50 protein-coding genes (1 of these 50 cut by a window edge) are annotated in these 57,363 nt (G+C 70.6%); 31 read left to right on the top strand and 19 right to left on the bottom strand.

Annotation, left to right across the window (positions count from 1 at the left end; all coding sequences use genetic code 11):
* Positions 1-341 precede the first annotated feature (341 nt).
* Together glpK and ACWGI6_RS29225 are read right to left on the bottom strand one after the other, a co-directional pair.
* Positions 342-1,856 (bottom strand): glycerol kinase GlpK, encoded by a 1,515-nt coding sequence (glpK, locus tag ACWGI6_RS29220; RefSeq protein WP_453270289.1) that lies wholly within the window; start codon positions 1,854-1,856, stop codon positions 342-344.
* Between the two features lie 38 nt (positions 1,857-1,894).
* Positions 1,895-2,662, bottom strand: coding sequence for an IclR family transcriptional regulator (locus ACWGI6_RS29225; RefSeq protein ID WP_453270290.1), 768 nt, complete (start codon positions 2,660-2,662; stop codon positions 1,895-1,897).
* A 164-nt stretch (positions 2,663-2,826) separates the two neighbouring features.
* On the opposite strand from ACWGI6_RS29225, the gene ACWGI6_RS29230 reads away from it, so the two are divergent.
* A complete protein-coding gene (locus ACWGI6_RS29230; protein ID WP_453270291.1) occupies positions 2,827-3,237 on the top strand; it encodes an ATP-binding protein in 411 nt (136 codons plus the stop codon).
* 134 nt (positions 3,238-3,371) lie between these two features.
* On the opposite strand, the gene ACWGI6_RS29235 is transcribed toward ACWGI6_RS29230, so the two are convergent.
* Both ACWGI6_RS29235 and ACWGI6_RS29240 read right to left on the bottom strand, forming a co-directional pair.
* A complete protein-coding gene (locus ACWGI6_RS29235; RefSeq protein ID WP_453270292.1) occupies positions 3,372-4,010 on the bottom strand; it encodes a carbonic anhydrase in 639 nt (212 codons plus the stop codon).
* 579 nt (positions 4,011-4,589) lie between these two features.
* Positions 4,590-5,339, bottom strand: a complete 750-nt coding sequence (locus ACWGI6_RS29240; RefSeq protein WP_453270293.1) for a PIG-L deacetylase family protein — start codon at positions 5,337-5,339, stop codon at positions 4,590-4,592.
* 330 nt (positions 5,340-5,669) lie between these two features.
* On the opposite strand from ACWGI6_RS29240, the gene ACWGI6_RS29245 reads away from it, so the two are divergent.
* The 6 genes from ACWGI6_RS29245 (at position 5,670) to ACWGI6_RS29270 (ending at position 12,823) form a co-directional block, all read left to right on the top strand.
* Positions 5,670-6,422, top strand: coding sequence for a GntR family transcriptional regulator (locus ACWGI6_RS29245; RefSeq protein ID WP_393906841.1), 753 nt, complete (start codon positions 5,670-5,672; stop codon positions 6,420-6,422).
* Between the two features lie 245 nt (positions 6,423-6,667).
* Complete coding sequence (locus ACWGI6_RS29250) at positions 6,668-8,359, top strand: APC family permease (protein WP_453270294.1); 1,692 nt, start codon at positions 6,668-6,670, stop codon at positions 8,357-8,359.
* Positions 8,360-8,591: 232 nt separating this feature from the next.
* A complete protein-coding gene (locus ACWGI6_RS29255) occupies positions 8,592-8,771 on the top strand; it encodes an SPOR domain-containing protein (RefSeq protein ID WP_129248180.1) in 180 nt (59 codons plus the stop codon).
* 51 nt (positions 8,772-8,822) lie between these two features.
* Complete coding sequence (locus ACWGI6_RS29260; RefSeq protein WP_393906843.1) at positions 8,823-9,245, top strand: (deoxy)nucleoside triphosphate pyrophosphohydrolase; 423 nt, start codon at positions 8,823-8,825, stop codon at positions 9,243-9,245.
* 279 nt (positions 9,246-9,524) lie between these two features.
* Positions 9,525-9,986, top strand: coding sequence for an ATP-binding protein (locus tag ACWGI6_RS29265; protein WP_393906919.1), 462 nt, complete (start codon positions 9,525-9,527; stop codon positions 9,984-9,986).
* 278 nt (positions 9,987-10,264) lie between these two features.
* Positions 10,265-12,823 carry a SpoIIE family protein phosphatase gene (locus tag ACWGI6_RS29270; RefSeq protein ID WP_453270295.1) on the top strand — a complete coding sequence of 853 codons (2,559 nt, stop codon included), beginning with the start codon at positions 10,265-10,267 and terminating at the stop codon, positions 12,821-12,823.
* 48 nt (positions 12,824-12,871) lie between these two features.
* Here the strand turns inward: ACWGI6_RS29270 and ACWGI6_RS29275 are convergent, their stop codons facing one another.
* The 4 genes from ACWGI6_RS29275 to ACWGI6_RS29290 all read right to left on the bottom strand — a co-directional run bounded on the left by ACWGI6_RS29275 (position 12,872) and on the right by ACWGI6_RS29290 (position 16,877).
* The gene (locus ACWGI6_RS29275) at positions 12,872-13,669 is read right to left on the bottom strand and encodes a succinate dehydrogenase/fumarate reductase iron-sulfur subunit (RefSeq protein ID WP_453270296.1); all 798 of its coding nucleotides are present in this window, start codon (positions 13,667-13,669) and stop codon (positions 12,872-12,874) included.
* Entirely contained in the window at positions 13,666-15,609 is a 1,944-nt protein-coding gene (locus ACWGI6_RS29280; protein ID WP_453270297.1) for a fumarate reductase/succinate dehydrogenase flavoprotein subunit, read from the bottom strand. The genes ACWGI6_RS29275 and ACWGI6_RS29280 overlap by 4 nt, the downstream gene beginning before the upstream one ends.
* Positions 15,610-15,643: 34 nt before the next feature.
* The gene (locus ACWGI6_RS29285) at positions 15,644-16,471 is read right to left on the bottom strand and encodes a hypothetical protein (RefSeq protein WP_453270298.1); all 828 of its coding nucleotides are present in this window, start codon (positions 16,469-16,471) and stop codon (positions 15,644-15,646) included.
* A 106-nt stretch (positions 16,472-16,577) separates the two neighbouring features.
* Positions 16,578-16,877 (bottom strand): hypothetical protein, encoded by a 300-nt coding sequence (locus tag ACWGI6_RS29290; RefSeq protein ID WP_453270299.1) that lies wholly within the window; start codon positions 16,875-16,877, stop codon positions 16,578-16,580.
* A gap of 403 nt (positions 16,878-17,280) precedes the next feature.
* On the opposite strand from ACWGI6_RS29290, the gene ACWGI6_RS29295 reads away from it, so the two are divergent.
* From ACWGI6_RS29295 to ACWGI6_RS29330, 8 genes are all read left to right on the top strand, one after another.
* Positions 17,281-19,698: an ABC transporter family substrate-binding protein gene (locus tag ACWGI6_RS29295; protein WP_453270300.1), complete on the top strand. Its 2,418-nt coding sequence runs from the start codon at positions 17,281-17,283 to the stop codon at positions 19,696-19,698.
* Between the two features lie 187 nt (positions 19,699-19,885).
* Positions 19,886-21,757: a translational GTPase TypA gene (gene typA / locus ACWGI6_RS29300; RefSeq protein ID WP_453270301.1), complete on the top strand. Its 1,872-nt coding sequence runs from the start codon at positions 19,886-19,888 to the stop codon at positions 21,755-21,757.
* A gap of 141 nt (positions 21,758-21,898) precedes the next feature.
* A complete protein-coding gene (locus tag ACWGI6_RS29305; RefSeq protein WP_393906851.1) occupies positions 21,899-22,231 on the top strand; it encodes an antibiotic biosynthesis monooxygenase family protein in 333 nt (110 codons plus the stop codon).
* 308 nt (positions 22,232-22,539) lie between these two features.
* Positions 22,540-24,159, top strand: coding sequence for a peptide ABC transporter substrate-binding protein (locus ACWGI6_RS29310; protein ID WP_453270302.1), 1,620 nt, complete (start codon positions 22,540-22,542; stop codon positions 24,157-24,159).
* A 27-nt stretch (positions 24,160-24,186) separates the two neighbouring features.
* On the top strand, positions 24,187-25,110 hold the full coding sequence (locus ACWGI6_RS29315; RefSeq protein ID WP_453270303.1) for an ABC transporter permease: 924 nt from the start codon (positions 24,187-24,189) through the stop codon (positions 25,108-25,110).
* Positions 25,103-26,095: an ABC transporter permease gene (locus ACWGI6_RS29320; RefSeq protein WP_453270304.1), complete on the top strand. Its 993-nt coding sequence runs from the start codon at positions 25,103-25,105 to the stop codon at positions 26,093-26,095. The genes ACWGI6_RS29315 and ACWGI6_RS29320 overlap by 8 nt, the downstream gene beginning before the upstream one ends.
* Before the next feature lie 11 nt (positions 26,096-26,106).
* On the top strand, positions 26,107-27,147 hold the full coding sequence (locus ACWGI6_RS29325; protein ID WP_453270305.1) for an ABC transporter ATP-binding protein: 1,041 nt from the start codon (positions 26,107-26,109) through the stop codon (positions 27,145-27,147).
* A complete protein-coding gene (locus ACWGI6_RS29330; protein ID WP_453270306.1) occupies positions 27,134-28,198 on the top strand; it encodes an ABC transporter ATP-binding protein in 1,065 nt (354 codons plus the stop codon). Before ACWGI6_RS29325 ends, ACWGI6_RS29330 begins: the two co-directional genes overlap by 14 nt.
* 68 nt (positions 28,199-28,266) lie before the next feature.
* Here ACWGI6_RS29330 and ACWGI6_RS29335 read toward each other — a convergent pair whose 3' ends face one another.
* The 5 genes from ACWGI6_RS29335 to ACWGI6_RS29355 form a co-directional block, all read right to left on the bottom strand.
* The gene (locus ACWGI6_RS29335; RefSeq protein ID WP_453270307.1) at positions 28,267-29,406 is read right to left on the bottom strand and encodes an ABC transporter ATP-binding protein; all 1,140 of its coding nucleotides are present in this window, start codon (positions 29,404-29,406) and stop codon (positions 28,267-28,269) included.
* 12 nt (positions 29,407-29,418) lie between these two features.
* Positions 29,419-30,480, bottom strand: coding sequence for an ABC transporter ATP-binding protein (locus ACWGI6_RS29340; protein WP_453270308.1), 1,062 nt, complete (start codon positions 30,478-30,480; stop codon positions 29,419-29,421).
* Positions 30,481-30,491: 11 nt separating this feature from the next.
* Positions 30,492-31,463, bottom strand: a complete 972-nt coding sequence (locus ACWGI6_RS29345; RefSeq protein ID WP_453270309.1) for an ABC transporter permease — start codon at positions 31,461-31,463, stop codon at positions 30,492-30,494.
* 138 nt (positions 31,464-31,601) lie between these two features.
* Positions 31,602-33,401 carry an ABC transporter substrate-binding protein gene (locus ACWGI6_RS29350; RefSeq protein WP_453270310.1) on the bottom strand — a complete coding sequence of 600 codons (1,800 nt, stop codon included), beginning with the start codon at positions 33,399-33,401 and terminating at the stop codon, positions 31,602-31,604.
* A 103-nt stretch (positions 33,402-33,504) separates the two neighbouring features.
* Positions 33,505-34,539 (bottom strand): ABC transporter permease, encoded by a 1,035-nt coding sequence (locus ACWGI6_RS29355; protein WP_453270311.1) that lies wholly within the window; start codon positions 34,537-34,539, stop codon positions 33,505-33,507.
* 486 nt (positions 34,540-35,025) lie between these two features.
* Between ACWGI6_RS29355 and ACWGI6_RS29360 the strand changes: the two genes are divergently transcribed.
* Complete coding sequence (locus tag ACWGI6_RS29360; RefSeq protein ID WP_453270312.1) at positions 35,026-36,153, top strand: hypothetical protein; 1,128 nt, start codon at positions 35,026-35,028, stop codon at positions 36,151-36,153.
* Between the two features lie 32 nt (positions 36,154-36,185).
* On the opposite strand, the gene ACWGI6_RS29365 is transcribed toward ACWGI6_RS29360, so the two are convergent.
* Positions 36,186-38,375 (bottom strand): prolyl oligopeptidase family serine peptidase, encoded by a 2,190-nt coding sequence (locus ACWGI6_RS29365; RefSeq protein ID WP_453270313.1) that lies wholly within the window; start codon positions 38,373-38,375, stop codon positions 36,186-36,188.
* A gap of 231 nt (positions 38,376-38,606) precedes the next feature.
* On the opposite strand from ACWGI6_RS29365, the gene ACWGI6_RS29370 reads away from it, so the two are divergent.
* The 9 genes from ACWGI6_RS29370 to ACWGI6_RS29410 all read left to right on the top strand — a co-directional run bounded on the left by ACWGI6_RS29370 (position 38,607) and on the right by ACWGI6_RS29410 (position 47,946).
* Positions 38,607-38,801 (top strand): hypothetical protein, encoded by a 195-nt coding sequence (locus ACWGI6_RS29370; RefSeq protein WP_006603310.1) that lies wholly within the window; start codon positions 38,607-38,609, stop codon positions 38,799-38,801.
* Between the two features lie 110 nt (positions 38,802-38,911).
* Positions 38,912-39,898 (top strand): N-acetyl-1-D-myo-inositol-2-amino-2-deoxy-alpha-D-glucopyranoside deacetylase, encoded by a 987-nt coding sequence (gene mshB, locus ACWGI6_RS29375; RefSeq protein WP_453270314.1) that lies wholly within the window; start codon positions 38,912-38,914, stop codon positions 39,896-39,898.
* Entirely contained in the window at positions 39,895-40,410 is a 516-nt protein-coding gene (locus tag ACWGI6_RS29380; protein ID WP_453270315.1) for a DUF6113 family protein, read from the top strand. Before mshB ends, ACWGI6_RS29380 begins: the two co-directional genes overlap by 4 nt.
* A gap of 215 nt (positions 40,411-40,625) precedes the next feature.
* Entirely contained in the window at positions 40,626-42,749 is a 2,124-nt protein-coding gene (locus tag ACWGI6_RS29385; RefSeq protein ID WP_453270316.1) for a hypothetical protein, read from the top strand.
* A 160-nt stretch (positions 42,750-42,909) separates the two neighbouring features.
* Positions 42,910-43,881: an ABC transporter ATP-binding protein gene (locus ACWGI6_RS29390; protein WP_453270317.1), complete on the top strand. Its 972-nt coding sequence runs from the start codon at positions 42,910-42,912 to the stop codon at positions 43,879-43,881.
* Positions 43,878-44,615, top strand: coding sequence for an ABC transporter permease (locus ACWGI6_RS29395; RefSeq protein WP_453270318.1), 738 nt, complete (start codon positions 43,878-43,880; stop codon positions 44,613-44,615). Before ACWGI6_RS29390 ends, ACWGI6_RS29395 begins: the two co-directional genes overlap by 4 nt.
* A 10-nt stretch (positions 44,616-44,625) precedes the next feature.
* Positions 44,626-45,870 (top strand): sensor histidine kinase, encoded by a 1,245-nt coding sequence (locus ACWGI6_RS29400; RefSeq protein ID WP_453270319.1) that lies wholly within the window; start codon positions 44,626-44,628, stop codon positions 45,868-45,870.
* A gap of 252 nt (positions 45,871-46,122) precedes the next feature.
* Positions 46,123-46,728, top strand: a complete 606-nt coding sequence (locus ACWGI6_RS29405; protein WP_393906870.1) for a response regulator — start codon at positions 46,123-46,125, stop codon at positions 46,726-46,728.
* 90 nt (positions 46,729-46,818) lie between these two features.
* Positions 46,819-47,946, top strand: coding sequence for a PP2C family protein-serine/threonine phosphatase (locus tag ACWGI6_RS29410; RefSeq protein WP_453270320.1), 1,128 nt, complete (start codon positions 46,819-46,821; stop codon positions 47,944-47,946).
* On the opposite strand, the gene ACWGI6_RS29415 is transcribed toward ACWGI6_RS29410, so the two are convergent.
* Positions 47,913-48,824, bottom strand: a complete 912-nt coding sequence (locus ACWGI6_RS29415) for a transglutaminase family protein (RefSeq protein WP_453270321.1) — start codon at positions 48,822-48,824, stop codon at positions 47,913-47,915. The two genes, ACWGI6_RS29410 and ACWGI6_RS29415, sit on opposite strands and share 34 nt — an antisense overlap.
* A 17-nt stretch (positions 48,825-48,841) precedes the next feature.
* The gene (locus tag ACWGI6_RS29420; RefSeq protein WP_453270322.1) at positions 48,842-49,948 is read right to left on the bottom strand and encodes a GNAT family N-acetyltransferase; all 1,107 of its coding nucleotides are present in this window, start codon (positions 49,946-49,948) and stop codon (positions 48,842-48,844) included.
* A gap of 140 nt (positions 49,949-50,088) precedes the next feature.
* Here ACWGI6_RS29420 and fdxA point away from each other — a divergent pair, with 140 nt between their 5' ends.
* Both fdxA and dapC read left to right on the top strand, forming a co-directional pair.
* On the top strand, positions 50,089-50,409 hold the full coding sequence (gene fdxA, locus ACWGI6_RS29425) for a ferredoxin (RefSeq protein WP_018089397.1): 321 nt from the start codon (positions 50,089-50,091) through the stop codon (positions 50,407-50,409).
* Between the two features lie 178 nt (positions 50,410-50,587).
* Entirely contained in the window at positions 50,588-51,721 is a 1,134-nt protein-coding gene (gene dapC, locus ACWGI6_RS29430; protein ID WP_453270323.1) for a succinyldiaminopimelate transaminase, read from the top strand.
* Between the two features lie 78 nt (positions 51,722-51,799).
* On the opposite strand, the gene ACWGI6_RS29435 is transcribed toward dapC, so the two are convergent.
* Both ACWGI6_RS29435 and ACWGI6_RS29440 read right to left on the bottom strand, forming a co-directional pair.
* Complete coding sequence (locus tag ACWGI6_RS29435) at positions 51,800-52,258, bottom strand: ATP-binding protein (protein ID WP_393906875.1); 459 nt, start codon at positions 52,256-52,258, stop codon at positions 51,800-51,802.
* A 302-nt stretch (positions 52,259-52,560) separates the two neighbouring features.
* Entirely contained in the window at positions 52,561-53,490 is a 930-nt protein-coding gene (locus ACWGI6_RS29440; protein WP_453270324.1) for a heavy metal transporter, read from the bottom strand.
* A gap of 40 nt (positions 53,491-53,530) precedes the next feature.
* Here ACWGI6_RS29440 and dapE point away from each other — a divergent pair, with 40 nt between their 5' ends.
* Positions 53,531-54,622, top strand: coding sequence for a succinyl-diaminopimelate desuccinylase (gene dapE / locus ACWGI6_RS29445; protein WP_453270325.1), 1,092 nt, complete (start codon positions 53,531-53,533; stop codon positions 54,620-54,622).
* 133 nt (positions 54,623-54,755) lie between these two features.
* On the top strand, positions 54,756-55,505 hold the full coding sequence (locus tag ACWGI6_RS29450) for an LOG family protein (RefSeq protein WP_393906878.1): 750 nt from the start codon (positions 54,756-54,758) through the stop codon (positions 55,503-55,505).
* 12 nt (positions 55,506-55,517) lie between these two features.
* Here the strand turns inward: ACWGI6_RS29450 and folP are convergent, their stop codons facing one another.
* Positions 55,518-56,417 (bottom strand): dihydropteroate synthase, encoded by a 900-nt coding sequence (folP, locus tag ACWGI6_RS29455; RefSeq protein WP_453270326.1) that lies wholly within the window; start codon positions 56,415-56,417, stop codon positions 55,518-55,520.
* A 92-nt stretch (positions 56,418-56,509) separates the two neighbouring features.
* On the opposite strand from folP, the gene ACWGI6_RS29460 reads away from it, so the two are divergent.
* Together ACWGI6_RS29460 and ACWGI6_RS29465 are read left to right on the top strand one after the other, a co-directional pair.
* A complete protein-coding gene (locus tag ACWGI6_RS29460) occupies positions 56,510-56,959 on the top strand; it encodes a DivIVA domain-containing protein (protein WP_453270327.1) in 450 nt (149 codons plus the stop codon).
* A protein-coding gene (locus ACWGI6_RS29465) for a DNA-3-methyladenine glycosylase I (protein WP_453270328.1) crosses the window boundary here: on the top strand, positions 56,956-57,363 show its 5' portion. It continues 198 nt past the right edge of the window; only the first 408 of its 606 coding nucleotides appear in the window; it begins with the start codon at positions 56,956-56,958; its stop codon lies beyond the right edge, outside the window. Before ACWGI6_RS29460 ends, ACWGI6_RS29465 begins: the two co-directional genes overlap by 4 nt.

Consider the following 57,363-nt stretch of genomic DNA (forward strand, 5'->3'; position numbering starts at 1 on the left):
TATGGTCCCCGGAGTCTTTTTCATTTTATTTGGCCTGTTAAATGTGGTCCTGCTAGCGGGGGCGGGCCCCCGCGCCCGCCCCACCCCGCTGTTGTGCCGGTTGCTGGATCCGCGGTGGATTTCTGACGTATCGTCACCCCGTCGTCATCCCTGGTCGTCCGTACCGCTGCCGGATCGGGCCGACGGGGCGTCAGCGGAATCGGGTGCGTTCGTCCGGATCCCGTCGCCGGGGGGCGAAGGCTGACGGCGCGGCCGTGTGTCGTCTTCCCGGAACGCCGGTCGCGGCGGCTGCTGACATGGCCGGTCGGTGACCGGTTCGACCGCGCCTTGGGAGGCGGTCGTCAGGGCGGGTTCGGTGGCCTGATCCAGCTGAGCGAGCGCTCGACCGCCCGCTTCCAGTTCTCGTACTCCGACTGCCGCCGCTGGGGGTCCATGTCCGGCAGCCACTGGGCGGCCCGGTGCCAGTTGCGGCGCAGGACCTCCAGGTCGGGCCAGTAGCCGGCGGCGAGCCCGGCGGCGTAGGCGGCGCCCAGGGAGACCGTCTCGATGGCCATGGGGCGCACCACGGGCACGTCGAGCACGTCGGCCAGGAACTGCATGAGCAGGTTGTCGGACGTCATGCCGCCGTCCACCTTGAGCACCTTCAGGGCGAGCGAGGAGTCGGCGTTCATGGCGTCGACCACCTCCCGGGTCTGCCAGCCGGTGGCCTCCAGCACGGCTCGGGCCAGGTGCCCCTTGGTGATGTACGAGGTGAGGCCGACGATGACACCGCGGGCGTCGCTGCGCCAGTGCGGCGCGTACAGGCCGGAGAACGCCGGGACGATGTAGCAGCCGCCGTTGTCCTCGACGGTGCGCGCGAGGGTCTCGATCTCGGGGGCGGTGCTGATCAGCCCCAGCCGGTCGCGGAACCACTGGACCAGCGCGCCGGTGACGGCGATCGGGCCTTCGAGTGCGTAGACCGCGGGCCGGCCCTCGATCTTGTAGGCGACGGTGGTGAGCAGCCCGTGCCGGGACCGTACGAGCTCGGTGCCCGTGTTGAGCAGCAGGAAGCTGCCGGTTCCGTAGGTGCACTTCGCCTCGCCCGGGGCGAAGCAGGTCTGTCCGAACAGCGCCGCCTGCTGGTCACCGAGTGCCGCGGTGATACGGACGCCCGGGAGGACGGAACGGGCGGTTCCGTAGACCTCGGCGGAGGAGTGGATCTCCGGGAGCATCGGGCGGGGGACCCCGAAGAACTCCAGCAGCTCCTCGTCCCAGTCGAGGGTGCTGATGTTCATGAGCATGGTGCGGCTGGCGTTGGTGACGTCGGTGAGGTGCATGCCGCCGGCCGGCCCGCCCGTGAGGTTCCAGATCAGCCAGCTCTCCATCGTGCCGAACAGCACCTCGCCGTCCTCGGCGCGCTGCCGCAGCCCGTCGATGTGGTCGAACAGCCAGCGGATCCGGGGGGCGGAGAAGTACGTGGAAGGGGGCAGGCAACAGCGCCGGAGGAAGAAATCGTCCCCGGGCCGGTCTCTGAGTTCCTGGACCAGCGCAGCCGTACGGGTGTCCTGCCAGACGATCGCCCTGCCCAGCGGGACGCCCGTGCGCCGGTCCCACAGCACGGTCGTTTCGCGCTGGTTGGCGATCCCGACGGCGGCGACTTCAGCGGGGCTGACATCGGCGTGGGAGAGCGCCTGCGGGACCACGCGCTGCAGGGTGTGCCAGATCTCGACGGCGTCGTGCTCCACCCACCCGGGCCGGGGGAAGTGCTGCTGGTGCTCCCGCTGGGCTACCGACACCAGCCGCCCCTGGTGGTCGAACAGGATGCATCGGGTGGAGGTGGTGCCCTGGTCGATGGACAGCACATACCGCTCAACCATGATCAGCCTTCCGTTGCGGTGCACGAGGGCGGCGGGGCTCACCAGCGGGAGGCCCCCAGGTCTCTGGAGATCGCCCGGGCGGCGTGGCGGACCTGGGTGACCAGGTCCGGCTGCGGGACCCCCTTGGAGTCGCAGATCCGCTCGACCGTGCCGGAGACGCCGATGGCGCCCACGACCAGGCCGCCGTGGCCCCGGATCGGCGCGGCGACGCCGGCCTCATCCGTGATCATCTCTTGTACTTCGGCGGCCCACCCGAGCTCCCGGACCTCGGCGAGCGCCCGGGTCAGGCGCTCCGGGGCGACCAGGGTGTGCCGGGTGTACGCCTCCAGCCCGGCCTCCACGGCCGGCTCCAGGGGCACGCTGCCGAAGGCCAGCAGCACCTTGCCGAGCGAGGAGGCGTGCAGGGGCAGCAGCGCGCCCACGTCCAGGGTCTGGAGGGTGTCGTCGGGGCGGAAGACGTGGTGAACGATGAGCACCTTGCCCTCCAGGGGGGCGCCCAGGCGGACCGCCTCCCCGCTGCGGGCGGCCAGGGCGTCGGCCCAGTTGATGGAGCGGGACCGCAGCTCGTTCACGTCGAGGTAGCTGGTGCCCAAGTGCAGTAGCGCGGCCCCGAGTTGGTACTTTCCGGTCGCCGGGTCCTGCTCGACGAAGTCGATGTTCTGCAGGGTGCGCAGAATGCCGTGGGTGGTGCCCTTCGCCAGTCCGAGCGACGCGGCCACCTCGCCGAGTCCGAGACGACGGGGCCCGCTGGCGAGCAGACGCAGAATTGCCGCCGCCCGTTCGATCGACTGGACCGGGCCGGCCATGAGGCAATCGTAGTCCCGCGGTCGGCATCTGCCGAAGGGATGGCTCCTCCGCAGGCAGGCGTTCGGTAATGCCGACCGGTGTTCATTGACCCCCTCCAGCGTCCCCCCATAGCGTCCTTTTCAAGCCCGGCGTCCAGCCGGTAAGGGGCCTCGGAGGAGGCGGCATGACGGCACGGCTTGACGCGGTGGTTCGGGAGGCGGCCGAACATGTCTGCCCGCTTCCGCACATCCCCGAGGCCGTCTCGGTCGTACGCCGGCGGGTGCGTACGGTCCTGGCCGACTGGAACCTGGCCCCGGACCTCGCTGAGGACGCCCTCCTCGTGATCTCGGAGCTGATCACCAACGTGGTCGTCCACGCCCTGCCGCCGGCGGAGCTGCGGCTGTCACGGGTCGGGGCCGCCCTGCGAGTCGAGGTCACCGACGCGGGGCCCGCGGCGGCGGACGAGCGGTCGCCCGTCGAGCCCGCGGACGAGCACGGCCGCGGGATCGGCATTGTCACCGCCCTGTCGGCCCGGTGCGGCACGCTGTTCCACGCGGGCGGTGTCACACGGTGGGCGGAGCTCCTCGCGGCGTGAGCCGGTAGGCCCCACGGCCGGCCCGGGTCGGCGCACGCGCGACGAGGCGCTTGCGGGCGGCGATCCCCGTCCACGGCGAGCGGCCCCGCTCGTGCCCAGCGGCCTGAGCGCGCTCGTCCGGCCCGTCGGAGCGGTCAGTACGGGGCGCCGGTGAGGATTTCCACCTTGCCGGTGTCGAGCGAGTAGTAGGCGCCGACCACGGCAAGGGTGCCCTTGCGCACGAGCGGGGCCAGGTCCCGGTTGGAGCGCAGGTCGGCCGCGGTCAGCGTGACCTGGGCGCGGGCCATGGTGTCGACCGGGTCGGCACCGCCCTTCCGGACCGCCTGGTCGTACGCCGGCCGCAGCGCCCTGGCGATCGCCTCCAGGTTGCCGGGCAGCGCCTCGCCGCCGCGGAGCGACTTGTACGCCGCCTCGATCGCGCCGCAACGCTGATGCCCGAGCACCACGACGAGCGGCGTGCCACTGGTCATGGGCCCGTACTCCACGGAACCCGTGACCACCGGGCCGACCGCCTCCCCGCCCGTGCGCATCACATAGAGGTCGCCCAGCCCGGTGTCGAAGAGGAGTTCCGGCGGCACCCGGGAGTCGATGCACGCGAGGACCGAGCCGAAGGGCTCCTGTTTCTGGGACACGAACTCGCGCCGGTCCGGATCCCGGTCGGGGTGCTGGAGGTCCCCGCTCACCCAGCGCTTGTTGCCTTCGATCAGGCGCGTGAAGGCCGCTGCGGGCGTGCTGGGCCGCGGCTGCGGCTGCGGCGAAGCGCTGGCCGCCACCGTGGCGACGCTCTTCGATGAGCACCCCGCAAGTGCAGCCGTGGCGACGACAAGTCCGCCGGCGAGCAGAGCTCTGCGATCCGGATGTCTCGCTCGGTCCATCGGTCGTTCCCCTCAGTCCGCTGAGATCCGTGCGTACGTCTTGGCCAGGGCGATTGTTCAGCGCGGCGGGGGAGCTCGACGGTAGGCGCAAGCGTGCACGGCCCGGTGTGCCACCGACGGCCCACAGAATCGGACCGGTCGGCGGCGCCCCGCCCGCGCTGCCGCGGTGTGCACCGGGCTCCCGGCGATGACGGGCGATATCGAGGACGAGGTCCTGTCGGCCTTCCGCGCCGGCGGCGGGGTGCCGTACTCGTCGTATCCGCACTTCCAGGAGCTGCAGGGCCGAGGAGACGGCGCGGGTGTACGACGTCCTGATGGGCGACATCGCGGCGCGCGGAAGGGTGAGGGGCGCCCGGGGCAGCCAGGCCGACTCCACGAACGCCCGCGGCCCGGCCGACTCCACGACCGCCCGCACCGGCACGCGGCCCGGCGGCGTCACCAACGCCGGGACGGCACCCAGGATGCGAAAGACACCGCCTAGCGGGGAAAGAGCTGGAAGAGCGTGGCGGGGTGGCCGCGGTAGCGTTCGCCGCCGGCGCGCAGCATCTGCTCGATGAAGGTACGGGCGTAGGTGTGCGGGTCCTGTTCGGCGCCGCGCAGGCCCCTGATGTACGCGCCGTGTGCCGCCAGTGAGGCGACCGCGCGGTCGATGCCGGGGCCGACCTCGGCGGCGTGCGTGGGGTGCGGCGAGCCCGCCACGGCCACCCAGCGGACGCCGTTCCAGGGCGCCAGGCCCTTCGCGCCGGCGAGCTCGGGGAACACCCATCGGTTGCCGGCGTCGCCCGCCGCGTCCAGGACGGCGCGGCCGACGACCCGGTGGTCCGGGGTGTTCCAGTGGCCGCCGCCCCATGTGTCGTGGTGGTTGAGGGTGAGCAGCAGCTCGGGGCGATGGCGCCGGACAGCCGCGGACAGATCGCGGCGCAGCCCCAGGCCGGGCTCGATGATGCCGTCGTGATGGTGGTCGAGGAACTCGACGGTGTGGACGCCGACCAGCGCGGCGCCGGCCCGCTGCTCGGCCTCCCGGACCGTGGCGGCCTCCGCCGGTGCGAGCCCGTCGATACCGGCCTCGCCGTGGGTGACCAGGAGATAGCTGACCTCGCGCCCCCCGTCGGTCCACTCGGCGATGGCGGCCGCTGCGCCGTATTCGAGGTCGTCGGGGTGCGCCACGACGGCGAGCGCCCGCTGCCACTCCCTGGGCATCGGGGAGAGCTGGGGTTCGGCGGGCATGGGATCCCTTCCTTCCCGTCCTGGTACCGCGTGCCGCGTTCGGTGTGCCGGGTTCCTCCTGCTGCCTTCCGTCCGGCGTCCGCCGTTCCGGGCGTCGCTTCGAGGGTGCTCCCTTTTCGATCGTGACATGTATGGATGGCGGCTACCGGGTGGAAAGAAAGGGTGGGGTGGCGCGGGGTGGGGGTGCAAGGGCCTCTGGTGCCCGGTCTCGGCCGTTTACACGGGCTGAGCTGGGTTTCATCACATCCGGTGAATATCTGGCCCAAGCTTGCGGTTGGCAACGCGCGGTTGCCACGCTGTTGCTGACTGTCAAGCTGTTGGGAGGGGCATGTGCCTTTCGGTGAGCAGCCCGCGTACCTTCGCGTCGCCGGCGACCTGCGCCAGAAGATCGTCGACGGGGTGCTGCCGCCGCACACCCGCCTTCCTTCTCAGGCGCGCATCAGGGAGGAGTACGGCGTCTCGGACACCGTCGCCCTGGAGGCGCGCAAGGTCCTGATGGCCGAGGGGCTGGTCGAGGGCCGCTCGGGGTCGGGCACCTACGTACGCGAGCAGCCCGTCCCGCGCCGTATCGCCCGCGTCGGGTTCCACTCGGCAGGCGGCTGTACGCCGTTCCGGCAGGAGCAGACGGACGAGCGGGTGCGGGGCACCTGGGAGTCCAACAGCGAGCAGGAACCGGCCGGTTCGGCGATCGCGGCCCGGCTGCGCGTCCCGCAGGGCGCCAGGGTGATGCGGACGCGCTATGTCTTCCGGGCGGAGGGGGAGCCGTCGATGCTCTCGACCTCCTGGGAGCCTCTGGAGGTGACCGGGCGGACGCCCGTGATGCTGCCGGAGGAGGGGCCGCTGGCGGGGCGCGGGGTGGTCGAGCGGATGGCGGCCATCGATGTGGTGGTGGACAACGTCGTCGAGGAGGTCGGGGCGCGGCCGGCGCTGGCGGAGGAGGCCATGACGTTGGGCGGGGTGCCCGGCCATGCGGTGCTGGTCGTCTCGCGGACGTACTACGCGGGCGGCAGGCCGGTCGAGACGGCCGATGTCGTCACCCTCGCTGACCGGTACCGGATCGCCTACCACCTGCCGGTGAAGTAGCCGGCAGGCGTTCGCCCCTCCCTGCGCGCGTGCGCCGGACGCCCTGTGGGAGGCCGTGGTTCTCGGATTGATGTCCCATTTGCCTCGCTCTGTTGGCAAATGGTGGCTAGGTCTTGATGTTGGAAAGATCACACAGTCTCAACTGGGCGGCTGTTTTGGGCAGCTGTGGGAAGCCGATCTCCCGAATCGCTCTTACGATGGCGAAGTTTGTGCACGGCACGGGGGAAGACCAGGAGACCAAGCACGTGAGCACGACGAAGACCCCGAGCGCGGAGCAGGGCTCGCACTCGAATTACCGTCGGTCCCTCGGGACCATCGCCCTGACCGCCACGGGTCTCGGGTCCATCATCGGCTCCGGCTGGCTCTTCGGAGCCGAACGTGCCGCTGCCATCGCCGGCCCGGCCGCGATCCTCGCCTGGATCATCGGTGCGCTCGTCGCTCTCACGATCGCGCTCACCTACACCGAACTCGGCTCGATGTTCCCGAAGGCCGGCGGCATGGTCCGCTACGGCCAGTACTCCCACGGCTCGCTCGCCGGATACCTCGCGGCCTGGGCGAACTGGATCGCGATCGTCTCCGTCATCCCGGGTGAGGCCACCGCCTCCGTCCAGTACATGAGTTCCTGGGACTTCGGCTGGGCGCATGCGCTCTACGACGGCAAGGAGCTGACCGGCACCGGCGTCGGGCTCGCCAGCATCCTGCTGCTCGTCTACTTCTTCCTCAACTGGTTCGCGATCTCGCTGTTCGCGAAGACCAACACCGCGATCACGGTCTTCAAGGTCGTCGTCCCGGTGCTGACCGCGACGGCGCTGATGGCGGCGCACTTCGACACCAGCAACATCGTCCACCACGGCGGCTTCACCCCCAACGGCTGGAGCTCGGTCTTCACCGCCGTCGCCGTCTCCGGCATCGTCTGGGCCTACAACGGCTTCCAGTCCCCGCTGAACATGGCCGGTGAGGCGCGTAACCCCGGCAAGTCGCTGCCGAAGGCCGTCATCTGGTCGATCGTGATCGCGCTGGTCATCTATGTCGCCCTGCAGGTCGCCTTCCTGATGGCGGTGCCCGCCGACAAGCTGGCCGCCGGCGGCGGCTGGGCCGGTCTCGGCTTCAACTCGCCGCTCGCCGACCTCGCGGTGGCCTGGGGCCTGAACTGGCTGGCGCTGCTGCTGTACGCGGACGCCTTTGTCTCGCCGTCCGGTACGGGCATGATCTACGCGGCCACCACCTCGCGCATGATCCACGGCGTGCAGGAGAACGGCCATCTGCCCGGCATCTTCGGCAAGGTGGACAAGAAGACCGGTGTGCCGCGCCCGGCGCTGCTGCTCAACCTCGCGATCGCCTTCCTGTTCCTCGCGGTCTTCCGCGGCTGGGGCTCGCTCGCCGAGATCGTGTCGGTCGCCACGGTCATCTCGTACATCACCGGCCCCGTCGCGGTGATGTCGCTGCGCCGGCTGTCGCCGGACCTCACCCGCCCCGTCAAGTTGCGGGCGATGCCGGTCATCGCGCCCATCGCCATGATCTTCGGTTCGCTGGTGCTGTACTGGGGCCGCTGGCCGCTGACCGGCAAGGTCATCCTGATCATGGCCGTCGGACTGCCGGTCTGGGCCTGGTACGAGATCGGCAAGCCGCTGACCCAGGGCCGCAAGCCGTGGGCCGAGCTGGGGCCGCACCTCAAGGCCGGTGCCTGGATGGTGGCGTATCTGCTGGTCATGGCCGCCGTTTCGTACCTGGGCGGCAAGGACTTCGGCGGCAAGGGCTATCTGCCGGAGGGCTGGGACATCGCCCTGGTCGCCGCGATCGGTCTCGCCTTCTACTACTGGGGCGTTCGGAGCTCTTGGCGTAACCCGTCGCTGGTCCGGGCCGAGGCCGAGATCCAGGCCGCGGAGAAGGACGACGCCGCGGAGGCCGAAGCGGCCAAGGAGTCCGTCGGCGCCTGAGCCGCGACCGCACCACCTCGTACAGCGCCCGAGCTCCTCGGGCTCACCGGCCACTCGCAGGCCGCTTCCGGTACGCCGGGGCCCGCGGGTGGCCGGTTCGGTGCCTCTTTGTGTAAATCCATATCCGCTGAGTAAAGGTCGGGCGTAGGGTCGGGCATATGCGGATTGCGATTTCGGCATCAGCAGACCAGGGGCGTGCGACGGCGCGCTACACGGCGGATGGAGGGGCGCAATGACCGAAGGTGGAGCCGTGCTCCCCTGGCTCGTCATCCGCCAGGACGAAGGCGGCAACCGGTATCGCGTGGGCCGCTATGCCACCCGAGCGGAGGCGGAGCGGGTGGCCGACCGGCTCGGAACGCGCGGCCACCAGCAGCTTTATGTGGTCGAGAAGGCCGACCGGGCGACGACCTGAGGGGCGGCGAGCGAGAAGCGGGACGAGGGCGGGGGACGTAGGCTGCCGCGCATGACGACCGTGCGCGTAGTGGTGGGCGGAGCGGTGTGCGAGCGCGGGCGGCTGCTGGCCGCACGGCGCAGTGCACCGCCCGCACTGGCCGGCCGCTGGGAGCTGCCCGGCGGCAAGGTGGAGGACGACGAGTCACCCGAGCAGGCGCTGGAGCGAGAGCTGCGCGAGGAGCTGGGTGTCGAGGCGGCGGCCCTGGAGCGGATTCCGGGGGAGTGGGTGCTGCGGCCCGGCTATGTCCTGCAGGTGTGGACGGCCCGGCTGGTGTCCGGGGCGCCGCGGCCCCTGCAGGACCATGACGAGTTGCGCTGGCTGCTGCCCGGCGAGGAGTCCCAGGTCGACTGGCTCGACCAGGACCGCCCGGCGGTGGCCGAGGCGATGCGCCGGCTGGCGGCGACGGCCGGGGCGCCGGGCGTACGGCCGTAGCCGCCGCCCCGGGCCGTAGGCGGCCCGCACGCGCCCGTGCGCGGCCCGCGCCGGCTCGCGCGCCCGTGAGACCGCGCGCTGCCGTGCCTCTTGCCCGTACGGCCTCCTTCGGCGCACCTGCGCGCTCGCCCGTCTTTGCTGCTCCGCCAGAGCGCGCCGCTATGTTTCATTTGTGCCACAGTGCACCGTTGCAGGCGGTACTGAGGCATGGATATCGGGTATGTCCTGATTGACCCCCTCGACGCAGACAAGACGACGGGGATGCCATCGGGCTGGGATGTGATCGGCGTGGGCGAGAGCGCAGCGGCAGGGGTCCCGGAGCCGGACCCCGGGACCGTCCGCAGGCGCGCCAAGGCCTCCGGTCCGCCCACTGCCGAATGGAGCTTTCCGGCCGATCCCGGGGCGGTGCGCACGGCCCGCAGGGCGGTCCGGCGGGTGCTGGCCGACTGGGGGCTGAACGGCGCCGCCGATATGGCCGTACTACTCGTGAGCGAGCTCGTCACCAACTCCCTGCGTCACGCCAGCGGGCCGATCGGTGTCCGTATGGTGCTCCTGAACACCGACGGGCTGCTCGTCGAGGTCTCCGATCCGCTGCCCGACCCGCCGCAGGAGCGCGACGCCGCTCCCGATGACGAGGGAGGCCGTGGGTTGCAGCTGGTCGCCTGCAGTTCGCGGCGCTGGGGGACCCGTCGCGGAAAGAGTGGCAAGACAGTGTGGTTCGAGCTGTCGGTGGCTGGTTAGGAGACAGGTGGGTCCTGATCGTTGCCAATTCATCGACATCCTGTAGATGGGCTGCGATCGAGACTGTGCTGTGATCGTGAAGACCGTGTTCCGGATCGCCGAGGTGCTGGATACTCAGGCGAGTCCGGTCCGGGCACGATGAGCTGGAGGGGACGGGGCTCGTGAGCGAGATGTCATCTGGCGGGGCAGAACCCGCACAGGCCGAGGGGCAGGGCGGTGCAGACGGCTCCGGCGACCCAGGTGGGCGTCCGCACGCGCGCGAACCGCACGGTCCGCCCGTGTGGCAGAGCAGCCGGCCCGGATCGATCTATGACTACATTCGCGTGGCCTCCTTCTCGCTCGGCCCCGACGGACGGATCGACCAGTGGAGCGAGCGGGCGGAGCACATGCTCGGCATTCCCGCGCGCTACGCCCTCGGCAAGGACCCCGTCGAGGCGTTCGTCCCCCGCGAGTTGCGGGCGACCGGGCGCCGCAAGGTGTCCGAGATCCTCGACGGCCGGGAGTGGACCGGCCTGGTGCCCTACCGCAAGGAAGAGGGCGCGGACGCCGACGGGCTCGCCGAGATCTATGTGATGCCGTCGCGCGACGAGAACGGTGAGCGGGCCGCGGTCTGTCTCGTCGTCGATGTCCGGGCGCTGCGCGGCATCGAGACCGACCTCGCCGCCTCGCAGGCCGTTTTCGGTCAATCTCCCATGGGCTTCACCCTGTTCGGCACGGACCTCAAGCTGCTGCGGGTCAACGAACGGTTCGCCACGGTCTTCGGCGGCCCGGCGAGCAAGTACCGCGGCTGCGGACCGCACGACTTCCTGCCGCGCTCCGAGGCCGAGCGGATGGCCGCCGCGCTGCGCCGCGTCCTGGACACCGGCGAGCCGGTCGCCGAAATGCAGTTGGTCGGGTTGGCGCCCGGCGAGGACGACCGCCGCCGCTGGTCGGTGTCGCTCTACCGGCTGCACGGCGCCAGCGGCCGCCCGATAGGCGTCGCGGCACTGGCCGCCGATGTGACCGGCCGTCGCCGGGCGGAGCGTGAGGCCGCCAACGCCCGGCGCAACCTCGCCCTGCTCAATGAAGCCGGCGCCCGGATAGGTAACTCCCTCGATCTGGAGACGACCGCCCGCACCCTCCTGGACGTCGCCGTCCCGCAGTTCTGCGATCTGGCCTCGGTGGACCTCTATCAGGGCCTGCTGTCGGGTGACGAGGCCCCGCCCGGCATGAGCGACGGCAGCGCGGAGCTGCGCCGGGTCGCCTTCGCCAGCGCCGTGTCGGACGCCCCGCTCGCCACCGCCCCCGGTGTCCCCGGGGACGCGCCCGGCCCGGTCGCGGTCGGCGCCGTCCACCGCTACCCCTTCAACTCCCCCTGCGCGGGCGCCCTGCGGACCGCCCATGCACAGATCATCCCGGGCCGGGAGAGCGACGACGGGCCGGAGCTGGGCGCGGTGGTGCACTCCACCCTCGCCGTCCCGATGGTCGCCAGGGACACCGTCGTCGGACTGGTGCAGTTCTCCCGTACGAAGGGCAGCGAGCCGTTCGGGGAGCGCGACACCGCGCTCGCCGTCGAGCTGGCCGCGCGCGCCGCGGTCTGTATCGACAACGCCCGCCTCTACCGCCGTGAGCACGAGCGCGCACTGATATTGCAGCGCAGCCTGCTGCCGCCCGGCGACCCCGAGGCGGCCGGTCTGGACATCGCCTGCCGCTATCTGCCCGGCACCACCGCCACCGAGGTCGGCGGCGACTGGTTCGACGTCATCGAACTCCCGGGCCACCGTACGGCGCTGGTGGTCGGCGACGTCATGGGACGCGGGCTGCGCGCCGCCGTGGCCATGGGTGAACTGCGCACCGCCGTACGGACCTTGGCGCTGCTGGACCTGGAGCCGGCCGAGGTGCTCTCGGCGCTGGACGAGATCGCCCGCGGGCTCGGCGGTGACGGCGACGGCAGGTCGTCCACCGCGCGCTCGGCCCGCAGCCGGTCCGAGGGCGCGGGGGAGCCGCGCCGCTCCGCCCGTACCGCCGATCTCTCCGAGGTCTACCTCGCCACCTGCGTCTACGCCGTCTACGACCCGATCACCCGGCGCTGCACGATCGCCAACGCCGGACATCTGCCGCCGGTACTGGTCGAGGACGGCGAGGACGCGCTGCTGCTCGACGTACCGCCGGGGATGCCGCTCGGCGTCGGCGGCGAGCCGTTCGAGGAGATCGAGGTCGAGCTGCCGGACGGTGCGCTGCTGGCGCTGTACACCGACGGCCTGGTGGAGTCCCGCCACCATCCGCTGGAGGAGGGGCTGCAGGCGTTCCGGACGGCCCTCTCACACGCCGACCGCCCGCTGGAGGACGCCTGCGACCAGGTCCTGAGCGCCATGGACACCTCGCACGGCGAGGACGACATCGCGCTGCTGATGGCGCGGGTGCACGGGCTGCCCAAGGACGCGGTGGGCGACTGGAGTCTGGCGCCGGAGGCCCGTTCGGTGGCCCGCGCCCGCGAACTCGCCCGTGACCAGCTGACGGACTGGGATCTGCAGGGGCTGGTCGACACCACGGAGCTGCTGGTCAGCGAGCTGGTGACCAATGCGCTCCGGCACGGCCACGGCGAGATCCGGCTTCGGCTGCTGCTGGACCGCACCCTGGTCTGCGAGGTCTGGGACGCCGATCTCGCCCAGCCGCGCCGCCGCCGCGCCCGGGACACCGACGAGGGCGGCCGCGGACTGCAGCTGGTCGGCCTGCTCAGCCATGGCTGGGGCAGCCGCCGTACCCCGCGCGGCAAGACCGTGTGGTTCGAACTCGCCCTGCCGGACGGGGAGTCGGTGGCGATGGACCCGGCGGAAGCGCTGCTGAGTCTGTTCTGAGGACGCGGGCGGGGCCCGGGGACGCGCCCCGGGCCCAGCCCCGCCCGGCTATTCGCTACGGCGCCGGATCTTGTTCCCGAGCCACACCAGCGGGTCGTACTTGCGGTCCGCGGCGCGCTCCTTCAGCGGGATCAGCGCATTGTCGGTGATCTTGATGTGCTCGGGACAGACCTCGGTGCAGCACTTGGTGATGTTGCAGAAGCCCAGGCCGTGCTCGTCCTGCGCGGTGCGCTTGCGGTCGATGCCGGACTCCGGGGCCGCGTCCAGCGGATGCATATCGAGCTCGGCGATCCGCATCAGGAAGCGCGGACCGGCGAAGGCTTCCTTGTTCTCCTCGTGGTCCCGGACCACATGGCAGGTGTCCTGGCACAGGAAGCACTCGATGCACTTACGGAACTCCTGTGACCGGCTCACATCCTCCTGCTGCATGCGGTACTCGCCGGGGGCCAGCTCCGGCGGCGGCACGAAGGACGGGACCTCGCGGGCCTTGGCGTAGTTGAAGGACACATCGGTGACCAGGTCGCGGATGACCGGGAAGGCCCGCATGGGCGTGATGGTGATCGTCTCCGTACGGTCGAAGACCGACATCCGGGTCATGCACATCAGCCGCGGCCGCCCGTTGATCTCCGCGCTGCACGAACCGCACTTGCCGGCCTTGCAGTTCCAGCGCACGGCGAGATCGGGTACCTGGGTCGCCTGGAGGCGGTGGATGATGTCCAGCACCACCTCGCCGTCGTGCACCTCGACCTTGAAGTCCTCCAGGTCCCCGGCGTCCGTGTCGCCCCGCCACACCCTGAAGTGCGCCTGGTAGACGCCGGACTGCTGCTCTTCCTGCGATACGCTCACCGGCTCAGCTCCTCGTCGGTCAGATACTTCGCCAGCTCGTCCTTCTCGAAGAGTTCCAGAAGGTCGCGGCGGATCGGCGGGGTCTCGCGGCGGGAGAGCCGGATCTGGCCCAGCGCCGCGTCGGCGGCCCGCGCATCGCCCTGCGGGTCGGCGACTTCACAGACCAGATTGATGTTGCGCCAGGTGCGGTCCATCGCCGGATGGTCGTCGCGGGTGTGCCCGCCCCGGCTCTCCTCGCGTTCCAGCGCCGCCCGCGCCACACACTCGCTGACCAGCAGCATGTTCCGCAGATCGATGGCCAGATGCCAGCCGGGGTTGTACTGCCGGTGTCCCTCGACGCCGGCCCGCCGGGCCCGTACCCGCAGATCGGCCAGCCGTTTCAGGGCCTCGAACATCTCGCTTTCCTTGCGGATGATGCCGACCAGGTCGTTCATCGCCTGCTGGAGCTCTTGGTGCAGGGTGTACGGATTCTCCGCCGGGCCCGGCTCGCGACCGGTGTCCGCCTCGACGAGCTCGGCGCTGAAGGGGCGCAGCGCCTCGGCCTCCGCCGCGTCGATCTGCAGCGGGTCGACGGCCGGCCGTTCGGTCTGCGACGCCGCGTACGCGGCCGCGTGCAGCCCCGCCCGGCGGCCGAAGACCAGCAGGTCGGACAGCGAGTTGCCGCCGAGCCGGTTGGAACCGTGCATCCCGCCGGCCACCTCACCGGCCGCGAACAGGCCCGGTACGCCGGTCGCCGCCGCGGTGTCCGGCTCCGCGTCCACCCCGCCCATCACGTAGTGACAGGTCGGGCCGACCTCCATCGGCTCGGCGGTGATGTCCACATCCGCCAGTTCCTTGAACTGGTGGTGCATGGACGGCAGCCGGCGTTTGATCACCTCGGCCGGCATCCGGGTGGAGACATCCAGGAAGACGCCGCCGTGCGGGGAGCCGCGGCCCGCCTTGACCTCGGCGTTGATGGCGCGCGCGACCTCGTCGCGGGGCAGCAGTTCGGGCGGGCGGCGGTTGTTGTCCGGATCCTCGTACCAGCGGTCGCCCTCGTCCTCGGTCTGGGCGTATTTCTCCTTGAAGACGTCCGGGATGTAGTCGAACATGAAGCGCTTGCCCTCGCTGTTGCGCAGCACCCCGCCGTCGCCGCGGACGGACTCGGTCACGAGGATGCCCTTCACCGACGGCGGCCAGACCATGCCGGTGGGGTGGAACTGCACGAACTCCATGTTGATCAGCGGCGCTCCGGCCAGCAGCGCCAGCGCATGCCCGTCGCCGGTGTACTCCCAGGAGTTCGAGGTCACCTTGAAGGACTTGCCGATACCGCCGGTGGCCAGCACCACCGCCGGGGCCTCCAGCACGAAGAAGCGGCCCGACTCCCGCTCGTAGCAGAACGCACCGGAGACCTTGCCGTCCGTCTTGAGCACCCGGGTGACCGTGCACTCCTGGAAAATCTTCAACCGGGCGTCGTACGCGCCGAACTCCCGCTCGTCCTCCTGCTGCAGCGAGACGATCTTCTGCTGGAGGGTGCGGATCAGTTCCAGGCCCGTACGGTCGCCGACGTGTGCCAGGCGCGGATACTCATGGCCGCCGAAATTGCGCTGGGAGATCCGGCCGTCCGCGGTGCGGTCGAAGAGCGCGCCCCAGGTCTCCAGCTCCCACACCCGGTCCGGGGCCTCGCGGGCGTGCAGCTCGGCCATCCGCCACTGGTTGAGGAACTTCCCGCCGCGCATGGTGTCCCGGAAGTGGACCTGCCAGTTGTCGTGCTCGTTGGCGTTGCCCATGCTGGCGGCGATGCCGCCCTCGGCCATCACCGTATGCGCCTTGCCGAACAGGGACTTGCAGATCACGGCCGTCCGCATGCCGGCCTCGCGGGCCTCGATGGCGGCACGCAGCCCGGCGCCGCCGGCGCCCACCACGACCACGTCCCATGCCTGCCGGTCCACATGCGCCATCAGAGGGCACACCTTTCCTTAGGAGATGCTGTTATCAGAAGAAACGCGGGTCCACGATGGCCCCGCTGGCCAGCAGGAAGACATAGAAGTCGGCGACGGCCACGCTGATCAGCGAGGACCACGCGAGCAGCATGTGCCGCTCGTTGAGCTTGCCGACCCAGCCCCACAGCCGGTAGCGCACCGGGTGCTTGGAGAAGTGCCGCAGCCGGCCGCCGACGATGTGCCGGCAGGAGTGGCAGGAGAGGGTGTACGCCCAGATCAGCACGATGTTGGCGAGGAACACCAGGGTGCCCAGGCCCATATGGCCCCAGGCGTAGTGCTCGTCGCGGAAGGTGAGCGCCGTGTCGTAGGTCAGCACGCCCGCGACCAGCACCGCGAAGTAGAAGAAGTAGCGGTGGATGTTCTGCAGGATCAGCGGGAAGCGGGTCTCACCGGTGTACTTCTTGTGCGGCTCGGCGACCGCGCAGGCCGGCGGCGAGGCCCAGAAGCCGCGGTAGTAGGCCTTGCGGTAGTAGTAGCAGGTCAGCCGGAAGCCCAGCGGGAAGATCAGGATGAGCAGCGCGGGGGACAGGCCCCACCAGCTGCCGAAGATGTCCCAGTTGGGGCCGCCACGCATGGTGTGACAGTTCTCGGCGAGGCAGGGCGAGTAGAACGGCGAGACATAGGGCGCGTGGTAGTAGTCGGCGTTCGCGAACGCCCGCCAGGTCGAGTAGACGATGAACGCGAACAGCCCGGCGGCGGTGCCCGCGGGCGCCAGCCACCAGCGGTCGGTGCGCAGATGACGGGCGGGGATGGCGGCGCGCGAGGTGGAGTGCACACCGGTCGCGGGGGCTGGTGGGGAGGGTTCGGTGCCAGTGGCCAACGTCGGTCTCCGTGAAGGGCGCTCCGTCGGGGCGGGGGCGGCGAAGGCACCGCCGGGGCGGGGCGGGACGGGTTGAGGGGCGGACGGCGGGTCTCTTGCTATGTCGTCAGGGCGCGTGGCCGTTCCTGGAGCCGAGACCTTCGTCCTCGGCGTCGGTCCACAGCGCGGAGTTGTAGGGCGCGTCGGAGATCGTCACCATCTCCTCGATGACGGCTCCCGCACGGCGGGGCGGACCGGTCGCCACACTCTGCTTGAGCAGGGTGAGGCTTTCGCGCAGATGCTCCGCGTCGCTGCGGACCCGGCGGATATCCAGACCGGCGTCGAGCTGCGCCTCCAGCCTTCCCACCGACCGGACCAGGCCGTCCAGGCTGCGTTCAACCGCCGTCAATTCGTCCTGAAGGGACATAACGTGCCCTCACTTTTGAAGGTGTGCTGGGCGATCTCATGCGCCCGAGAGTGTCGCGCGTCACAGTAGGCGTTGGGAAGGGGTCGGGCGTGATTACGACTCGAACCGGTGCGTTTCGGCAACCATGCGCCTCGGCGTAGGTCGAACGCCGATACGGGAACGGCAGGTACACGGGGCCGCCCGCACCCGCGCGCACCCCGTTTCCGGCCGCCTCAGGGGCCCTGTGTTGGGCCGGGCGGGTGGCCTTGGGGTAGTGGCCGACGTGTCGTGCGGCCGGTCCGCACAGGGTCGCTTTCAGTAGGGGTGCCATAGATGTGATGAGCCGCAAAGTCGGCCGAACGTGGTGCGCCGGTCAGGCCCCAGGCGGCGAGCGGCGGCGCGGGTGAGCCCGGAGGTAACCGTCATGACCGACCACGACCACCCCTCAGGCAGTCGCGCGGCGTGCCGCAGACGCCGCTGCGCCGCGCTTGTCGCGGCGGGGGTGCTGCTCCCGCTGCCGGTCCTGACGGGATGCAGCGACGCGGCCCGGGAGACGTCCGTCGCGACGTCCCAGGACATCGCCCCCGCGCCCCGCGGCGAGCTGAAGAACGGCGGCACCCTGCGCTGGGCGGTCGATTCGATGCCCGGCACGCTGAACGCCTTCCAGTCCGACGCCGACGCGACCACCACGCGGATCGCCGGCGCGGTGCTGCCCAGCATGTTCACCGTCGACGCGAACGGCAGGCCGCAGCGCAACGCCGACTACCTGGACGCCGCGGACATCAGCTCCCGCGACCCCAAGCAGATCGTCACGTACAAGATCAACTCCAAGGCGCGGTGGAGCGACGGCAGGGCGATCACCGCCGCCGACTTCATCGCCCAGTGGACCGCGCTGCGCGGCAAGGACAATGCGTTCTGGACCGCCCGCAACGCCGGTTACGACCGGATCGGCAAGGTCGAACAGGGCGCGGGCCCCCACGAGGTCAAGGTCACCTTCGCCCGGCCCTATGCGGACTGGCGCTCCCTGTTCACCCCGCTCTACCCCAAGAGCGTCATGGCCGACGCCGACGCCTTCAACGACGGTGCCCGCGAGCAACTCAAGGTCGGTGCCGGGCCGTTCCTGGTCCAGAAGCGGGACGCCGAGGAGGGGCGCGTCGTCCTCGTACGCAACCGGAAGTGGTGGGGCGAGCCCGCCCTGCTCAAGAAGATCGTGCTGGAGTCGCTGCCCGGCGACAAGCGGGCCGCGGCGCTCGCCGACGGGAGCGTCGATGTCGCCGCGGTCGACCAGGTCGCCGCGAAGCGGGTCGCCACCGCCCGGCGCGCCGCATCCGGCGCGCCCAAGAAGTCCGGCGACGGCAACGCGGGCCCGCAGGGCGAGGGGAAGCGGGCCCGCCGGTCCGACGCCAAGACCGTCGCCACGGAGAACGCCGTCCTGCGCGGCTACACCATCCGCAAGGCCCTGGAGCCCGCCTACACCCAGCTCGCCCTCAACGGCAGCAGCGGGCCGCTGGCCGACGACCGGGTACGCCGCGCGGTGGCCCGCGCCATCGACCGCCAGGCGCTCGCTGACACCGTCCTCAAGCCGCTCGACCTGCCGTCCAGGCCGCTCGGCAGCCACCTGCTGATGGCCGAGCAGTACGGCTACCAGGACCACAGCGACGCGCTCGGCGGCCAGGACACCGGGGCGGCCCAGGCGCTGCTCGCGGAGGCCGGCTGGAAGAGCGACGGCGCCGACCGCCAGCAGGCCGGCGAGAAGGCGGGCGCACCGGCGCCCGACGCGGAGCGCGCCGCCGACCAGGACGAGGACGGCTTCGACCCGTCGGAGGACCGCGACGGTGACGAGTCCGCCGGTGACCGGCCGGACGGCGGCTACGACGCCGATGCCGATGGCGACGACCGCAACCCGGCCCGCTCCGGCCGCGGCCACGCCGCCCCGCCCGCAAAGGACCACGAAGAAGGCGTCAGGCCCGCCGCCGCCGAGGCCCCGCTGTCCTTCACCGGCGCGGTCGGCTCCGAGGTCCAGCAGGCCGCCCTGCTACGGCAGAGCGCCTCGTTCTACAAGGAGGCGGCCGCCGGCGAGAAGGACGAAGCGGACGGTGACACCGGGTCCGCGGCGTACGCCAAGTACAAGCGGTACGAGAAGCGCGCGGCACAGACGCTCGGCGCGGCCGAGCTGATCGAGACCGGACAGGGCCCGAATCTGCCGGGGTCCGGCGGTCACCCGGGCGCCCGGCACGCGGCCATCGAGCGGCCCGCCGACGCGGCGGCGGCACCTCGGCCGGCCGGCCACCAGGGATCCCGGGTCGCCGCCGTCAAGAAGAACGGCAGGCCGCTCACCCTGCGCTTCGTGCTCCCCGACGGCGCCGGCTCCGCGCAGCTGCGCACCGTCGGGCGGCGGATCGCCGAGATGCTCGGCAAGATCGGCGTGCAGACCTCCATCCAGCGGGTCTCGGACGCCAGCTACTTCCAGGACCACATCGCCTCCGGCGACTACGACCTGGCGCTGTACTCCTGGCCCGGCACCGCCTACCCGGCGACCGACGCCCGGCCGATCTACGCCAAGCCGCAGCCCGCGCCCGACGGCTCACTGACCGTCGAGCAGAACTTCACCCGGGTCGGCAGCGACCACATCGACCAGCTCTTCGACCAGGCCGCATCCGAGCTGGACGAGGGCGCGGCGCACACGCTGGTGGAGCAGGCCGACGCCCGGATCTGGGCCGCCGCCGGGTCGATTCCGCTCTACCAGCGGCCCGAGCTGGTGGCCACGAAGAAGTCGCTCGCCAACATCGGCGCCTTCGGCTTCGCCACGCCCCGCTTCCAGGACATCGGCTACCAGAAGTAGCAGGACTGACGTCCTGGCGAATAAAAGGTAAGAAACCGCAGGCCAGAGGGCATATGTACGGGCTGCGGCGGCCAATGCCGCCGCAGGCCCGTACGATGGGGTGAGGCCGTGGCTTGGTTATGCCCGGCGGGCGCGCGTACCGAATGGACGCGTCGCCACCCACGATTCCGGGAGAAGCGCCGCCAGTATGCCCACGCGCCACGACATTCGTAACGTAGCCATCGTCGCCCACGTCGACCATGGGAAGACGACCCTCGTCGATGCCATGCTCAAGCAGGCCGGCGCGTTCGCCGAACACGCCGCCGAGAAGCTCGACGACCGGATGATGGACTCCAACGACCTGGAGCGTGAGAAGGGCATCACGATCCTCGCCAAGAACACGGCGGTGAAGTATCACCCCAAGGACGGCGGGGACCCGATCACGATCAACATCATCGACACCCCCGGCCACGCCGACTTCGGTGGCGAGGTCGAGCGCGGTCTGTCGATGGTGGACGCGGTCGTCCTGCTGGTCGACGCCTCCGAGGGCCCGCTCCCGCAGACCCGCTTCGTGCTCCGCAAGGCCCTCACGGCCCGGATGCCGGTCATCCTGTGCATCAACAAGACCGACCGTCCCGACTCCCGGATCGACGAGGTCGTCAACGAGACCTACGACCTCTTCCTGGACCTGGACGCGGACGAGGACCAGATCGAGTTCCCGATCGTCTACGCCTGCGCCCGTGACGGCGTCGCCTCGCTGACCAAGCCGGAGGACGGCACCGTCCCCGCCGACAGCGAGAACCTCCAGCCGTTCTTCACCACGCTGCTGGAGCACATCCCGGCGCCGGAGTACGACGAGGACGCCCCGCTTCAGGCCCACGTCACCAACCTCGACGCGGACAACTTCCTCGGCCGCATCGCGCTGCTCCGTGTCGAGCAGGGCGAGCTGAAGAAGGGCCAGACCGTCGCGTGGATCAAGCGTGACGGCACCATGTCCAACGTCCGCATCACCGAGCTGATGATGACCGAGGCGCTCACCCGCAAGCCCGCCGAGAAGGCCGGCCCCGGTGACATCTGTGCGGTCGCCGGTATCCCGGACATCATGATCGGCGAGACGCTGGCCGACCCGGAGAACCCGGTCGCGCTGCCGCTGATCACGGTCGACGAGCCGGCCATCTCGATGACCATCGGTACGAACACCTCGCCGCTGGTCGGCAAGGGCGGCAAGGGCCACAAGGTCACCGCCCGCCAGGTGAAGGACCGCCTGGACAAGGAGCTGATCGGTAACGTCTCGCTGCGCGTGCTGGACACCGAGCGCCCCGACGCCTGGGAGGTCCAGGGCCGTGGCGAGCTGGCGCTGGCGATCCTCGTCGAGACCATGCGCCGGGAGGGCTTCGAGCTCACCGTCGGCAAGCCCGAGGTCGTCACCAAGGAGATCGACGGCAAGACGCACGAGCCGATCGAGCGGCTGACGATCGACTCCCCCGAGGAGCACCTCGGCGCGATCACGCAGCTGATGGCGTCCCGCAAGGGCCGTATGGAGACCATGACCAACCACGGTTCCGGCTGGATCCGCATGGAGTGGATCGTGCCGTCGCGTGGCCTGATCGGCTTCCGTACGGAGTTCCTGACCCAGACCCGCGGTACGGGCATCGCGCACTCCCTCTTCGAGGGCCACGAGCCGTGGTTCGGCGAGCTGCGCACCCGCCACAACGGTTCGCTGGTCGCGGACCGCTCCGGTTCGGTCACGCCGTTCGCGATGGTCAACCTCCAGGAGCGCGGCGTGATCTTCACGGAGCCGGGCACCGAGGTGTACGAGGGCATGATCGTCGGTGAGAATTCGCGCTCCGACGACATGGACGTGAACATCACCAAGGAGAAGAAGCTCACCAACATGCGTGCGGCTTCGGCGGACACCACCGAGAACGTCGTCCCGCCGCGCAGGCTCTCCCTGGAGCAGTCGCTGGAGTTCTGCCGCGACGACGAGTGCATCGAGGTCACCCCGGAGACGGTCCGTATCCGCAAGGTCGTCCTGGACCAGAAGGAGCGCGGCCGCACCGCGTCGCGCGCCAAGCGGTAACACCGACGCCGTTCCGGGCCGGGCAGCCGGTCCGACGTGATGGGGCGCCCCTCCGCGTGAGGGGCGCCCCATTGCTGTGCCGTGCGAGCGCTACCGGGCCTCCGCGACGGCGATGTCAGTGGTCGGCGGCAGACTGGCGGTATGACAGCGACGACGCAGATCGAGGCCGGGCGCGAGATCGCCACGCTCATCAATGTGTTCACCGTGGTGCCGGAGCGGCAGGCGGAGTTGGTGGCGGTGCTGAGCCGGGCCACCGAGGAGACGATGAAGGACCGGCCGGGGTTCATCTCGGCGAACATCCACGCGAGCGCGGACGGCGAACGGGTCGTCAACTATGCGCAGTGGGAGAGCGAGGAGCACTTCCGAGTGATGCTGGCCGACCCGGCGGCGCAGGAGCACATGACGCAGGCCGCCGCGCTGGCGGAGGGGTTCGATCCACGGCTGTACGCGGTGGAGTCCGTGCACCACATATAGGGATCTGCCGGCGCCGTCTCGGGGATGTCCCCAGGGGCGTCCCGTGGCGGGCCGTCCGTTGCGCGGCCCGTCCGTTCGGGGCCGTCCCTTCGGGCTCGCCTGCCTCAGGGCGGCACCGGGGCCTCACGCGGTTCCGTCCCCGTGCCCCTCACCGTCCCCCCGCCGTTCCCCCTCCCGTTCCTTCCCCGCTCGGGCATCCGAGGGGTTTCTCAGGTCTTCGGAGCAGTGGCGGTCGTCGCCGAAGTGCGGTACGTCCCCCTTTGCGATCTTATGTGGGCTAGGCATGATCCCGGACCTGAGGAGGCGTCATGCGGAGAGCCACGCGCGCGAAGTGGGGCGGATGCGCCGTCGCCGTCGCCCTCGTGGCCACGGCATGCGGGGGCGGGGCCGGTGCAAGCCGTTCCGGGGTGATCAGCTCGTCCTGGGGCGATCCGCAGAATCCGCTGGAGCCGGCGAACACCAATGAGGTCCAGGGCGGCAAGGTTCTGGAGATGCTGTTCCGCGGGCTCAAGCGCTATGACCCGAAGACGGGCGCGGCGGAGAATGTGATTGCGGACCGGATCGAGACGTCGGATTCGCAGAATTTCACGGTCACGCTGAAGAAGGGCTGGACCTTCAGCAATGGCGAGAAGGTCACTGCCAAGTCTTTCGTGGATGCCTGGAATTATGGTGCGCTGCTGAGCAACAAGCAGAAGAACGCGGCGTTCTTTCAATATATTGACGGCTTCTCGAAGGTGCATCCGGACAGCGGGAGCCCCCGGGGCAAGACCCTGTCGGGGCTGGCGGTGAAGGACGACCGGACCTTTACCGTCAAGCTCAACCAGAAGTTTTCCAGCTGGCCGGACACACTGGGCTACTCGGCCTTCATGCCGCTACCGCAGGCATTCTTCCGGGATCACGACGCCTGGATCCGGAAGCCCGTCGGGAACGGGCCGTACCTCGTGGACTCCTACGAAAAGGGGTCCGTGCTGCGGATGCGGAAGTGGGCGAAGTATCCGGGTGACGACCCGGCGCACAACGGCGGTATCGATCTGCGGGTCTATACGGACAACAACACCGCCTATACCGATCTGCAGGCCGGCAACCTCGATCTGGTCGATGATGTGCCCGCCGCGCAGCTCAAGCATGTGAAGACGGACCTCGGGGGGCGCTATATCAATCAGCCGGCCGGGATCATTCAGACCCTGACCTTCCCCATGTACGACAAGAGGTGGAACCACCCGGGCGCGGAGAAGGTGCGGCGCGGTCTCTCGATGGCGATCGACCGGGACCAGATCACCCGGGAGATCTTCCAGAAGACCCGGACGCCCGCCACGGACTGGACCTCGCCGGTGCTGGGCGCGGACGGAGGCTACAAGACGGGGCTGTGCGGCGATGCCTGTGTGTTCAACGCGGCCAGGGCAAAGCAGCTGATCAAGGAGGGCGGCGGCATTCCCGGCGGCAGGACGATGCTCACGTACAACGCCGATACGGGGTCCCACAAGGACTGGATCGATGCCGTCTGCAACAGCATCAACAAGTCGCTGGGGGACGACAACGCCTGCGTCGGGGACCCGGTCGGGACGTTCGCCGACTTCCGGAACAAGATCACGGCCAAGCAGATGACCGGGCCGTTCCGGGCCGGCTGGCAGATGGACTATCCGCTGATTCAGAACTTTCTGCAGCCGCTGTACTACACCAACGCCTCGTCCAACGACGGCAAGTTCAGCAATCGCACCTTCGACAATCTGGTGAACGAGGCGAATGCGGAAACGGACACCGGTCAGGCGGTCGCGAAGTTCCAGGACGCGGAGAAGATCCTCGCCCAGCAGATGCCGGCCATTCCGCTGTGGTACCAGAACGGCAGCGGCGGCTATTCGGACCGGATCAGCAATGTGTCACTGAATCCGTTCAGTGTGCCCGTCTACAACGAGATCAAGGTCAACTGACTGCGGTGTGAGGGAGGTTGACGCTTCATGGGACGCTATGTGATCCGGCGGCTGCTCCAGATGATCCCGGTGTTCATCGGCAGCACATTCCTGATCTTCTTCATGGTCTATGCGCTGGGTGACCCCGTGGCCGCGATGTTCGGCGACCGGGCCCCCGACCCCGCCACCGCCGCGCAGATCCGCCGCGATCTCTTCCTCGATGAGCCGCTGTGGAAGCAGTATCTGCATTACATGGGCCAGATCTTCCAGGGGAACTTCGGCACCGCGTTCAACGGCCAGTCGGTCACCGAGCTGATGGCCTCCGCCTTTCCCGTCACGCTCCGGCTGACCATCGTCGCCATCGTGATCGAGATGGTGGTGGGCATCGTGCTGGGGGTGTTCAGCGGGCTGCGGCGCGGCCGGGACATCGACACCACGGTGCTGGTCCTCAGCCTCGTCGTGGTGTCCATCCCGACGTTCGTCAGCGGCTATCTGCTGCAATTCCTGTTCGGGGTGCAGTGGGGCTGGGCCGCGCCGTCCGTGGCCCCGGAAGCGCCACTGAACGAACTCCTGCTGCCGGGGCTGGTGCTGGCGCTGGTCTCGCTCGCCTATGTGACCCGGCTGACCCGGACCTCGATCGCGGAGAACGCCCGCGCCGACTACGTCCGTACGGCCATCGCCAAGGGCCTGCCCCGGCACCGGGTCATCACCCGCCATCTGCTGCGCAATTCGCTGATCCCGGTGGTCACGTTCATCGGCACGGACATCGGCGCCCTGATGGGCGGCGCGATCGTCACCGAGCGCATCTTCAACATCCACGGCGTCGGATTCCAGCTCTACCAGGGCATCCTGCGGCAGAATTCGCCGACCGTCGTGGGCTTCGTGACCATCCTGGTGCTGGTCTTCCTCCTGGCGAACCTCCTCGTCGACCTGTTGTACGCCGTCCTCGACCCGAGGATCCGCTATGCCTGAGTCCTACGTCCCGAAGGAAGCCATCGGCCATGGCGACGGCGGCCCCGCCGCGCTGGCCATCGGCGAGGCGGAGTCCCTGGAGCGACGGCCCGGTGCCGCCCCGCCGGGCGCCGGCCCCACCGGCGCAGAGCCCCTCGGCAAGCCCCGCAGCCTGTGGAGCGACGCCTGGCACGATCTGTACCGCAATCCCGTGTTCGTGGTCTCCGCGCTGGTCATCGTCTTCCTGGTGATCATCGCGATCTGGCCGCAGCTGATCGCCACCGGCAACCCGTACCGCGCGGACCTCGCCAAGGCGCAGCAGGGCTCCCAGCCCGGCCACCCCTTCGGCTTCGACACCCAGGGCCGGGACGTCTACACCAGGGTGGTCTACGGGGCCCGTGCCTCCATCACCGTCGGAGTCTGCGCCACGACCGGTGCGGCGCTGCTCGGCAGCCTGCTGGGCGGGCTGGCCGGCTTCTTCGGCGGCTGGGGCGACACCCTGCTCTCCCGGCTCGCCGATATCTTCTTCGGCATCCCGGTGATCCTCGGCGGCCTGGTCTTCCTCTCCGTCGTCACGAGCACCACGGTCTGGCCGGTGGTCGGCTTCATCGTGCTGCTCGGCTGGCCGCAGATCTCCCGTATCGCCCGCGGCTCCGTCGTCACCGCCAAGCAGAACGACTACGTCCAGGCCGCACGGGCGCTCGGCGCGGGCAACGGCCGGATGCTGCTGCGGCATATCGCACCGAACGCCGTCGCGCCGGTCATCGTCGTCGCCACCATCGCGCTCGGTACGTACATCGCGCTGGAGGCGACGCTCTCCTACCTGGGCGCGGGCCTGAAACCGCCCACCGTCTCCTGGGGCATCGATATCTCCACGGCCTCCACGTACATCCGCAGCGCACCGCACATGCTGCTGTGGCCCGCGGGCGCGCTGAGCATCACGGTGCTGGCGTTCATCATGCTCGGCGACGCGGTGCGCGACGCCCTCGACCCCAAGCTGCGCTGAGGAGCCGGAAGATGACGAACCACGAGGCGGAGCCCGGGCCCGCGGGCGCCGCGACGGCCGTCGCCGAACCCCCGCTGCTCGACGTCCGCGATCTGCGGGTCGAGTTCCGTACCCGGGACGGCGTGGCGAAGGCCGTCAACGGCGTCAGCTACCACGTCGCGCCGGGGCAGACGCTGGCGGTGCTCGGGGAGTCCGGCTCCGGCAAGTCCGTCACCGCACAGGCCGTGATGGGCATCCTCGATTCACCGCCGGGGTTCGTCACCGGCGGCGAGATCGTCTTCCAGGGGCGCGATCTGCTCGCCCTGCGCAAGGACGAGCGGCGCAAGGTCCGCGGCGCGAAGATGGCGATGATCTTCCAGGACGCCCTGTCCGCGCTGAATCCGGTCCTCACCGTCGGCGCACAGCTCGGGGAGATGTTCCAGGTCCACGAGGGGATGTCCCGTAAGGAGGCCCGCGGCAAGGCCGTGGAGCTGATGGAGCGGGTCGGCATCCCCGCGGCCGGGCAGCGGGTGGGCGACTATCCGCACCAGTTCTCCGGCGGGATGCGCCAGCGCATCATGATCGCGATGGCGCTGGCCCTCGGCCCCGACCTGATCATCGCGGACGAGCCGACCACGGCGCTGGATGTCACCGTCCAGGCGCAGGTGATGGACCTGCTGGCGGAGCTGCAGCGCGAACTCACCATGGGGCTGATTCTGATCACCCATGACCTCGGGGTGGTCGCGGACGTCGCGGACACCATCGCGGTGATGTACGCGGGCCGGATCGTCGAGACCGCCCCCGTCCACCAGCTCTACAAGGCGCCCGCGCACCCGTACACCCGCGGTCTGCTGGACTCCATCCCGCGGCTGCACCACAAGGGCCGGCCGCTGTACGCCATCAAGGGCCTGCCGCCCAACCTGACCGCCATCCCGCCGGGTTGCCCCTTCCACCCGCGCTGTCCGCTGGCCCAGGACATCTGCCGTACCGATCCTCCGCCGCTCTACGAGGCCGGACCCGGCCGGGCCAGCGCCTGCCACTTCTGGAAGGAGACCCTCGATGGCGCACGGTGACGAGGGCGCCCCGGCGGTCGCCGCCGGGGAACCGATCCTGGAGATCCGCGATCTGGTCAAACACTTCCCGCTCACCCGGGGCGTGCTCTTCAGGAAGCACGTCGGCGCGGTCCAGGCCGTCGACGGAGTCTCCTTCGACCTCCGCAAGGGCGAAACGCTCGGCATCGTCGGCGAATCGGGCTGCGGCAAGTCCACGGTCGCCAAGCTGCTGGTCGGCCTGGAACGGCCGACGGCGGGTCGGATCCGCTACCGGGACGAGGACATCAGTGCCCTGTCCGGCCGGGCGCTGAAGGCCGTACGGCGCAACATCCAGATGGTGTTCCAGGACCCCTACACCTCCCTGAACCCCCGGATGACCGTCGGCGACATCATCGGTGAGCCGTACGAGATCCACCCCGAGGTGGCCCCCAAGGGAGACCGCCGCAGAAAGGTCCGGGAACTCCTGGACGTGGTCGGGCTCAACCCCGAGTACATCAACCGCTATCCGCACCAGTTCTCCGGCGGACAGCGCCAGCGCATCGGCATCGCCCGCGGCCTCGCGCTGCGCCCGGAGATCATCGTCGCCGATGAACCGGTCTCCGCGCTGGATGTCTCCGTCCAGGCCCAAGTGGTCAACCTGCTGGAGCAGTTGCAGAACGAGTTCGACCTGTCGTACGTCTTCATCGCCCACGATCTGTCCGTCGTACGGCATATCTCCGACCGTGTCGCGGTGATGTACCTGGGCCGGCTCGCCGAGATCGGCACCGAGGAGCAGATCTACGACCACCCCACCCACCCGTACACCCAGGCCCTGCTGTCCGCCGTGCCCGTCCCCGACCCGGACGCCCGCACCCACCAGGACCGCATCCTGCTGGCGGGCGACGTCCCCTCGCCCGCCGCCCCGCCCTCCGGCTGCCGCTTCCGCACCCGCTGCTGGAAGGCCCGGCAGCTGTGCGCCGACGTCGTGCCGCCACTGGACGTGCCCGCGGAGTTCCGGGACGCGGCGGGACCGGCCGCGCACGACTCGGCCTGCCACTTCGCCGAGGAGCGGCAAGTGGTGCCGAGCGAGTGAGAGAAGCCGGAGCCCGCCTCCCGTAGGGGAAGCGGGCTCCGGCTTCGAGCGGCGGCTGCGGCGGCCGTCTAGTCGGTCTTGCCGACCTCGCCGGCTACCTCGACGTCCTCCATCGCGGCCAGCGCCGGGTCGAGGATGATGTCCTCGTCCCGGGCCGCGGTCGTCGGCTCCTCGGGGAAGTGACAGGCCGTGAGATGGCCGGTCTTGTTCCCGGTGATCTGGACGAGCGGCGGCTCCTCGGTCGCGCACTTGTCCTGCGCCTTCCAGCACCGCGTACGGAACCGGCAGCCGGAGGGCGGGTTGACGGGGGAGGGGACGTCACCGGCGAGGCGGATGCGCTCGCGGTCCTCCTCCTCGCCTTCCACCAGCTTGGCCTCGGGCACCGCCGAGAGCAGGGCGTGGGTGTACGGGTGGCGCGGCCGGTTGTAGATCTCGTCGCGGGCACCCACCTCGACGATCTTGCCGAGGTACATCACCGCGACGCGCTCGCTGAAGTGCCGCACGATCGCCAGGTCGTGGGCGATGAACAGGAACGCGATGCCCAGCTCACGCTGCAGCTTCTGGAGCAGGTTGACGACCTGCGCCTGGATGGAGACATCGAGCGCGGAGACCGGCTCATCGGCGATGATCAGCTTCGGCTCCAGGGCGAGCGCCCGGGCCACGCCGATGCGCTGGCGCTGGCCGCCGGAGAACTCGTGCGGGAAGCGGTTGTAGTGCTCCGGGTTGAGACCGACGGTCTCCAGGAGCTCACGGATCCGCTTCTCCCGGCCACCGGGCGGGTTGATCCCGTTGATCTCCATCGGGCCGCCGATGATGGTGCCCACCGTCTGCCGCGGGTTCAGCGAGGCATACGGGTCCTGGAAGATCATCTGGATCTCGGAGCGGATCGGCGCCAGTTCCTTGCGGTTGGCGCGGGTGATGTCCCGGCCCGCATAGGTGATCTTGCCGGAGGACGGCTCCATGAGCCGGGTGAGCAGCCGTCCGGTGGTGGACTTGCCGCAGCCCGACTCGCCGACCAGGCCGAAGCTTTCGCCGGCGTGCACGGTCAGGTCGACGCCGTCGACCGCCTGGACCGCGCCGACCTTCCGCTTGAACGGGAATCCGCCGTAGATCGGGAAGTGCTTGGTGAGGCCCTCGGCGGTGAGCAGCGGCTCGCCCGGGACGGGCGCGGCGTCGCGAGGCGCCGGGAGGGTGACGTTGTCTGTCATGGTGGTCGCTCCCTAGCCCAGCCGGGGCTTGATCTGCTCGGTGAAGAGGGTCTGCTTCTGCTCGGCGCTCAGGTGGCACGCGGCGGCGCGCCCCAGCTCCAGCGGCGGCCGCTTGTCGGTGCAGCGCGCACCGCCGACCTCGCCGGTGAAGCCGCAGCGCGGATGGAAGGCGCAGCCGGAGGGCGGGTTGAGCAGGCTCGGCGGCGACCCGGGGATCGGGTGCAGCGCCTCGCTGACGTCCGAGGAGAGCCGCGGCATGGAGCTCAGCAGGCCCCAGGTGTACGGGTGCCGGGGCTGGGTGAGGATCTCCTTGACGGAGCCCCGCTCCACCGCCCGGCCCGCGTACATCACCAGCAGGTCGTCCGCGGTGTTGGCGACCACGCCGAGGTCATGGGTGATCAGGATGATCGCGGAGCCGAACTCCTGCTGCAGGTCCTTGAGGAGGTCGAGGATCTGCGCCTGGACGGTGACGTCCAGAGCGGTGGTCGGCTCGTCGGCGATCAGGAGCTGGGGGTTGCAGGCCAGCGCCATGGCGATCATGGCGCGCTGGCGCATACCGCCGGAGAACTGGTGCGGATAGTCGTCCACCCGCAGAGTGGGCTGCGGGATACCGACCTTGGTCAGCAACTCGATGGCGCGCTGCCGGCCCTCGCGCTTGCTTGCGCCGGTGTGCTTCACGAACGGCTCGGCGATCTGCCGGCCGACCGTGTAGTACGGCGACAGCGCGGTCAGCGCGTCCTGGAAGATCATGGCCATCTTGTTGCCGCGGAGCTTTTCCAGGGTCTTCTCCCTGGCTCCGGTCAACTCCTGGCCGTCCAGGACGATTTCGCCGCCGATCTCGGTGGCCTTCGGGTTGTGCAGCCCCAGGATCGCGAGGTTGGTCACCGACTTGCCGGAGCCCGATTCGCCGACGATGCCGAGGGTCTGGCCGCGTTCCAGATCGAAGGAGAGACCGTCGACCGCCTTGACGATGCCGTCCTCGGTGGAGAACCGCACATGCAGGTCACGGACGGACAGGAAGGGGTCGGACCCGGCCGGCACCGTGGTGCCTTCGGTCTTGGTGAGTGTGGTCACTTCAGGCTCTCCTAGGACAGGCGCACGCGCGGGTCGATGAAGGCGTACGTCGCATCCACGATGATGTTGAACACCAGGATCAGGGCGGCGCTGAAGATCAGCACGCCCATGACCATGGGCAGATCGAGGGTGGTGACGGAGTCGATCGCCAGGCGGCCGATGCCCGCCAGCTGGAAGGTGAACTCGGTGATCATCGCGCCGCCGAACAGCGAGCTGAGGTCCATGCCGAGGATGGTCACGATGGGGATCAGCGAGCCGCGCCAGGCGTAGCGCAGGAAGACGTACGAGCTGGACATGCCCTTGGCCTTGGCCGTCCGGACGTGTTCCTCCTGCAGCTGCTCGATCATCGTCGAGCGGGACATACGGGTGTACTGCGCGGTGAAGATCGTCGACATCACGATCCAGGGGATCAGCAGGCCCATGAACCACCCGGCGGGGTTCGAGGTGAAGTCCACGTACTTGGGGGAGTCCAGGAGACCGCTGTAGACGAACAGACCGAGCGCGATCGGACCGAGGATGTAGATCTGCGCCGAGCTCAGCACCATCGAGATCGAGGTGAGCACCTTGTCCAGGGCCGAGCCGCGCTTGTAGGCGGCCAGCAGGCCGGTGCCCAGACCCACGGTCAGGAACACCGCGGCGCCGCCGATGGCCAGCGACGCGGTGGTGGGCAGCCGGTCGAGCAGCGTCGAGAACACGTCCTGCTTGGTGGCGAAGGAGTAGCCGAAGCACGGGGCGCTGCAGTGGCCGATGGAGTAGTCGCGGCCGGCGAAGATGCCGACGAGGAAGTCCCAGAACTGCGTCGTCAACGGCTTGTCGAGGCCGAGATTCTGGTGAATCAGCGCGATGTTGTCCGCGGTGCAGTTCTTTCCGCAGGACATCGTTGCCGGGTCACCGGCACCGAAGAACATGAAGAAGGTGAAGGCGCTGAGCAGAAAAAGGATGACAACAGCGCCGAACGTCCGGCGAAGTAGGAATTGAAGCATGGCAGTTCGCTGCTCTCAGGACGGCGGCGGCAGTGGGTGAGGGGTGGGTGGGAAGGCCCCGGAGGGCGCGCGTTCCGCCGTGTGCGCGCCATCCGGAGTGCCTTCGTCAGGTGGTGGCCTTGTGGGCCACCGCTGCAGCTACTTCTTCAGGTACAGCGTGTTCGGGTCGAGGTAGCTGACGTCCAGGTTGTAGCGGACGCCACCGACGTTCGAGCCGTACAGCTGGAGCACCTTGGTGTAGAAGGCCGGTGCGGCCGGGTTGACCTTCTCCACGATGTACTGGTGCAGCTTCTGCCACTCCGCGGTCGCCTTCTTGACGTCGGCGATCTTCGAGATCCGGGCGATCTCGGAGTTCACGTGCTTGTCGTTGACGTGGGAGTAGTTGGAGGCGCCGTCCTGGATGGTGGTGCCGTCGTACGAGGGCGGGATGACCGTCGAGGCGTCCGGCCAGTCCTGGCCCCAGCCGGTCATGTAGATGTCGAAGCCGTTGTCGACCTTGCCCATCTGCTCGTACCAGGAGGCCGCGTCGACCTCCTTCTTCTGCACGTTGAAGCCGGCCTTGGTCAGCGCGTCCTCGATGGCGACGGCTTCCTTCTGGCGCGACTCGGTGTTCGAGAAGGCGTAGACGAGCTTCATGCCCGTCTTGCCGGCCTCCTTGAGGAGCTTCTTGGCCTTCTCCGGCTCACCGTTGGGGTGCGAGAGCTTGCCGTAGGGGTCGTAGCCCTTCTTGTAGCCCGCCACGGTCGGGGCGAGCAGACCGCCGGCGATCTCACCGCCGTAGCTGCCGCCGTTGAGCCGGACGAGCTGCTGGTCCGGCAGCGCGTAGGTGATCGCGTCGCGGATCTTCTTGTCCTTGAGGCGGTCCATGTTGAAGTTCATCTGCCAGACGTAGGGCTGGTAGCCCTGCACCATGCGCTTGCTCGCGCTCGGGTTGTCCAGCACGTTCTTCGTCAGCGTCGGGTCGACCGAGTTGGTGAAGCTCACCGCGTTCTTGGCCTCACCCTGGTCGGCCATCAGGCGCTTGGTGGAGTCCGACGCCTGGTGGTTGAAGGTGATGTTGAAGCCGTCCGGGTACTGGTGGTGGACCGGGTCCGTCTTCGCGTCCCAGTTCTTGTTGCGCACCAGCTGCATGGACTTGCCGGACTTGAACGCCGCGATCTTGTACGGGCCCGAGGACACCGGCTTGACGTCGTAGGCGTCCTTGGTGTCCTTCGCACTGTCCGGGACCGCGCTGTAGCCGGGCATCGTCAGCGCGTAGGGCAGCTGCGAGTTCGGCTGCTTGAAGTGGAAGATGATGGTCTTCGCGTCCGGCGTGTCCAGCACGCTCTTGGGCAGGTGGTCGCCCTTGTACGGACCGTCCGGCAGCGCCTTGCGGTACGTGGTGCCGGCGCCCGACAGCCAGGTCTGTACGTAGGTGGGACCGTCGGTGATGAACTTGGCGTAGAGCCGCTCGATGCTGTGGCGGATGTCCTTCGAGGTGATCGGCGTGCCGTCCTCGAACTTGATGCCGTCCTTGAGCGTGTACTTCCAGGTCTTGCCGCCGTCGGACATCTGGCCGGCGTCGGTGGCGAGGTCGCCCACGACCTTGGCGTTGCCCTTGTCGTCCTGCTTGAAGCTGGTCAGGCCGCGGAAGATCAGCTGGGACAGCGCCTTCATGTCGCTGACGTACATCTGGCCCGGGTCCAGGTGGTTGTAGCTGTCACGCTGGTAGACGCGGAGGGTGCCGCCGGAGTGGGCGCCCTTCACGTCGACCGCCGGGCCGGTGGAGTCGGAGGTCGTGCCCATCGGGATCGCCTTGGCCTGGGAGGCGGCGTCCTTGTCGGTCTGCGACTTGCTCTCGTTGGAGCCGCTGCCGCCGCTGCAACCGGTGAGCGCGAGCGATCCGGCCGCGAGGGCCACGATCGCCGCGCGTGCTCTGCGCGTAGATAGTGCGTTCATGGGTTTCCAAGCACCTGCCTGTCAGTTGGTGTCCAGATGTGCTGTCTGACGCATCCCGGGCAGGCCCGGCAGGGGTGACAGCAAGCCCCCCTCAAGTGGACGATCAGCGCCCGGACTTGGGATCGAAGGCGTCGCGTACCGAATCTCCGAGCAGGTTGAAGCAGAGCACGAAGATCACCATGGCCACGGCGGGGATGAGCAGGAACGCGGGGTCGTTCTCGTAGAAGCGCGCGCCTGCCTGGAACAGCGCCCCCCAGTCGGGGGTCGGTTCGACGATGCCGACGCCCAGGAAGGACAGGCCCGCCTCCGCGGTCACGAAGAGGGGGAGCATGTAGGTGCCCTGCACCAGCACCGGAGTGACGACGTTCGGCAGCAGCTCCTTGCGGATGATCCGCCAGGGCGAGGCGCCGGTGATCTTCGCGGCTTCGACGAATTCCCGCTCCCGCAGGGAGAGCACCTGTCCTCGCAGCAGCCGGGCCAGACCCATCCAGCCCAGGGACCACTGCACGATGATCAGCGCGCAGACCCGCACATAGGTCGGGGTCTCGTCGCCCGGCGGCACGAAGAGCGCCACCACGACCGGCATGAAAGCCACGAAGGTCAGCTGGCTCGGGAAGGCCAGCAGGAAGTCGATCACCCGGCTGAGGAAGTAGTCGGTCCTGCCGCCGATGAAGCCGGCGGTGATGCCGATGATGATGCCGGTGATCACGGTCAGGAGGGTCACCGCGACCGAAATGCCGAGCGACATTCGCATGCCGTAGATCAGCCGCATGAACACATCGCGGCCCAGCTGCGGCTCGATGCCGAACCAGTGCTCGGGGGAGATCCCGCCGTTGGTGCCCGCCGGGTATCCGAACTCATCGAGGAGATTGGGATCGTCACTGCCGTAGAGCGTGTACGGGTCCTTGCCGTACAGGGCGCTGATCACCGGGGCCAGTGCCGCGATGACGAAGAAGGCGAGCACGATGATCGCGCAGAGCATGCCGGTGCGGTCGCGTTTGAAACGCGTCCACATCAATTGGCCGGGGGAACGGCCGACGAGCTCACCGCCCTTGCCTGCCTTTTCCTTCTTCAGACCGTCGGGGCCAGGTCCTGGGGTGTCGGACGTGGTAGCCGCGGTCTGGGATGGACTAGTCATCGCGAAGTGCCCCCGCGCCGAGTTCTCTTGGAACATGAAGCGGCACCGAATGCACCGCTGGATGAGCGGACTTTCGCAAGTGATTTATGGCGGAGTCAAGGGGATCGGGTGTGCTCGTGAACAGGTCGTCTACTTCTTGAGCGAACATTGCGCAAGTTGACGCCATGGCGTGCTTGACAGGTGGGCGGGATATACGGCATGGGGGACATATCGATACAAACGTCTTTAACATGAAGGCAACTTCACTGTCGCAACACCGATATACGGACGCGCCATGATGAACAACGTACGGCCGTGCGGGTGCCGTAGACCGGCCGGGACGCCAGGTGGCGTCCCGGCCGGTTGTCGTTTGCGGTCATTTCGTCCACCGCTCGCTGCGGGCTCTGTTGTCCCTGCGCCGGGTGTGGAGTAGACCTGCGGTAGGCACCCCCTCACTTAGGGGTGCCAGGGACCACCCAGTACATCGACACGGACGGGGGGCTGGCCGTGTCCACAACTCGGGACGGCGTTCTCACCCGCGGCGCACGCGGCATCGGAGCGCTGGTCTGCTTGCTGCTCGCGCTGCTCACCGCGGGCTGGATCATCCGGGATCTGACGATCGCCCAGCACGGCGCGGATGTGGGGTGGACCTGGCTCGGCGAGGCACGCCGGCCGCGGGAGTTCACCGCCTGGGCCACCTCGGCGTTCGACCCCCTACTGGTACTCGGGGCGCTCATCGTCGCGGTCGTCGCGGTACGCAGCGCCGTCACCCCGTCCGTGGCCGCGGGCGCGCTGCTCTCGCTGGCGGCCGTCACCGTACTGCTGCGGGTTCCGCTGGTGTGGATGCTGGGCGCGGGCTGGCTCCAGGGGCTGGACAGCGGCCTCACCGAGCGGGCGCGGCTGACCGCCCTCACCCAGCTCGCCCTGGCGGTCGCGCTGATCGTGGTGGTCGTGGCGGGCCGACGGCGGGCCGGGGCGGGCCGGCACGCCGGTCACGGTCACGGTGCGCGCGGGCTGCCGGCGGTGGCGTCCTCGGCGTACGGAGTGGTCCACGCGGTGCAGTACCGGGCGGATCCCGAGCGGCCCGGCCGGCCGTACAAGGGGGCGGCCGTCACCGCCGCCGTCCTCCTGGGCACCGCCGGACTCGCCGTGGCCGGCTGGGAGGTCCACTGGCAGATGCGGCTCGGCGGGGACGTCTACCGCAAGGGGCTGCTCGGGGATGCGTCCGTCTTCCGTGCCCTGCTGCAGCCCCCGGTGCACTGGCAGGCGGTGGCGCTCGCGCTGCTGGCCCTGGGGGCCGCGGCCGCCCTGCTGCGCCGCGCGCCCTGGGCCCGGCCCGCGGGTGTGACGGCCGCGGCCCTGCTGCTCGTGCACGGAGCCGTGGCGCTGGCCTTCGCCCAGCGCACCGGCGAACTCGGCCGCCTCACCGCGCTGCCCGTCCAGGCCCGGCTGGAGGTGGGCACCGCGGCCTTCGTGGCGGCCGCCGGGCTGGCCGCACTGCTCGCTGCGGCCCGGCCCGGCGTACCCGAGGCCTTCCACGACGCGGACGGGGTGCTGGCGTACGGCTCCGCCCCGGGCGAGGCGCGGCCACCGCACGCCCCGCCCCCGCCGTCCAGGCTTCCGCCCGGCTGGTGAGACGGCTCCCCGGTCCCGCGACGGCTACCGCCTCAGGACGGCATCCCCAAGGACCGCTTGAGGAATTCGACCTGGAGCAGCAGTAGGTTTTCGGCCACCTGCTCCTGCGAGGCCATGTGCGTCACCCCGGACAGGGGCAGCACCTCGTGCCGGCGGCCCGCGGCCAGCAGTGCCGAGGACAGCCGCAGTGAGTGCGCCACCACCACGTTGTCGTCCGCGAGGCCGTGCACGATCAGCATCGGACGGTGCGGCTCCACCGCCCCGGACAGTCCCTCATCCGTGATCAGCGAGTTCGCCGCATAGACCGCCGGCTCCTCGTCCGGGTGGCCGAGATACCGCTCCTGGTAATGGGTGTCGTACAGGCGCAGATCGGTCACCGGCGCGCCGACCACCGCCGCATGGAAGACATCGGGGCGGCGCAGCGCCGCGAGCCCCGCGAGATAGCCGCCGAAGGACCAGCCGCGGATCGCCACCCGGTCCATATCAAGGGGAAAAGTTCCGGCCAGCGCCTGGAGGGCATGGACCTGGTCGTCCAGCGCGCACTCGGCGAGCCGGCGGGAGACCGCCTTCTCCCAGGCGGGGGAGCGGCCCGGGGTGCCCCGGCCGTCCGCGACGATCACCGCGAACCCCTGGTCGGCGAACCACTGGGAGGTCAGATGGGCGTGGTGCGAGGCGACCACCCGCTGGCCGTGCGGACCGCCGTACGGGTCCATCAGCACCGGCAGCGGACCATCGCTCTCCGTATATCCGGTGGGCAGCAGCACCGCGCACGGAATCTCGCGTTCGCCGGCCCGGACGAGACGGGGACGGGCGGTCAGCACCGGCTCCTCGACGCAGGAGCCGATGGTGGCGAGGGTCTTCTCCCCGCCGTCGGGATTCAGCCGCACCACCTCCACCTTGGTGCCGGGCCGCTCCAGCGACGTCTGCGACAGCACGGTCACCGCGCCACCGCGCACCGCGGAGGACACGGTCGGATACGGGCGCTCGGCCACCCGCTCCCAGCCACCCTGGTCACCGCTGCCGCGGAACCAGGCGCGGTAGACGCCGATGTCATGCATCTCGGTGCCGCTCGCGGAGAAGAGGACATCGTCCTCACCGATGTCCAGAACGGCCCGGACGTGCAGCGGCGCCCCGGTCAGCGGGCGGTCGCCGACGAACAGTTTGCGCGCGCCCCCCTCGTCCGAGATCCGCACCAGCCGGCCGTCCGGCGTCCAGGCCGGCGCCCCGGGGAACGGCTCGACCCACGCCTCGTCCTCCTCCTCGTGCACCGTCCTGGTCGTACCGGTCGCGGTGTCGACGGTCAGATAGCGCTGGTCGCGCTGGTCGCGGGCCTGGACGAGCAGCAGCGGCGGCCCGGCCGCCGACCAGTGGACGCGCGCGAGGTAGGGGTAGCGCTCGGTGTCCCAGCTGATGTCCGTGCGCGAGCCGTCCAGGCCGAACAGCGCCAGCGTGACCGCGGCGTTGCGGGTGCCCGCCGCCGGATACGCGACCCGGGCGGGCTCCCGGTCCGGGTGGGCGGGGTCGGAGATCCACCAGCGCTGCACCGGCGCCTCGTCGACCCGCGCCGCCAGCACCGCGTCGCTGGCCGGCGACCACCAGAAGCCCCGGTAGCGGCCCATCTCCTCGGCCGCGATGAACTCCGCCAGACCCCAGGTCACCTCGGGCCCGTCGGGCTCCGCCAGCACCCGGTCCGCCGGCGCGGCACCCGCGGGGCCCCCGCCGCCCTCGTCCGCGGTCGCGCCGCCGTCGACCGTGACCACCCGCAGTCGGCCGTCCGCCACAAAGGCCACCTGACGGCCGTCCGGCGACGGGCGGGGGTCCACGACCGGCCCTCGGACCGGGAGTTCACGGGTGGTGCCGGCCCGTAGCTCGGAGAGGAACAGCCGGCCGGAGAGCGTGAACGCCGCCAACTCCACGGCGGCGTCCGTCGCATAGCCGACGATGCCCGCCGAGCTCTCCCGGCTGCGCTCGCGGCGGGCCCGCTCCTGCGGCGGAAGGTCCTCCTCGACACCGGCCAGCAGTGCCTGCGGATCGGCGGCCGTGAACTCCCGGCCCGCTTCCAGATCGAGCACCCACAGCCGCTGGCTGCGATCGGTACCCGAGTGGGAACGGAGGAAGACGACGCGCGTGCCGTCGGGGGAGAGGGCGTAGCCGCGCGGTGCGCCGAGAGTGAAGCGCTGCGTACGGGCGTACTGCCGCGGGAACGAAGGCTGTCCGGTCATGGGGCGAGCCTAAAGGGGGACGGGCTCACCGCGGTCGCGCTCGTGAAGATCGTGTGCGCCCCCGCTCTGCTTCCGTGCTCCGACTTATGCGCTAGGACGGAAAGTTATGATCCCTTGGGTGCCGTGAGTACGGGGTAAAGAGCCCTTGGCATACCCGGTGCGTGGGTCCGTGAAGACGGCTCGGGCACCATCAACTCTGTTCGGACCGTGAGTACTTGGAGGTGAGCCGCCGTGGCACTCTCGATTTCGGCGGTGGTGCTGCTGGCGATCATCGTCTTCTTGCTTGTCAAGAAGTCCGGACTGAAGGCCCCGCATGCCTTGGTGTGCATGCTGCTGGGCTTCTATCTGGCCAGCTCGTCCATCGCGCCGACGATCAAGCAGCTGACGACGAACGTCGCCGGAATGCTGGGGAACATCAAGTTCTGACCCGCTCCCGGCCGGTCCCGTCCGCCGCGCGCCCGTGCTCCGGCCCGGCGTACGGGGGGCGGCCGGGATCGCCTGCCGGAGGCGGACCGGGCGGCTCGTAGGCTGTCCGTATGAGCGATCAGCCCGCCGGTTTCCGGCCAGCCCCCTCCGAGGGGGGCGCTTCGCGCCCGGCCCCGTCCCGCCGGCTGCTGCTGGTGCATGCGCACCCCGACGACGAGTCGATCAACAACGGTGTGACCATGGCCAAGTACGCCGCCGAGGGCGCGCAGGTCACCCTCGTGACCTGCACACGCGGGGAGGAGGGCGAGGTCATCCCGCCCGAGCTCGCCCATCTCGCGCCGGACCGCGACGACACCCTCGGCCCGTACCGCGTCGGCGAGCTGGCCGCCGCGATGGAGGCCCTGGGCGTCACGGACCACCGCTTCCTCGGCGGACCGGGCCGCTACCGGGACTCCGGGATGATGGGCGCTGTGCAGAACGAGCGGCCGGACGCCTTCTGGCAGGCTCCGCTCGACGAGGCGGCCGCCGATCTGGTGGCCGTGATCCGCCAGGTCAGGCCACAGGTTCTGGTCACTTATGACCCGAATGGCGGATACGGCCACCCCGATCACATCCAGGCCCACCGGGTGGCCATGCGCGGCGCCGAGCTGGCCGGGCAGGCGGAGTTCCGGCCCGAGCTGGGCAGCGCGTACGCGATCGGGAAGATCTACTGGAACTGCAACCCCCGGTCCGTGGTCGAGGAGGGCTTCGAGCGGCTGCGCGCGGCCGGTCACCGCTTCCCCGGAATCGCCACCGTCGACGAGGTGCCGGGGGTGGTGCCGGACTCCGAGGTCGCGGCGTCCCTCACCGGCGATCCTGCGCACAGGGCCGCGAAGACCGCGGCGATGCGGGCGCACTACACCCAGATCGCGGTCGACGGGCCGTTCTTCGCGCTCTCCAACGACTTGGGTCAGCCGTTGTTCGGCACGGAGCACTATCGGCTGGTGCACGGTGTCCGGGGCGCCGCGGACGGTGCACGCGAGGACGATCTTTTCGCGGGTGTGGGCGAAATGTTGGGTATGGAGGAGAGTGCCCGGATCGAGGAGGCGGCGGAATGAGTGCGGCGAAGAGCGGCGGAAGCGCCGCGGAGGGAAACGGCCCGGCGGCCGCCGGCAAGGGTCAGCGGTCGAGGGCGGGCTCGGGCGGCAGGTCCGGCGGTCCCGTGCCGCCGTCGGCCGGCGCCGCGCTGACCGCGCCGCTGACACCGGGCCGGGTGGGCATATATGTGCTGCTTCTGGTCGCGGGCGTGCTGGTCGCGTTCGCCGGAACCCTGGTGCAAGCGGCCTGGTTCCCCGGCGGGTTGGTGCTGGCGCTGGCCGGTGTCGGCGGCCTCTTCTACGGGGGCGTCCGGGCGACCGGCACCTCGGCGGGCGTGCTGGTGCCCGGCGCGGCCTGGCTGGTGACGGTGTTCCTGCTGCTCAGCAATGTCCGGCCGGAAGGTGACTTCCTCTTCGGTGCGGGGCTCGGTTCGTACATCTTCCTGCTGGGCGGCATTCTGGTCGCTGTGATCTGTGCCACCGCCGCTCAGATGCGTGCTACGGGCGTCCGGTACGGCCGAGTTGGCGGATGACGTGGTCCATACCGGGACGGATGCCGCGCAGGTCGGGGTGAACGGACCGGGTACGGGGGGTTCGCTCGTGGCGGCGGTGTTCGTACGCTCCCCGGGTGCCCGCCCGCGGCGGACAGTATGGTGGTGCGCGCCGTCGCGCCGCCCTGGGGGCACCCCCCGGCCTGTGGCCGGGGATCATCTCTGACGAGCGGCGGAGCCAACCGGGAGAACCTGCTTTGAGTCGTGAATCTGACAGTTCGTCCTCCGGCCCTCAGGGCCGTGGCGGAGCCGCGTACCCCTCAGGGACGCCGCCGTACGGCTCGCCCAGGGGAGATGCCGACGAGGCGCCGGAGCCCGGTGCCACGGCGCGGCCGGAGGAGCCCAAAACCGAGACCACGCTGACGACGCGGATCAAGATCAATATTCCGGGGTCGCGCCCCATCCCGCCGGTCGTCGTGCGCAAGACCGTCGGTGAGGAGTCCGGCATGAACGCATCGGCTGGTTCCGGCGGTTCCGCCGGTTCCCGAGGTACGCCCCGCCCTGCCCGCGGCAGCGAGCGGAACGCGGAGCGTACGGCGAACACCCCCAGGCCCGACGCTCCGGCGGACGAGGCTCCCGCGGGCGGCCAGGCCGAGAAGACCAGCGACTGGTTCGCGCCGCGCAAGCCGCAGGCCGGACCCGGCGGGCAGTCCTCCACCGGGTCCCATGCGATGCCGCCCGCTCCGGGTGGTGCGACGCCGCCGCCCGCTCCGGGTGGTGCCACGCCGCCGCGTGCTCCGTCCGGCGCCAAGCCGCCGCAGCGCCCCGACCTGCCGTACTTCTCCGACAACCCGGCCCCGCAGGACGGCCCGTCGCCGTTCGACGGCGGTGCCCGGCAGGGCGGCGGTGCCCCGCAGGGCGGCGGCTCGCCGTTCGACGGTGGTCCGCGAGGCGGCCCTTCGCCGTTCGACGGTGCGGCCACCGGCGGCGCTTCGCCGTTCGACGCCTCCGCCGGGCCCACCCGTGACCACACCCCGTTCGACGCCCCGGCGGGCGGCCCGAGCGGCCCGACGACCGGGCCGGCGCGCGGCAATTCCGCGCTCAACCTCCCGCCCGGTTTCAGCGACCCCGGCGTCGGCGGCACGCCCCAGATCAGCGACGACACCGCGGAACTCACCCCGCAGCCACCGGCGCCCCTCACCGGGCCGGGCAGCGGCCTCGGTGCCGCCGGTGGTGTCACGGGCGGACCGCCCGACGGTTCGAAGGGCAAGGGCCGCGGCCGGGTGTCCGGTGACACGCTGGTCAGCGGCATCCCGAAGATCCCCGGGGCCGACGGGCCGTCGTCGCCGTTCCCGGCAGCCCCGGCCGAGGGCGGCGAACGGGCCGCCCCGAAGCCGCGGCCCAAGATCCCCGAGCCGATCAACCCGCCCAAGAAGGGCCGCAACAAGCTCGTTCTCCTGGGCGTGGCCGTCGTGGTCCTGGCCGGTGTCGCCTACGGCGCCGGTCTGCTGCTCGACCACGCCGATGTGCCCAACGGCACCACCGCACTGGGTGTGGACATCGGCGGCACCACCAAGGAAGACGCCGTCAAGAAGCTGGAGGCGGCGCTCAAGGGCCGCCGCGCCACACCGCTCAAGCTCACCGTCGACGGCAAGGCCGCGACCCTTGAGCCCGACAAGGCCGGCCTGGACATCGACCCGCAGGCGACGGTTCGCAAGGCGGCCGGCCGGGACTACAACCCGGTCTCCGTCATCGGCTCGCTGTTCGGGGGGACCCGTTCGGCAGAGCCGGAGGTGGTCGTCGACGACGAGAAGCTGCAGATCGCGCTGGAGAACGCCGCGGGGCCCGCAGGCGCCGCCAAGGACGGCGGGATCACGTTCGAGAACGGCAAGGCGGTCCCGCACTACGGCGTGCCCCACAAGGCGATCGATGTGAACGCGTCCAAGAAGAAGGTCACCGACGCCTACCGCAACCGCGCCACGACCGGCACCGACGCACCGGTGGTGCTGGCCGCGAGCACACAGCAGCCGCAGGTCGGCAAGGCCGCGGTGGACAAGGCGCTGAAGCAGTTCGCCAGGCCCGCGATGTCCGGCCTGGTCACGGTCCGTACGGATGCGGCGCACACGGTCTCCTTCAGCCCGCAGAAGTCCATCCCGAAGTTCCTGTCGTTCAAGATCGTCGACGGTGGTCTGGTGCCGTACTACGACCGGCCGGCCCTCAAGGAGCTCTACGGCGACACCTTCAACGGCGTCACGGTGACCAAGGGCGACGGCTCCAAGCACCCGGTCAGCGTCGAGGAGGTGGCGAGCGCGGTCGGCAAGGCGCTGCTCGGCACCGCCCCGGCCGAGCGGGTCCAGACCATCGCCACGAACGGCAACTGACCGCCGCCCGACGCGAAACCGCAGGTAAGAGGCCCCCGCAGGGCGTTTTCTCGGCACCCCCGAGAAGACCCCTAGGGGGCCTCACCCATGACAGATGTCATGGCACAGTGCTTACGGCCGACACTGCCGCGCGCGGTGCGGATCCCGGAAGCTGAGGGGCATGACGACCACAGCGACCACCCAAGCCACCACCGCGCAGGGGGCGGACCGGGCACCCGTGGTCAGCTTCCGGCAGGTCAACAAGAGTTACGGCGCGGTGCGCGCGGTGGCCGACCTGAATCTGGAGCTGGCCCCGGGGGAGACCGTCGCCCTCCTCGGCCCGAACGGCGCGGGCAAGTCCTCGACCCTCGACCTTCTTCTCGGCCTGCGTACCGCCGACTCCGGCAGTGTGACCCTGTTCGGCACGACCCCGCAGCGCGCCATCGAGCAGGGCAAGGTCGGCGCGATGCTGCAGAGCGGCGGCCTGATGGAGGGCGTCAAGGTCAAGGAACTGGTCAAGCTCGCCCGCGATCTGCATCCGCGCGGCTATCCGCTCGACCAGATCCTGGCCACCGCCGGTATCACCGACATCGCCGACCGCATGGTCGACAAGCTCTCCGGCGGCCAGGAGCAGCGGGTGCGCTTCGCCCTCGCCACGGCCGGCGCGGGCGATCTGATCGTGCTGGACGAGCCGACCACCGGCATGGACGTCTCCTCCCGGCAGACCTTCTGGGGCGCGATGCGCCGGCAGGCCCAGCAGGGCCGTACGGTCCTCTTCGCGACGCACTACCTCGAAGAGGCCGACGAGATCGCCGACCGGGTGATCGTGCTGCACCGCGGCCGGGTGCTGGCCGACGGCACCGCGGCCGAGATCAAGGCCAGGGCCGGCGCCCGCCGGGTCACCTTCGAGCTGGACGAGCCGGTCGACCGCGAGGCGCTGCACGGCCTGCCGTCCCTGACCTCACTGGAGGTCTCCGGGCGCACGGTCCGCATCCAGTCCCACGACGCCGATGCCACCGTCCACGCCCTCTACGCCCTCGGCCTCTACCCGCACAATCTCGAAGTCTCCGGCCTCGGCCTGGAACAGGCCTTCATCGCCCTGACCACCGCTTCCGACGCGACCTCCGCCACCGCCGAGGAGGCGGCCCGATGACCACTCTGATCAAGCTGGAGATCATCCGCGCACTGCGCAACAAGAAGTTCATGTTCTTCTCGGTGATCTATCCGCCGGCGCTGTACCTGATCATCGCCGGCGGCGCGGACAGCAAGCCGATCCCCGGCATGAAGCTGGACATGGGGCTCTATTTCATGGTGTCCATGGCGGCATTCGGTGCCATGACCGCCGTGCTGCTGGGCAACAGCGAGCGCATCGCCAAGGAGCGGGAGAAGGGCTGGGTGCGGCAGCTGAGGCTGACGGCCCTGCCCGGACGCGGTTATGTCGCCGCCAAGATCGCCGCCGCCGCGACCGTCAGCCTGCCGTCGATCCTGCTGGTCATGATCGTCGCCGCGGTGGTCAAGGGCGTACGGCTGGAGGCCTGGCAGTGGATCTCCATCGCGGCCGGCACCTGGCTCGGCAGCTTTGTCTTCGCCGCCCTGGGCGTCGCCATCGGCTATCTGGCCACCGGCGACGCGGTCCGTCCGATCTCTATGCTGTTCTACTTCGGACTGGCGTTCCTCGGCGGCCTGTGGATGCCGCTGACGATCCTGCCGCAGTGGGTGCAGAACATCGCCGAGTGGCTGCCGACGCATGCGTACACCGCGCTCGGCACCGCCGTCGAGGCCGGCGGGGCACCGCATGTGAAGGACATCGCCATCCTGGCCGGATATCTGCTGGTCTTCGCCGGCGGTGCGGCCTGGCTCTACCGTAAGGACACCCGGAAGGCGTGAGGAATCGGAGATGACGAGCGAGCCCGAGGACACCCACCCGATCATGATCGGGCAGCCGCCCCGCAACCGCCGCCAGGCGTTCGGCAAGACGATGTGGATCGCCGTCTGGCTGCTGTATCTGGCCGGGCCGGTGGGCCAGCTGCTGCGGGCCGGCGCCTCCACCGCCGAGCGGATCTGGGGTGGCCTGGGGCTCGCGCTCTTCGTTCTCTCCTACTTCGTGGTGGTCTTCCGCCATTTGTTCCGGAAGACCACCGGCCGGTGGATGTACGGCGCGCTGGTCCTGATGCTGGCGTTGTCCACCGTGCTCTCGTGGACGCTGGACTTCTCGTGGCTGGTGCTGTTCATCTTCACCAGCGTGGCCTGCGCCGTGGTGCTGCCCTGGCGGACGACCCGCTGGGCCATCCCGCTGGTGACCGCGGTGCTGCTTGCCGTCGGGGCGCGCTATCCGGAGATCCGCGGCTACTACCTCTTCGCCTACGGTCTGCCCGCGCTGGGCAGCGGCTTCATGATGGTCGGGGTGCAGCATCTGATCCGTACGACCCATGAGCTGCGCGCCGCCCGCCAGGAGGTCGCCCGCCTTGCCGCCAACGACGAGCGGCTGCGGCTCGCCCGCGATCTGCACGACCTCCTCGGCCACTCCCTCTCGCTGATCACGCTCAAGAGCGAGCTGGCCGGCCGGATGCTGCCCGACCGGCCGTCCGACGCCGCCCAGCAGATCGCCGACATCGAGCAGGTCAGCCGGCAGGCGCTGGTCGATGTGCGGGAGGCGGTCACCGGCTACCGCAGACCCCGGCTCGCCGTCGAACTGGCCGGGGGGCAGGCCGCGCTGCGCACGGCGGGAGTCCGAGTCACCGCCGACCCTGCCCTGGAGGGCGAGTACCGCGGCCTCGCGGCGGATGGGGAGAGCGCGCTGGCCTGGGCGCTGCGGGAGGCCGTCACCAACGTCATACGGCACAGCGGCGCCCGCCACTGCGAGCTGCTGCTCACCGAGGAGTGGGCGGCCGACGAGCGCCGCTCGCTGTGCCTGACGGTGCTCGACGACGGCAACGGCCCGCCCCGCGCCCAGCACGACGGCAACGGCCTCAGCGGTCTGCGCGAACGCCTCGCCCTGGCCGACGGCCGCCTGGAAACCGGTCCCGCCCCACGCGGTCGCGGCTTCGCCCTGCGTGCCTACGTCCCCCTGGGCGCAGCCCCGAAGACTGCCGTGATCCCCGCCCCGGAGATACCCCCCGAGCCGGTCAACGACCCGGCGTAGGGGCGCGGCCCGGTCACGGGAGCGGGAGCCCGCCCCGCACCCCTGTCCTGGTAGGGGGGCAGTCGGGCGGACGGGCCCGACGCGGACAGGCGGGCCGGTCGGACGGGCCGACGGGCGGGCCGGCCGCCGGGTGAGCGGACCGACGGGCGGACGGCCGACGGACTCGCGGCCCGGCGGCCCGGCGGCCCGGCGGACCAAAGAGCGCCCACCGGCCCCACCCCCTCCCACCCCGTACGGCTTAAGCTGACCCGCATGATCAGAGTGCTGCTGGCCGAGGACCAGTCGATGGTCCGGGAGGCGCTGGCCGCGCTGCTGTCGTTGGAGGCGGATCTGGAGGTCGTGGCGCAGGCGGCGCGCGGGGACGAGGTGCTCCCGGCGGCGCGGGCCCACGCCGTGGACGTCGCGCTCCTGGACATCGAGATGCCCGGCATCAGCGGACTGGACGCCGCGGCCGCGCTGCGGGACGAGCTGCCCGGCGTGAAGGTCGTCATCCTCACCACCTTCGGCCGGCCCGGTTATCTGCGCCGCGCGATGGAGTGCGGCGCCGATGCCTTTCTGGTCAAGGACGCCCCCGCGGCCCGGCTCGCGGATGCGGTACGGCGCGTACTGCGCGGCGAGCGGGTCATCGACCCGGTGCTGGCGGCGGCCGCGCTCGCCGACGGCGCCAGCCCGCTGACCGAACGCGAGCGGGAGGTGCTGCGGACGGCCGCCGACGGCTCCACCAACGCGGAGATCGCCGACGCCCTGCATCTGTCCCAGGGCACGGTCCGCAACTACCTCTCCATCGCCATCCAGAAGACCGGCGCCCGCAACCGTGCCGAGGCGGTCCGGACGGCCCGCGACAAGGGCTGGCTGTAGGGCCCCGGGGCCCGGACCGCCGACCCCGCCGCAACCAGGGGCCTTGGCCCCTGTGCGGTGCCGGGCGGTGTCCCGCACGCTGGAAGTGTTATGCCGGCCGACCCACCCGCGGAGAGCAACCGCCTCGCTCCCGCGCTGCTGATCGTGGCGATCCTCGTCGTCGCCGTCGTGGACGCGACGACCGGCCCGGAGCTGCACATCTCGGCCTTCTTGGGCATTGCCCCGCTGTACGCCGCGCTGCGCTGCTCGTTGCGGGTGACGTTCCTGGTGGCAGCCGTCTTCGTCGTCTGTCTGACCTACGTCGACATCTTCACGGTGCCCGACTGGGCACCGGCCAGCCGGGTCGTCAGCATCTTCGGCGTCGTCCTGGTCGCCGTCTTCTCCCTGGTGCTGTGCCGCACCCGTCGGCAGCGTGAGCAGCTGCACGCCCGTACGCGCCTGGTGGCCGACACGGTGCAGCGGGCGATGCTGCGCGAGCTGCCGCTCAGCGCGGGGGCGGTCGAGGCGTACGGCTTCTATGTCTCCGCCCAGGAGGGGGCCCGGGTCGGCGGCGACATCTACGAGGCCATCGAGACCCCGTACGGGCTACGGCTGATGATCGGCGACGTGCAGGGCAAGGGCATGCCGGCGATCGGGGCGGGCCTGGAGGTGCTGGCGTCGTTCCGGGAGGCCGCACAGCATCTGGACTCGCTGGAGTCGGTGGCCGAGCGCATGGAACAGGCGCTGACCCGCTACAACACCCGCTCGGTCGAGCAGGGCACCGACGAGCGCTTCGTGACCGCGCTGCTGATGGAGGTGCGCGGCCCGGTCGGCCTGGCAGAGGGCTGGGTGCTGTCCTGCGGCCATATCCCGTACTACCTGGTGCGCGGCGGCACGGTGTACGAGCGCCGGGAGGGCGAGGGCGGACTGCCCCTCGGCCTGGGCACGCTCAGCGGCGAGCCCCGTCACAGCGTCCGGGTCCACCCCGAGCCCGACGACTGGCTCGTGCTGTGCACGGACGGGGTGACCGAGGCACGCGGCAAGGACGGCGAGTTCTACCCGCTGGCCGAACGGCTGGCCGGGTGGACCGACCTGGAGCCCGCCGAACTGGCCCGTACCCTCCGCGCCGACCTGGAACGCTTCACCGACGGCGGGCTCAAGGACGATGCGACCGCGCTGGTCGTCCGCCGCAGCCCCGCCGCCGATCAGTTGAGCATGGCGCGCGCCGCGGCGGCCTGACGCCGTATCGCGGTCGCCCCGGCCGGCTCGACGGCCTCCACCACCCGGGCGTACTCCTCCAGCTCGGCCGCTCCGGCCAGGAACTCGCCGCGCTGGACGAGCAGTTGGGCGCGCTCATGGCGCAGCCGCGCCGGATGGCTGGGCAGCAGCAGCGACAGCTCCAGCGCCCACAGCTGCACCGCGCTGTGCTCCGGGCGCGCCTGTGCCCAGGCCCGGATGTTGTTGAGCACCCGCAGCACGATCTCCAGCGGATCGGCGGGCGTCATCATCCGCTCGCTCAGCGGCTCACCGGTCGCGCCCGCGACCAGCAGCCCCGCGTCCTCGTCGCTGAGCGGCCGCCCGCCCGCGAACGGATCGACCAGCGCATGCGCGCCGGCCGGATCGCCGAAGCCGACGACGAAGTGACCCGGCAGGGCCACCCCGTAGACGGGTGCGCCGGCCCGCCGCGCCACCTCCATCCACACCACCGACAGCAGGATCGGCAGCCCCCGGCGCCGCCGCAGCACCTCGTGCAGCAGCGACGACTCCAGCCGCCGGTAGTCGGCGGGTGAGCCGCCGAAGCCGCACCGGGTGCCGAGCAGCTCGGCCAGATTGCGGGCCCAGGCGCCGGGGCCGCTGTCGGAGGGGCGGCGCGCAGCGCTTCCGGCCGGGGCGGTGGGCGGGCGACGGTCGGGCGAGAACGGGAGCAGCCCGGCCAGCCGGTCCAGCTCGATCTGGGCCGCGTCGAGACCTGCCTCGTCCAGCGCGGGATCGGCCTCGGCGCCGATCAGCAGACACAGCAGCGCCAGATCGGGACGCTCGGCGCGCGCGGCCTCGGCGAACTGCTGCCGCCGCGCGGCGCGGGCGTCGTCCGGCTCCGGCTCGGGCTCGTGGGGCATAGGAGAGGGACCCCCGTTCAGTGCCGGCCGCCGCCCGGCCGGGCACGTCGGTAGTGGTAGCCGTGGTGGTCGGTGAAGCCGAGCCGGTCGTAGAACGCGAGGGCGCCGGTGTTGTCCGCCTCGACCTGGAGATACGCGGCCGAGGCACCCTCCGCCAGGGCCCGCTCGGCGAGCGCCGCCATCACCAGCGTGGCCAGCCCCTGACGCCGTGCGGCCGGGGCTACCTCGACCGCGGCGAAGCCCGCCCAGCGCCCGTCGACGACCAGCCGTCCGATCGCCGCCGTCCCGCCGTCCGGGTCGTGCACCGTCGCGAACCACACCGAGGGCCCGCCGGTCAGCACCTTCCGGGCGTTTTGTGCGGCCTCGTCGTTCCGGTCGGCCTCGCCGGTCCGGTTGTACAGCGCCAGCCAGTCCGCGTCCGGCTCCCGGGACAACGCGACGCGGGTGGGGGCACCCCCGGCGGAGCCAGGGGGAGTGTCCGCACCGGCGTCGGCGAGCGGCGCCAGCGCCGCGATCCGGACCCGGGTGTGCCGCTCGTCGGCCCAGCCACGCCCCGCCAGCGCCGCGGCCAGTTCCTCATCGGTGTCCGCCCGCCCGGTGGCGACCACGATCACCGCCGGCAGCCCGCGCGCGTCATACCACTGGCCGATCCGCTCCAGCGCCGTGTCCAAGGGGACGCCGGGGTCGCCGAGCGGCAGTACGGAGTTGGCGCGGCGGGTGAAACCCCCCGAGGCCCGCATCGTCCACTCCCCGAGACGTTCCGTCTCAAGAGCGGGCCAGCCGCGGGCCGCGACCTGCTGGAGCTCACGGGCGGTGGCCGCGGGGCCCCTCCGGCGGACCGGTTCCGTCGAGGAGGGGGGCGAAACTCCGTGAGGGGTGGCGGCCGGGCGACGGGCGGGCACGACCTTGGCCGCCACCAGCGACGACTCCTCGATCCTGACGCACTCGCCGTTGCGCCGTGTGATGCTCAGCACACCTTCATCCCAGGATGTGAGAACTCCGACCGCGTCCGTGAACGTCGGCTCTCCCGCCCCACCCCCGGTCAGGCGCCGGACGGATACCCTTTTGCCCACGTCAGCACGGGTGATACGGACCTCCGCGTGGCCGCCGGCCAGGAATTCCATCGCTCAAACCGCCCCTCTTGTTCGTCTCGCGCCCGGGAACGGAGATACTAGATGGCGGGCATCGACGACGCCGCGCTCCCGCGCGCCCAGCGGCGGTACTGCCAATCGGTCCGCCGGCCCTACCGAGGAGGAACGACAGCGTGACCTACGTCATCGCGCAGCCTTGTGTCGACGTCAAGGACAAGGCGTGCATCGAGGAGTGCCCGGTCGACTGCATCTACGAGGGCTCCCGGTCCTTGTACATCCACCCGGACGAATGCGTCGACTGTGGTGCCTGTGAGCCGGTCTGCCCGGTCGAGGCGATCTTCTACGAGGACGACACCCCGGAGGAGTGGAAGGACTACTACAAGGCGAATGTGGAGTTCTTCGACGAGCTCGGCTCGCCCGGTGGCGCCAGCAAGCTCGGCCTGATCGAGCGTGACCACCCCTTCATCGCGGCACTGCCGCCGCAGAACCAGTAACGAGGCGAGGACCAAGGGGGAGCTGCCCGCTCCCCCGCGCCTCCGATGTCGTCGGGGGCACCTCCCGGTGTGAGCCGGGGGAGGTCGCACGGCGCCGCCCGGTCCCGTACGGCCAGCTCGCCGTACGGGACCGGCGCGTTGTGCGCCGGCGCCCGGGACCACTGAGAAAGAGAGCACCGTGGGCGCAGCATCGTCCTCCCAGCCCGTCTCCCCCCGCGCGTCGCTCCGCGACCGCCTGCCGGCCTTCCCCTGGGACCGGCTGGAGCCGTACAAGACCACCGCCGCCGCACACGCCGACGGCATCGTCGACCTGTCCGTCGGCACCCCGGTCGACCCGGTCCCCGCGCTGGTCCAGCAGGCGCTGACCGCCGCGGCCGACAGCCCCGGCTATCCGACGGTGTGGGGGACGGCCGCACTGCGGGACGCGCTCACCGGCTGGGCGGCCGACCGCCTCGGAGCCCGGGGTCTGGAGCACACCAATGTGCTGCCCGTCGTCGGCTCCAAGGAGCTGGTGGCCTGGCTGCCGACCCAACTGGGGCTGGGCCCCGGGGACAAGGTCGCCTACCCGCGCCTGGCCTACCCGACGTACGAGGTCGGCGCCCGTCTGGCCGGCGCCGAGCCGGTCGTCTACGACGAGCCCTGGGAACTGGACCCCAGTGGCCTGAAGCTGCTCTGGCTGAACTCGCCGTCCAACCCGACCGGCCGGGTGCTGAGCGCCGACGAGCTGCGCCGCGCCGTCACCTGGGCGCGTGAGCACGACGTGCTGGTCTTCAGCGACGAGTGCTACCTGGAGCTGGGCTGGGAGGCCGACCCGGTCTCCGTGCTGCACCCGGACATCTGCGGCGGCTCCCACGACGGCATCGTCGCCGTCCACTCCCTCTCCAAGCGCTCCAACCTCGCCGGCTACCGCTCCGCCTTCCTCGTCGGCGACGCCGCGGTCCTCGGCAACCTGCTGCAGATCCGCAAGCACGGCGGCATGATGATCGCGGCGCCCGTGCAGGCCGCCACCGTCGTGGCGCTGGGCGACACCGCGCACGTCGCCGAGCAGCGCGAGCGCTACGCCCGCCGCCGCGCCGCGCTGCGTGGCGCCTTCGAGTCCGCGGGCTTCCGCATCGAGCACAGCGAGGCCTCGCTCTACCTCTGGGCGACCCGCGACGAGCCTTGCTGGGACACCGTCGGCGATCTTGCCAAGCGCGGCATCCTCGTCGCCCCCGGCGAGTTCTACGGCGCAGCGGGGGAGCGGTTCGTACGGATCGCCTTCACCGCCACCGACGAGCGGGTGGCCGCCGCGGTACGCCGGCTGGCGGAGTGAGCCGCATCCGACCACGCGCAGGGGCCCGGGGAGAGTGAACTCCCCGGGCCCCTGCGCGTCCTACGGGCGGACGGCCGGTCAGTGGCCGCCGAGCGGCAGACCACCGAGCAGGCCCTGAGCCGGCGCCAGCAGGCCCTTGGGCGACCCGACCAGGCCGTTGGCCACGTCGAGCGGCAGCGAGTGGGTCGAGACGCCCTTCTTGGCGATCGGGCGGACCACGGCCTCGGCCTTGTCAGCGGCGCCCTGGGTGACCGGCATGGCCTTCTTCACGACCGGACCGGCGGTCTCGACGAGCGCCGGGGCGAGCTTCGTCGCCGCCTTGCTGCCGGCCTCGTTCACCAGGCCGACGCCGTGGCGCGCGGTGTGGTCGAGGGTGTCGCTGGTGTTCTGGGAGTCCAGGGGCGCCGTCAGCCCGCCGAGTGTCTTGGCGGGCAGCTCCGCGGCGCTCGCGGAGCCGGCCGCAGCGACCACGGGAGCGGCACCCGCTGCAACGAGCAGGGCGACTCGGGCGATCCGACGCGTAACGGGGAGGGACATGGTGCTCCTTTTACGGAGAAGGACTCGTACTTCTGACAGATGTGCCATGTCCGCCTGGCGGACGCACTGACTACCGCGTCAGAACCCCGAAGGTTGCGGTGAACTCCGGTAAAGAGTTGGTAACGCGTCACATAATCGGCCCTGGATAAAGAAGGGCAATATGCGCACGCCCCGGTGGGCTGCGGAAACGTCACAGCCCTTTGCGTGCAAGGGAATTGGCGGAGCGAACAAACCCGTCCGGGCCAACTCCCGTATGCCTGGAGGGAATTGCCGTACGTGCCCCTTTCGAGGGACCCGGCAAACTATTGCTCGGTGATGATACGAACGTCGCGCGAGGCCGCCGCGGAAGCGGCCTGCTTGTGCTGCCAGCCCTTCCCCGAATCGGCCGCCGCCCACGTCCGGCCGGCGTAAGAGATCTGTTCGATGTGCAGCTCGGCGGAGTGCGCCATCGCCCAGGTCGCCAGCTCCCAGCCGCGCCGCTGGGTATCGCCGGCGGCCACCGAACCGGCTGCCCGCACCGGTATCGTCACGCCGCGCCCGTCACCCGCCGTGCGGCCGCCGGTGCCGCCCGTCCGCGGCAGCACCTGGGAGCCGAACTCCCGCAGCAGCTTCTCCCGCACCTTCGCGGCGCCGCCCGCCCTGCTGTCCACCGGGCGGCTCTCGGTGCAGGTCATCGCGCCCTGGTCGCGTCCCGTGAGCGCCCCGGTCAACTGCGCGGCGTTCGCCTCGTGTTTGGCGTAGGCCTGCGGATAGCCGCTGTGCTGCACCTTCTGCGCGGCGACGGTCAGCGGCAGCCGGGAGTAGCCGGGCACGTTCGCCAGATGCCGGTAGAACTCCCCGGCCGAGTAGACGGGATCCATGATCTTCTGCAGGGTGCCCCAGTCCTGCGACGGCCGCTGCTGGAAGAGCCCGACCGAATCCCGGTCACCGAAGTCGATGTTGCGCAGCCCCGACTCCTGCATCGCGGTCGCCAGCGCGATGGTCACCGCCCGCTCCGGCAGCCCGCGCGAGGACGCCACGGCAGCGATCGTCGCGGCGTTCGAGGCCTGCTCGGGGGAGAGCTCGTAGGACTTGGCGTCGCCCTCGGCGCGCACCGTGCAGCGCGGCGCCCCCGGGCCACCGGTGACGTACTGCACCACGAGATAGACGGCCAGCCCGATCAGTACGGAGACGGCCGCGGCGATACGCCACAGGCGGGTGCGGCGGACGGAGGCTGAGGGCTGGGCGGACACGGGCCCACCGTACTGGAGTGCTGCCGATAGGGTCGGATCCATGGAGCGCCGCACAGACCACCCCGCCCTCGACCTGTCGCTCGACGCCGCCGCGCTCACCGCGCAGCTCGTCGACTTCCCTTCCGAGAGCGGCAACGAGAAGGACCTCGCCGACGCCGTCGAGCACGCCCTGCGCGCGCTCCCGCACCTGACCGTCGACCGCCACGGCAACAACGTCGTGGCCCGCACCCACCTGGGCCGCGACGAGCGGGTGGTGCTCGCCGGACACCTGGACACCGTGCCGATCGCCGGTAACGTCCCCTCCCGGCTGGACGAGAACGGCGTCCTGTGGGGCTGCGGCACCTGCGACATGAAGTCCGGTGTCGCCGTACAGCTGCGGTTGGCCGCCACGGTTCCGGCGCCCAACCGCGACCTGACCTTCGTCTTCTACGACCAGGAAGAGGTCGCGGCGCACCTCAACGGGCTCGGCCATGTCGCCGACGCGCACCCCGACTGGCTCGCCGGCGACTTCGCCGTCCTCCTGGAGCCCTCCGACGGCCAGGTGGAGGGCGGCTGCCAGGGCACCCTCCGGGTCCTCCTGCGCACCACCGGTGAGCGCGCGCACTCCGCCCGCAGCTGGATGGGCGCCAACGCGATCCACGGCGCCGCCCCGATCCTGGCGAAGCTCGCGGCCTACGCACCGCGCCGCCCGGTCATCGACGGCCTCGAATACCGCGAGGGCCTCAATGCCGTACGCATCGAGGGCGGCGTCGCCAACAACGTCATCCCGGACAGCTGCACGGTCACCGTGAACTTCCGCTACGCGCCGGACCGCACGCCCGACGAGGCGCTGGCCCACGTGCGCGAGGTCTTCGCGGACTGCCCGGTGGACGAATTCGTCGTCGATGACCACTCGCCGGGCGCGCTGCCCGGTCTGTCCCACCCGGCGGCCAAGGCCTTCATGGAGTCCGTGGGCGGCAGTGCGATGCCCAAGTTCGGCTGGACCGATGTCTCGCGTTTCAGCGCCCTGGGTGTCCCGGCCGTCAACTACGGCCCCGGTTACTCGCTGCTGGCGCACAAGAAGGACGAGCGGGTCGAGGTCGACCGCATCCTCCACTGCGAGGAGCGGCTGCGCGCCTGGCTGACCGCCTGAGGCCGCCTGACGGTCCGTGGCCGTCCAGGGGACCGGCCGCCGACCGCACGCATACCCACCGAATTCCCCTGGGCTTCACGTCCACGGATCTACGCTGAAACGGCAAACGATCTGCCAGCGGAGGGAGCACGACATGGCCAGTCCCGAGGGAGCACCGGTCCCCGAGGAGCAGCGGCTGGGTCCCGTACTGCGCCGCCAGGACCAGGTGCGGACCGGCACCACGGACCAGCGCCTGCTGGACTCCGAAGGCCCCTCCGAGTGGGTGCACACCGATCCCTGGCGCGTGATGCGCATCCAGTCGGAGTTCGTCGAGGGCTTCGGCGCGCTGGCCGAGCTGGGCCCGGCCGTCAGCGTCTTCGGCTCGGCCCGTACGCCGCGTGACTCCAAGGAGTACGACGCCGGCGTACGGATCGGCCAGGCCCTGGTCGACGCCGGTTTCGCGGTGATCACCGGCGGTGGCCCCGGCGCCATGGAGGCCGCCAACAAGGGCGCCAACGAGGCCGGTGGCACCTCCGTCGGGCTGGGCATCGAGCTGCCCTTCGAGCAGGGCATGAACGAGTATGTGAACCTCGGCGTCGACTTCCGCTACTTCTTCGTCCGCAAGACGTGTTTTGTGAAGTACGCCCGGGGATTCGTGGTGCTCCCCGGCGGGCTCGGCACCCTCGACGAGCTCTTCGAGGCGCTCACCCTCGTCCAGACCCGTAAGGTCACCCGCTTCCCGATCGTGCTGTTCGGCACGGCCTACTGGAGCGGACTGGTCGACTGGCTGCGCGACACCCTCATCGCCGAGGGCAAGGCGTCGATGCACGATCTGGAGCTCTTCCACCTCAGCGACGACGTGGACGAAGCGATCGCGCTGGTGACCAAGGAGGTCGGGATCTGAGGCCCGGATTCCTCAGGCCAGTCCCCGGCGGGCGACCGCCGGGGGCCGGTGGCCGGCGATCGAGGCCACCATGTCCAGCACCTGCCGGGTCTCGGCGACCTCGTGGACCCGGTAGACCCGGGCGCCCAGCCAGGCCGAGACGGCGGTGGTCGCGAGAGTGCCGAGCACCCGTTCCTTGACCGGCCTGTCGAGCGTCTCGCCGACGAAGTCCTTGTTGGACAGCGAGACCAGCACCGGCAAGGGGGTATCCCCTGCTCGAGCGAAGCCGAGAGCTTGGGGAACGGTCCGGGTCAGCTCGCCCAGCCGACGGGTCGCCTCCAGGCTGTGCCGGGTGTTCTTCCCGAAGTCGTGCCCCGGGTCGATCATGATCGCGTCCCGCCGGACGCCCAGCTCCACGGCCCGCTCCGCCAGTCCGAGCGTCACCCGCAGAATGTCCGCCACCACATCGTCGTACGTCACCCGGTGCGGGCGGGTACGCGGCTCGGCGCCGCCCGCGTGCGTGCACACCAGGCCCACGTCATAGCGCGCCGCGACCTCCGCGAGCCGCGGATCGACCCCGCCCCAGGCGTCGTTGAGCAGATCCGCGCCGGCCTCGCAGACCGCCTCGCCGACCTCGTGGCGCCAGGTGTCGACGCTGATCACCACGTCGGGGAAGCGCTTGCGGACCTCGGCCACGAACCCGACCGTGCGGCGGGCCTCCTCCTCGGCGCTCACCTCTTCGCCGGGGCCGGCCTTGACGCCGCCGATGTCGATGATCGCGGCACCGTCGGCCACCGCCTGTTCCACCCGGGCCAGCGCGGGCTCGTCACGGAACGTGGCGCCCTGGTCGTAGAACGAGTCCGGCGTCCTGTTGACGATCGCCATGATTACCGGCTCGTGCGCCCCGAACTCGCGATTCCCCAGCCGCAGCATTCCCTGACTCCCTCTCCATGGTCCGGGAGCGACCCTAACTGTCACACCCGCATGGCACGATCAGTGCAGGCACATAGTCCGGGGAGTTGGTCGTGTTCTGGTTCTTGCTGATCGCGATGGTCGTGGTGGTGGCCGCCGTCACCCTCGTGGTCGTCGGCGGTGGTGACGGCGGCGGGCTGCGGGATTCCGAGCCGGACCGGCTGTACGATCCGCTGCCGCAGGACCGCCCGGTGGTCCGCGTCGATGTGGAGGCCGTCCGTCTCCCGGTGACCGTCCGTGGCTACCGGATGAACGAGGTCGACGACGTACTGGACCGCCTGGGCGCCGAGCTGGCCGAGCGCGACGCCCGGATCGCCGAGCTGGAGGCGGCGCTGGCCGGTGCGCATGCGTCCGCCATGGGCGGCCCGGGGCTGATACAGGACGGCCCGCCCGTACTCGGGCCGGTGAAGGACGTAACGCCCGAGCGCGGGCCCGGCGACCGGGAGCCCCCCGAGACCCCCGGAGCACCCGGCACCACCCCGGAAGGCGGGGATCAGGCATGAGCGGCGTGGTGACGGAACCGGACGGCATCCCGCGCTGCCCGTGGGGGATGCAGTCGGCGCAGATGGCCGACTACCGCGCCTATCACGACACCGAGTGGGGTCTGCCGGTCCACGGCGACGACGCCCTCTTCGAGCGGATGAGCCTGGAGGCATTCCAGTCCGGGCTCTCCTGGATCACGATCCTGCGGCGCCGCCCCGGCTTCCGCACCGCGTTCGCCGGCTTCGGGATCGCCGAGGTGGCGCGGTTCACGGACGCGGACGCCGAGCGGCTGCTCGCCGACCCGGGCATCATCCGCAACCGCGCCAAGATCGCCGCGACGATCAACAACGCCCAGGTCGCCGCCGAGCTGGCCGCGGGTGAGCTGGACGACCTGATCTGGTCCTACGCCCCCGACCGGGCCGGC

This window comes from Streptomyces sp. NPDC054786 (assembly GCF_053611685.1).

Excerpts from the sequence above, each read along its gene's own strand:
- ACWGI6_RS29435 (WP_393906875.1), bottom strand. The coding sequence starts at position 52,258 with ATGTCCCTCCCCGTTACGCGTCGGATCGCCCGAGTCGCCCTGCTCGTT.
- ACWGI6_RS29255 (WP_129248180.1), top strand. The coding sequence starts at position 8,592 with ATGACCGAAGGTGGAGCCGTGCTCCCCTGGCTCGTCATCCGCCAGGAC.
- ACWGI6_RS29405 (WP_393906870.1), top strand. The coding sequence starts at position 46,123 with ATGATCAGAGTGCTGCTGGCCGAGGACCAGTCGATGGTCCGGGAGGCG.
- ACWGI6_RS29325 (WP_453270305.1), top strand. The coding sequence starts at position 26,107 with ATGACGAACCACGAGGCGGAGCCCGGGCCCGCGGGCGCCGCGACGGCC.
- ACWGI6_RS29420 (WP_453270322.1), bottom strand. The coding sequence starts at position 49,948 with ATGGAATTCCTGGCCGGCGGCCACGCGGAGGTCCGTATCACCCGTGCT.
- ACWGI6_RS29290 (WP_453270299.1), bottom strand. The coding sequence starts at position 16,877 with ATGTCCCTTCAGGACGAATTGACGGCGGTTGAACGCAGCCTGGACGGC.
- ACWGI6_RS29240 (WP_453270293.1), bottom strand. The coding sequence starts at position 5,339 with ATGCCCGCCGAACCCCAGCTCTCCCCGATGCCCAGGGAGTGGCAGCGG.
- ACWGI6_RS29225 (WP_453270290.1), bottom strand. The coding sequence starts at position 2,662 with ATGGCCGGCCCGGTCCAGTCGATCGAACGGGCGGCGGCAATTCTGCGT.
- ACWGI6_RS29305 (WP_393906851.1), top strand. The coding sequence starts at position 21,899 with ATGACAGCGACGACGCAGATCGAGGCCGGGCGCGAGATCGCCACGCTC.
- mshB (WP_453270314.1), top strand. The coding sequence starts at position 38,912 with ATGAGCGATCAGCCCGCCGGTTTCCGGCCAGCCCCCTCCGAGGGGGGC.
- ACWGI6_RS29230 (WP_453270291.1), top strand. The coding sequence starts at position 2,827 with ATGACGGCACGGCTTGACGCGGTGGTTCGGGAGGCGGCCGAACATGTC.
- ACWGI6_RS29345 (WP_453270309.1), bottom strand. The coding sequence starts at position 31,463 with ATGCTTCAATTCCTACTTCGCCGGACGTTCGGCGCTGTTGTCATCCTT.
- ACWGI6_RS29390 (WP_453270317.1), top strand. The coding sequence starts at position 42,910 with ATGACGACCACAGCGACCACCCAAGCCACCACCGCGCAGGGGGCGGAC.
- ACWGI6_RS29310 (WP_453270302.1), top strand. The coding sequence starts at position 22,540 with ATGCGGAGAGCCACGCGCGCGAAGTGGGGCGGATGCGCCGTCGCCGTC.
- ACWGI6_RS29330 (WP_453270306.1), top strand. The coding sequence starts at position 27,134 with ATGGCGCACGGTGACGAGGGCGCCCCGGCGGTCGCCGCCGGGGAACCG.
- ACWGI6_RS29400 (WP_453270319.1), top strand. The coding sequence starts at position 44,626 with ATGACGAGCGAGCCCGAGGACACCCACCCGATCATGATCGGGCAGCCG.
- ACWGI6_RS29335 (WP_453270307.1), bottom strand. The coding sequence starts at position 29,406 with ATGACAGACAACGTCACCCTCCCGGCGCCTCGCGACGCCGCGCCCGTC.
- ACWGI6_RS29315 (WP_453270303.1), top strand. The coding sequence starts at position 24,187 with ATGGGACGCTATGTGATCCGGCGGCTGCTCCAGATGATCCCGGTGTTC.
- ACWGI6_RS29350 (WP_453270310.1), bottom strand. The coding sequence starts at position 33,401 with ATGAACGCACTATCTACGCGCAGAGCACGCGCGGCGATCGTGGCCCTC.
- ACWGI6_RS29365 (WP_453270313.1), bottom strand. The coding sequence starts at position 38,375 with ATGACCGGACAGCCTTCGTTCCCGCGGCAGTACGCCCGTACGCAGCGC.
- glpK (WP_453270289.1), bottom strand. The coding sequence starts at position 1,856 with ATGGTTGAGCGGTATGTGCTGTCCATCGACCAGGGCACCACCTCCACC.
- folP (WP_453270326.1), bottom strand. The coding sequence starts at position 56,417 with ATGCTGCGGCTGGGGAATCGCGAGTTCGGGGCGCACGAGCCGGTAATC.
- ACWGI6_RS29295 (WP_453270300.1), top strand. The coding sequence starts at position 17,281 with ATGACCGACCACGACCACCCCTCAGGCAGTCGCGCGGCGTGCCGCAGA.
- ACWGI6_RS29450 (WP_393906878.1), top strand. The coding sequence starts at position 54,756 with ATGGCCAGTCCCGAGGGAGCACCGGTCCCCGAGGAGCAGCGGCTGGGT.
- ACWGI6_RS29410 (WP_453270320.1), top strand. The coding sequence starts at position 46,819 with ATGCCGGCCGACCCACCCGCGGAGAGCAACCGCCTCGCTCCCGCGCTG.
- ACWGI6_RS29415 (WP_453270321.1), bottom strand. The coding sequence starts at position 48,824 with ATGCCCCACGAGCCCGAGCCGGAGCCGGACGACGCCCGCGCCGCGCGG.
- ACWGI6_RS29260 (WP_393906843.1), top strand. The coding sequence starts at position 8,823 with ATGACGACCGTGCGCGTAGTGGTGGGCGGAGCGGTGTGCGAGCGCGGG.
- ACWGI6_RS29380 (WP_453270315.1), top strand. The coding sequence starts at position 39,895 with ATGAGTGCGGCGAAGAGCGGCGGAAGCGCCGCGGAGGGAAACGGCCCG.
- ACWGI6_RS29280 (WP_453270297.1), bottom strand. The coding sequence starts at position 15,609 with ATGGCGCATGTGGACCGGCAGGCATGGGACGTGGTCGTGGTGGGCGCC.
- dapE (WP_453270325.1), top strand. The coding sequence starts at position 53,531 with ATGGAGCGCCGCACAGACCACCCCGCCCTCGACCTGTCGCTCGACGCC.
- typA (WP_453270301.1), top strand. The coding sequence starts at position 19,886 with ATGCCCACGCGCCACGACATTCGTAACGTAGCCATCGTCGCCCACGTC.
- ACWGI6_RS29355 (WP_453270311.1), bottom strand. The coding sequence starts at position 34,539 with ATGACTAGTCCATCCCAGACCGCGGCTACCACGTCCGACACCCCAGGA.
- ACWGI6_RS29395 (WP_453270318.1), top strand. The coding sequence starts at position 43,878 with ATGACCACTCTGATCAAGCTGGAGATCATCCGCGCACTGCGCAACAAG.
- ACWGI6_RS29320 (WP_453270304.1), top strand. The coding sequence starts at position 25,103 with ATGCCTGAGTCCTACGTCCCGAAGGAAGCCATCGGCCATGGCGACGGC.